The organism is Streptomyces xingningensis (assembly GCF_054957865.1).
In genome coordinates, this window is sequence record NZ_JBDJPF010000015.1 from 1 (window position 1) to 57,671 (window position 57,671).

Sequence of the window (57,671 nt, forward strand, 5' to 3'; positions counted from 1 at the left end):
CGGGCCGCAGGTGATCCACGACCCGCGCTGTCGCCTCGCGGGCGGAGAAGCGAACAGGGGGTACTCGGGCGTCGCACGCGAGGCCTCCGGGCCGCAGGTGATCCACGACCCGCGCTGTCGCCTCGCGGGCGGAGAAGCGAACGGGGGGCACTGATGCGTCAGCCCGTCGATGTGCTGATCCGCCGGGTCGACCCCGAGGTGCCCCTGCCCTCGTACGGTCACCCCGGGGACGCCGGCTGTGACCTGGTGACCACCGAGGAGGCCGAGCTCGCGCCGGGCGAGCGGGCTGTGCTGCCCACCGGGGTGTCGATCGCACTGCCCGATGGGTATGCGGCCTTTGTGCATCCGCGTTCGGGTCTCGCTGCGCGGTGCGGGGTCTCCATGGTGAATGCCCCGGGGACCATCGATGCCGGGTACCGTGGAGAGATCAAGGTGATTGTGGTCAATCTGGACCCGCGCGAGAGCGTGCGGTTCAAGAGGTTCGACCGCATCGCCCAGTTGGTTGTCCAGCAGGTCGAGAAGGTCCGCTTCCATGAGGTGGCGGAGCTTCCCGGCTCGGCGCGGGGCGAAGGGGGCTTCGGGTCCACCGGGGGCCACGCAGCCGTGGGGCATGGATTCGCTTCGGTCGCCTCCGACCGGGAAGGACAGTAACGTGTTCGGTCGTCGCCGCAAGCATGAGAACGACGGGAACGACGAGAACGCAGTCGACGGGATCGACGATGTGATCTCCGAGGAATCCGCCGAGGGCGAGGAGTCCGCCGGGGACACCGCGACCGAGAGCCGGGTCCGGCTGGAGCCGGAGCCGCGCCCCGACGGGCCGTGGGACGTCTCCGAGGTCCGGGACCCCGCCGAGGACCGGGTCGACCTGGGCGGGCTGTTCGTGCCCGGTGTCGACGGCATGGAGCTGCGGGTCGAGGTCGCCGGTGACGCGATCGTCGCCGCGACCGTGGTGCTGCGCGACAGCGCCGTGCAGCTGCAGGCCTTCGCCGCACCCAAGCGGGAGGGCATCTGGCGTGAGGTGCGGGACGAGATCGCCGGCGGCATCACCCAGCAGGGCGGTGTGGTGGACGAGGTCGAGGGCCCGCTCGGCTGGGAGCTGCGGGCCCAGGTGCCGGTCGCGCTCCCGGACGGTACGAACGGCGTGCAGCTGGTCCGCTTCATCGGCTGCGACGGGCCGCGCTGGTTCCTGCGCGGGGTGATCTCCGGGCAGGGCGCGGTGCAGCCGCAGACCGCCGGGCTGCTGGAGCAGGTCTTCCGGGACACGGTCGTGGTGCGCGGTGAATCCCCGATGGCGCCGCGCGACCCGATCGTGCTGAAGCTGCCCGAGGACGCCCAGATGGTGGCCGAGGGGCTGCAGGAGGAGTCCCAGGGCTCGCGGTTCGCGGGGGGCGTGGAGCGTCTCCAGCGCGGTCCGGAGATTTCCGAAGTCCGCTAGCACGTGATCGCAGGAAGCGGCTGGCCAGAGCCGCTTCGACGGCCGGATTGCATCGTTCCGCCGGGCCGGAACCCCGTGCCGGGGTTCCGGCCCGGCGGCGTTTTCGCAGGTCCGGGGCGTAACCGTAAGGAACTCGTCAAGGGAGCGCTAATGGCCGTATGAGAGGCGTCAACGAACCTCGAACGCATCAATAACGGAGGTTTCCTCTAGGGGTCCGTTCATATCCGAACCTCTAGGAGCATGCGATGGCCGACGTGGCCTTCGTCGCCACCACTATCGCGGTTTTCGCGCTGGTGGCTCTCGTCGCCAAGGGGGTGACGAAGCTGTGAGCACCGAGAACATCGTCGGTCTGGTCGTGGCCGTCGCCCTTCTGGGCTACCTGATCCTCGCCCTCGTTTTCCCGGAGAGGTTCTGAGCACAGATATGAGCCCCGTCCTCTCCGGAGTCCTCCAGCTGACCGCGGTCATCGTGGCGCTGGCGCTGGTCTACCGCCCGCTGGGCGACTACATGGCCCGCGTCTACAGCTCCGAGAAGCATCTGCGTGCCGAGAAGTGGATCTACCGCTCGATCGGCGCCGACCCCAATACCGAGATGCGCTGGCCCGCGTACCTCCGCGGAGTGCTGGCGTTCTCCGTCGCCAGCCTGCTCTTCCTCTACCTGCTGCAGCGGATCCAGGGCGTGCTGCCCCACTCGCTGTCGCTCGGCTTCCACGCGATCAGCCCGGACCAGGCGTTCAACACGGCCGCGTCCTTCGTGGCCAACACCAACTGGCAGTCGTACTCGGGCGAGCAGTCCATGGGGCACGCCGTCCAGACGCTCGGCCTCGCGGTGCAGAACTTTGTCTCCGCCGCCGTCGGCATGGCCGTCGCCATCGCGCTGGTCCGGGGCTTCGCCCGGTCCCGCACCGGCGACCTCGGCAACTTCTGGGCCGACCTGGTGCGCGGCACCGTCCGGATCCTGATCCCGCTCTCGGTGATCGGCGCGCTGGTCCTGGTCGCCTGTGGCGCGATCCAGAACTTCGCGGGCATCCACGAGATCGGTCAGCTCGCCGGCGACTCCCAGCAGGTCAACGGCGGCGCCGTGGCCTCCCAGGAGGTCATCAAGGAACTCGGCACCAACGGCGGCGGCTACTTCAACGCCAACTCCGCCCACCCGTTCGAGAACCCCAGTGCCTTCACCAACCTCTTCGAGATCTTCCTGATCCTGGTCATCCCCTTCGCGCTGACCCGGACCTTCGGCAAGATGGTCGGCAACGTCAAGCAGGGCTACGCGATCCTCGTCACCATGGGCGGGATCTGGCTCGCCTTCACCGCGTTGATGATGTGGACCGAGTACGCCCACCACGGCCCGGCGCTGCAGGCCGCCGGCGGTGCGATGGAGGGCAAGGAGCAGCGCTTCGGCGTCGGCGCCTCCGCCATCTTCGCGACCACCACGACCCTCACCTCGACCGGTGCGGTGGACTCCTTCCACTCCTCGTTCACCGGCCTCGGCGGCGGTCTGACCATGCTGAGCATGATGCTCGGCGAGATCGCGCCCGGTGGGGTCGGCTCCGGCCTCTACGGCATGCTGATCATGGCGGTCATCGCGGTGTTCCTGGCCGGTCTGATGGTCGGCCGGACGCCCGAGTACCTCGGCAAGAAGATCGGCACCCGCGAGATCAAGTTCGCCGCGTGCTACATCCTCATCACCCCGACGCTGGTGCTCGGCTTCACCGCCCTGTCGATGGCGCTGGCCGGACCGCCGGACTCGATCCTCAACGTCGCCGACAAGTCGGTGAACCACAGTGGGGCGCACGGCTTCTCCGAGGTCCTCTACGCCTTCACCTCCGGCGCCAACAACAATGGCTCCGCCTTCGCCGGTCTCAACGCCAACACCCCCTGGTACAACACCACGATCGGCCTCGCCATGCTGCTCGGCCGCTTCCTGCCGATGGTCTTCGTGCTGGCCCTGGCCGGCTCGCTGGCCGAGCAGAAACCCGTCCCCGAGACCGCGGGCACCCTGCGCACCGAGAAGCCGCTGTTCTCCGGGCTGCTCGTGGGCTCGATCCTGATCATCACCGGCTTGACCTACTTCCCGGCCCTGGCCCTTGGCCCGATGGCGGAGGGACTTTCATGAGCACGACCACCCCTGTACGTTCCGCGCCCGAAGAGGGCAAGGACACCCGCCCGGACGGGAGCGAAGAGCACGGCCGGGTCTCCGCCGGCCTGTTCGACCCGGCCCAGCTGGTGAAGTCGCTGCCCGACGCGTTCCGCAAGCTCGACCCCCGGGTGATGGTCAAGTCTCCGGTGATGTTCGTGGTCGAGATCGGTTCGGTGGTCACCACCGTGCTGGCCGTCCGGCACGCGAGCGACTGGTTCGGCTGGACGATCGCCGCCTGGCTCTGGCTGACGGTGGTCTTCGCCAACCTCGCCGAGGCGGTGGCCGAGGGCCGGGGCAAGGCCCAGGCGGACACGCTGCGCAAGGCCAAGACGGACACGGTCGCGCGCCGTCTCCACGGCGACGCCGAGGAGTCGGTGCCCGGCACCGAGCTGCGCGTGGGCGACCTGGTCGTCTGCGAGGCGGGCGACATCATTCCGGGTGACGGCGATGTCGTCGAGGGCGTCGCGAGCGTGGACGAGTCGGCCATCACCGGTGAGTCGGCGCCCGTCATCCGGGAGTCGGGCGGTGACCGGTCGGCGGTCACCGGCGGTACCAAGGTGCTGTCCGACCGGATCGTCGTCAGGATCACCTCCAGGCCGGGCGAGACCTTTATCGACCGGATGATCGCCCTGGTGGAGGGCGCGGCCCGGCAGAAGACGCCGAACGAGATCGCCCTCAACATCCTGCTCGCCTCGCTCACCATCGTGTTCCTGCTGGCGGTCCTCACCCTCCAGCCCTTCGCGATCTACGCGGGCGCCGAGCAGACCATGATCGTCCTGGCGGCCCTGCTGGTCTGCCTCATTCCGACCACCATCGGGGCACTGCTCTCCGCGATCGGCATCGCGGGCATGGACCGGCTGGTCCAGAGAAATGTGCTGGCGATGTCCGGACGCGCGGTGGAGGCCGCCGGTGACGTCTCCACGCTGCTGCTGGACAAGACCGGCACCATCACCTACGGCAACCGCCAGGCCGCCGAGTTCGTCCCGGTCAGGGGCACCACGGCCGCCGAGGTCGCGGATGCGGCCCAGCTGTCCTCGCTGGCCGACGAGACGCCCGAGGGCCGCTCGATCGTCGTCCTCGCCAAGGAGAAGTACGGCCTGCGGGAGCGCCACGAGGGCGAGCTGGCCGATGCCGAGTGGGTGCCGTTCACGGCCCAGACCCGGATGTCGGGCGTCGATGTGGACGGCCGCAAGGTCCGCAAGGGCGCGGCCGGTTCGGTCATCGCCTGGGTCGAGGAGCGCGGCGGCCGGGTCGCCGAGGACGCCCGTACGCTCACCGACGAGATCTCCCAGGCGGGCGGCACACCGCTGCTGGTCGCGCTGGAGGACGACAAGGGCGCCCGGGTGCTGGGGGTCATCCACCTCAAGGACGTCGTCAAGGAGGGCATGCGCGAGCGGTTCGACGAGCTGCGCGCGATGGGCATCAGGACCGTCATGATCACGGGTGACAACCCGCTGACCGCCAAGGCGATCGCCGAGGAGGCGGGGGTCGACGACTTCCTGGCCGAGGCCACGCCCGAGGACAAGATGGCGCTGATCAAGCGGGAGCAGGCCGGCGGCAAGCTGGTGGCGATGACCGGTGACGGCACCAATGACGCTCCGGCGCTGGCCCAGGCGGATGTGGGGGTGGCCATGAACACCGGCACCTCGGCCGCCAAGGAGGCCGGGAACATGGTGGACCTGGACTCCAACCCCACCAAGCTGATCGAGATCGTGGAGATCGGCAAGCAGCTGCTGATCACCCGGGGCGCGCTCACCACCTTCTCCATCGCCAATGACGTCGCCAAGTACTTCGCGATCATCCCGGCGATGTTCGCGGTGGCCTACCCCGGCCTGGACAAGCTCAACATCATGAGCCTGCACTCGCCGCAGTCCGCGATCCTGTCGGCCGTCATCTTCAATGCGCTGATCATCGTGGCCCTGGTGCCGCTCGCCCTCAAGGGCGTGCGCTACCGGCCGATGAGCGCGGACGCGATGCTCCGGCGCAACCTCTTGATCTACGGACTGGGTGGCCTGATCTCCCCGTTCATCGGCATCAAAATCATCGACCTGCTCATCTCCCTCATCCCTGGCATCGGGTGACCTCACCATGAACAACTCCGTACGCAGCACAGCCCGGCTGATGGGAGCGGGGCTCCGCGCCCTGCTCGTCCTCACCGTGGTCTGCGGCGTGATCTACCCGCTGGTCGTCACCGGCATCGCGCAGGTGGCCTTCCACAACAAGGCCAATGGCTCGGAGATCAAGGTCGATGGCAAGTCCGTCGGTTCCGAGCTGCTCGGCCAGAGCTTCGACCTGCCCAAGAAGAACCCCAACGACCCGGACGAGAAGGCGCAGCCGGATCCCAAGTTCTTCCAGCCGCGCCCCTCGGCGGCCGGCCCCAATGCCGAGAACACCCAGTACAAGCTGCTGCTCTCGGGTGCCTCCAACCTCGCGGCCGACAGCAAGGACCTGCTGGACAGCGTCAAGCAGCGCCGGGCGGACGTCGCCGCCTTCAACGGCATCTCCCCGTCGTCGGTCCCGGTGGACGCCCTGACGGCCTCCGCCTCCGGCGTCGACCCGCACATCTCCCCGGAGTACGCCAAGCTCCAGGCCAAGCGGGTCGCCAAGGCCAACCAGCTGCCCGCCGAGAAGGTCGAGCAGCTGGTCAAGGACCACATCGAGGGCCGCCAGCTGGGCTTCATGGGCGAGGAGCGCGTCAATGTGCTCCGGCTCAACATCGCGCTGCAGAAGCTCGTCAAGAAGGGCTGACCGGGCGCGAGCGTGCGGGAGGGCCGGGGCACTCGCCCCGGCCCTCCCGCACGTTCACCACACGGCGCCCGGCCGCCAGTCGCACACCAGCTCAGCGTCGAGGTCGAGCGCCGCCAGCAGCGGCAGGACGTGGATGCCGTCCTCCCCGGTGCGCCGGATGCCCGCCGGGGCGAGCACCGCGCACGGCCCCCGCCAGGGCAGCCAGCCGCGGCCGCGGTAGAGGGGCACGGCCCGGGCCGAGGCGCCCAGCGCCCCCAGCTCGTATCCGCCGTGCCGCAGCACCCGCTCCAGTGCCGCCATCACGGCCGCCGCATGCCCCTGCCGCCGCCGGTCGGCCCGTACCGCCACCGCCTCCACATATCCGGTGCGCAGCGACCGCCCGCCGTGCAGCAGCCGGCGCTGGATCACCGCACCATGGGCGACGAGCTCGCCGTCCGCCAGGGCCAGGGCATGGATGCCGCCCAGCGAGTGGCCCCAGTCGTCGTCCGTGAAGCGGCCCTCGAAGGCGGTGTCCAACAGGGCGCGCACGGCCGTCAGTTCGGCCGCCTCAAGGTCGGATGTGTGGGCGGTGCGGATCTCGGCCATGTGCCTCATCCTAGGAACGGTCCAGGATTCGCACAGGCGTCAGAGCTGCGTCAATACCTGGCGAACGACCGTCACCCGTCCTAAATGTCCGTACCGTCCGCCGTAAGCTCGACGGTGCGCGGCAGTGCTGCACCTCAGGACGGAGAACCGGCCCGACCACCGTCGCGAAACGTGAAAGACAATGGGGCCATGGGACGCGGCAATCTCCGGATCTATCTCGGCGCGGCACCGGGCGTCGGCAAGACCTACGCCATGCTCTCCGAGGCGCATCGCCGCGTGGAGCGCGGCACCGACGTGGTCGTGGGCTTCGTGGAGCACCACGGCCGCCCGCGCACCGAAGTCATGCTGCACGGTCTGGAGGAGGTGCCACGCTGTGAGCTCAGCTATCGCGACAAGGTGTTCACCGAGATGGACGTGGACGCGATCCTCGCCCGCCGGCCCGCCGTCGTCCTCGTCGACGAGCTGCCCCACACCAATGTCCCCGGTTCCCGGAACACCAAGCGCTGGCAGGACGTCGCGGAGCTGCTGCAGGCGGGCATCGACGTCATCTCGACCGTCAACATCCAGCACCTCGAATCGCTGGGCGATGTGGTCGAGTCGATAACGGGCGTGCGGCAGCGCGAGACCGTGCCCGACGAGGTGGTGCGGCGCGCCGACCAGATCGAGCTGGTCGACATGTCGCCGCAGGCCCTGCGCCGCCGCATGGCGCACGGCAACATCTACAAGTCCGACAAGGTCGACGCCGCCCTCTCCAACTACTTCCGGCCCGGCAACCTGACGGCCCTGCGCGAGCTGGCCCTGCTGTGGACCGCCGACCGGGTCGACGAATACCTGCGGCAGTACCGCACCGACCACAGCGTCTCGACCATCTGGCACGCACGCGAGCGCATCGTCGTCGGTCTCACCGGCGGCCCCGAGGGCCGCACCCTCATCCGGCGCGCCGCGCGGATGGCCGCCAAGGGCTCCGGCAGCGAGATCCTCGCCGTCTATATCGCCCGCAGCGACGGCCTGACCTCGGCCTCGCCCAAGGAGCTGGCCGTCCAGCGCACCCTGGTCGAGGACCTCGGCGGCACCTTCCACCACGTCATAGGCGACGATGTGCCCGCCTCGCTGCTGGAGTTCTCCCGGGGCGTCAATGCCACCCAGATCGTGCTCGGCTCCAGCCGCCGCAAGAACTGGCAGTACATCTTCGGCCCGGGCGTCGGCCAGACCGTCGCCCGCGACTCCGGCCCCGACCTGGACGTCCACATCGTCACCCATGAAGAGGCGGCCAAGGGCCGGGGACTGCCGGTCGCCCGTGGCGCCCGGCTGGGCCGGGGGCGCATCGTGGCCGGCTGGCTGGTCGGCGCCGGATGCCCGGCCGTGTTCAGCCTGGCGCTCACGCAACTCGACCCGGACCTCGGGCTCGCCAACAACATGCTGCTGTTCCTGAGTGCCACCGTCGGGGCGGCCCTGCTCGGCGGACTGCTCCCGGCCCTCTTCTCGGCGGCCTTCGGCTCCCTGCTGCTCAACTACTACTTCGTGGAGCCGGTCCACCGGCTGACCATCACCGACACCAAGAACATCGTCGCCATGTCGATCTTCGTGTTTGTCGCGGTGTCCGTGGCCTCGGTGGTCGACCTGGCCGCCCGCCGCACCCACCAGGCGGCCCGGCTGCGCGCCGAGTCCGAGATCCTCTCCTTCCTGGCCGGCAGCGTGCTCAGAGGCGAGACCAGCCTGGACGCGCTGCTGGAACGGGTCCGCGAGACCTTCGCCATGGAGTCCGTGGCCCTGCTGGAGCGCGCCAGCGAGGTCGACCCCTGGACCTGCGCCAGCAGCGTGGTGACCAACTCCGGCAAGCCCCTGCTGCGCCCCGAGGACGCCGATGTGGACATGCCGGTCGGCGACAACATGGCCCTGGCGCTGGCCGGCCGGGTACTGCCCGCCGAGGACCGCCGGGTGCTGGCCGCCTTCGCCGCCCAGGCGGCGGTCGTCCTGGACCGGCAGCGGCTGGTCGGCGAGGCCGAGCGGGCCCGGGAGCTGGACGAGGGCAACCGCATCCGCACGGCGCTGCTGGCCGCCGTCAGCCATGACCTGCGTACCCCGCTGGCCGGCATCAAGGCGGCGGTCACCTCGCTGCGCTCCGACGATGTGGCCTGGTCCGAGGAGGACGAGGCCGAGCTGCTGGCCGGCATCGAGGACGGCGCCGACCGCCTGGACCACCTGGTCGGCAACCTGCTCGACATGTCCCGCCTGCAGACCGGCACCGTCACCCCGCTCATCAGGGAGATCGACCTCGACGAGGTGGTCCCGATGGCCCTCGGCGGGGTCCCCGAGGGCAGTGTCGCGCTGGACATCCCCGAGTCGCTGCCGATGGTCGCCGTCGACCCGGGCCTGCTGGAGCGCAGCGTCGCCAACCTCGTCGAGAACGCCGTCAAGTACAGCCCGGACGGTGACCGCGTCCTGGTCGCCGCCAGTGCGCTCGGCGACCGGGTGGAACTCCGGGTGGCGGACCGCGGCCCCGGCGTCCCCGACAGCGCCAAGGACCGGATCTTCGAGCCCTTCCAGCGCTACGGCGACGCCCCGCGCGGCGCCGGGGTCGGCCTCGGCCTCGCGGTCGCCCGCGGCTTCGCCGAGGCGATGGGCGGCACGCTCACGGCCGAGGACACCCCCGGCGGTGGCATGACCATGGTCCTCACCCTGCGGGCCGCCGCGGGGTGTGCGCCTGTGCGCCCTGACCTGCCGGCCCAGGTCACCTCATGAGCCGGCCCGCAGACCTGGAGCCCCGGGCCACCGCCCGCCGCTCCCCGGGGGGACGGAAACCCCGGATCCCCAGCCGAAACCTCGGGCCCCGTGGCGGGGCTCGTATGAACAGCAGAGGTGGTTCCGCATGAACCGGGTGCTCGTGGTGGATGACGAGCCACAGATCGTCCGTGCCCTGGTGATCAACCTCAAGGCCCGCAAATACGAGGTCGACGCCGCGCCCGACGGCGCCACCGCGCTCCAGCTCGCCGCCGCCCGCCACCCCGATGTGGTCATCCTCGACCTGGGACTGCCCGACATGGACGGCGTCGAGGTGATCAAGGGCCTGCGGGGCTGGACCCGGGTGCCGATCCTGGTCCTCTCCGCCCGCCAGACCTCCGACGAGAAGGTCGAGGCACTCGACGCGGGCGCCGACGACTACGTCACCAAGCCGTTCGGCATGGACGAGCTGCTGGCCCGGCTGCGGGCCGCCGTCCGGCGGGCGGAGCCCACGGGCGCCGCGGCCGCGGGCGACGACGCGATCGTGGAGACCGAGGTCTTCACCGTCGACCTCGCCGCGAAGAAGGTCAACCGTGGCGGCCGGGACGTGCGCCTGACCCCGACGGAGTGGCACCTGCTGGAGGTGCTGGTCCGCAATACGGGCCGCCTGGTCAGCCAGAAACAGCTCCTCCAGGAGGTCTGGGGCCCCTCCTACGGCACGGAGACCAACTATCTGCGGGTGTACATGGCGCAGCTGCGCCGCAAGCTGGAACAGGACCCGTCGCACCCGAAGCACTTCATCACCGAGCCGGGGATGGGGTACCGGTTCGAGGCGTGAGCGGGCCGGGGGTGTGGCGTGAGTCCTGGGGGGCCGGGGTTGCGCATGGGCGCTATCGGGCGGTTGGGACCCCGGTAGGCTGGATTCATGAGTGCCGTACCCCGTTCCGAGAAGCCGACGAAACCGGCCGGCCGTCTGCGCCGGATGCTCGACCGGCTGTCCACCTCGCAGGAGGAGCTGCACCACGCCGAGCTGCAGCAGGACGCGGAGGCCGTGGGGTGCACCAGGATCTGCGACTGCGACGACCGCCAGGTGGTGAAGGTCACCGGCACCCTGCGGACGGTCACGCTCCGGCCGCGGGCCGGGGTGCCCGCCCTGGAGGCGGAGCTGTTCGACGGTTCGGCCGCGCTCGACGTGGTCTGGCTGGGGCGCCGTTCCATCGCGGGCATAGAGCCCGGCCGTAAGCTGATCGCCTCCGGCCGGATCTCCATGAGCCGCGGCCGGAGGGTTCTTTTCAACCCCCGATACGAACTCCGACCGCTCGGACAGGAGTAGCCGTTGACGTCCCTCGACAACCCGATGGACCAGCAAACCCCCAACCCCCGGCACGGTGGCTCCAGATCGGCCACCGAGGCCGCGCTCTTCGAGGCGTTCGGCGGGGTGCGGGGCATGGTGGAGACCACCGTCCCCGGTCTGGTGTTCGTCGCGGTCTACACGGTCAACCGGAACATCCACTTCGCGGCGATCGCCGCCCTGGGCCTGTCGCTGGTGCTCGGCGTCGCCCGGCTGCTCCGCAGGGACACCCTCAAGCACGCCTTCGGCGGCGTCTTCGGGGTCGCCTTCGGCGCGGTCTTCGCGATGATGTCCGGCGACGCCAAGAACTTCTACCTGCCGGGCATGCTCTACACGCTCGGGCTGGCGGTGGCCTATATCGTCACCTCCCTGCTGGGCGTTCCGCTGCTCGGCCTGATCCTCGGCCCGGTGTTCAAGGAGAACCTCTCCTGGCGCACCCGCAACCCCGGCCGCAAGAAGGCCTATACCAAGGCCAGTTGGGCCTGGGGGCTGATCCTGCTCGCCAAGTCGGCGGTGCTCTTCCCGCTCTACTGGTGGGGTGACGCCACCCAGCTGGGCTGGGTGAAGGTGGCCCTCGGCATCCCGCCGATGCTGCTCTCGGTCTATCTGACGTGGATCTTCCTGGCCAAGGCCCCGCCGCCGATCGATGTGTTCGCGGAGCTGGAGGCGGCGGAGGCGGCCGAGGCGGCGCGCGCGGAGCGCGAGGCAGGGGGCACGGTGGGCGGCGCCGTCGAGGGCGCGGAGCTGCCGCCCCGCTGACCGCATCCGCGGATCGCGTACGAGGCGGGCCCCGGGGATCGCCCCGGGGCCCGCCTCGCACGTCCGCACCCTCAGCCGGAGGCGTCCTCGCGGCGCACCGACAGCAGGTCCTCCAGCTGCTCCTCGCGCGCGGGAGCCGCGACGAACAACAGCTCGTCGCCCGCTTCCAGGGCGTCCTCCTTGTTCGGGGTCAGCACCCGGTTGCCCCGGATGATGGTGACCAGCGAGGTGTCCTCGGGCCAGTCCACATCCCCGACCCGGGTGCCGGCCAGCGCCGCCTCCGGCGGCAGCGTCAGCTCGACGAGGTTGGCGTCACCCTGGCTGAAGCGCATCAGGCGCACCAGGTCGCCGACGCTCACCGCCTCCTCGACCAGCGCCGACATCAGACGCGGCGTGGAGACGGCCACATCCACGCCCCAGGACTCGTTGAACAGCCACTCGTTCTTGGGGTTGTTGACCCGGGCCACCACGCGTGGCACGCCGTACTCGGTCTTGGCCAGCAGCGAGACGACCAGGTTGACCTTGTCGTCACCGGTGGCGGCGATCACCACATTGCAGCGCTGGAGCGCGGCCTCGTCCAGCGAGGTGATCTCACAGGCGTCGGCCAGCAGCCACTCGGCCAGCGGCACCCGCTCCACCGAGATGGCGGACGGGGCCTTGTCGATGAGCAGCACCTCGTGCCCGTTCTCCAGCAGTTCGCCCGCGATGGAGCGCCCAACGGCGCCCGCTCCGGCGATGGCGACCCTCATCGACTATCTCCGTTCGCTTCTCCGCCCACGCGGCGCAGAGGTGCGGCCATCGTGTTCGTCTGCGGCCCGGCGGCCGCGTGTGCGACGCTCACCGACCCTCCTCAGGCCCCTGCGCAAACGCGGCCTCGACCTTCTCGATCTCGTCGGTGCGCATCATCACATGCACCAGATCGCCCTCCTGCAGCACCGTCGAGGACGTCGGCAGCATGGCCTCGCCCAGCCGGGTGAGGAAGGCCACCCGCACCCCGGTCTCCTCCTGCAGCAGGCTGATCTTGTGGCCGATCCACATGTCCGAGACGGGGACCTCGGCGAGTTGCACGCCCCCGCTGGGGTCACGCCACAGCGGCTCCGCGCCGGACGGCAGCAGGCGCCGCAGCATCTGGTCGGCCGTCCACCGGACGGTGGCCACCGTGGGGATGCCGAGCCGCTGGTAGACCTCGGCCCGGCGCGGGTCGTAGATGCGGGCCGCGACATTCTCGACGCCGAACATCTCGCGGGCCACCCGGGCCGCGATGATGTTGGAGTTGTCGCCGCTGCTCACGGCGGCGAAGGCGCCCGCCTCCTCGATGCCCGCCTCGCGCAGGGTGTCCTGGTCGAAGCCGACGCCGGTCACCCGCCGTCCGCCGAACCCGGAGCCCAGGCGGCGGAAGGCCGTGGGGTCCTGGTCGACTACCGCGACCGTGTGGCCTTGCTGCTCAAGGGTCTGCGCGAGGGCCGAGCCCACTCGCCCGCACCCCATGATCACAATGTGCACGACGCCTGCCCCGTACTCCGGAATACCGTGTTGACCTGCACCAACACCCTGCTCACATTCTTCCTGGTTCATTCGGTGCCCGGCCCACCCTCCCATGGGAGCGCGGCTCGCCGCACCGATTCGACCGCACCGGCGACGAGTCTCGTCCCCGTCGGCGCACGGCACCACCGTATCGGCCGGGGCACGCGGTGGTCCCGGCACACCCCCGGGCCGGGTCCCGGCCCCTCCGCACCGGCCGGGCGGATCACCCGGTGTGGCCGGGCCACTGAGCGACCGGAAAGCCGGGTGCGCTGCGCACCTGGCCGTGGGGGGTCTCTCCGGGCAGCGTGGGGGGCAGCCGAGCGGCCCTTGCCATGGACCGCGAGGAACGCGATGGAAGGGGAGACACCGATGAGTGGTGTGGCCGTGGAACCGGGGCATTCGAGGACCGGGCAGCGCCGGCACCCGGCGACGACCGGTCGCGCGGCCCGGGACCTGGTGCTCGCCGAGCTGAGCACCCCGCTGTTCGCCTCCCTGTCCCGCAGTGACCAGCGTCGGCGCGGGGAGGCGTATCTGCGCGGACTGCTGGGGGCGCAGGGGCGCAAGTCCATCCGCAACATCGCCGCGATCACCGGGGGCCGGGCGGCCGAGCAGAGCCTGCACCACTTCATCTCCAGTTCCACCTGGGACTGGTCCCTGGTGCGCCGGGGGCTGGCCCAGTACCTGACCCGGCAGGCGCCGCCGCAGGCGTGGGTGATACGGCCCATGGTGATCCCCAAGGCGGGGGAGAACTCCGTCGGTGTGGAGCGCCGCTTCTCCCCGGCGGCGGGTCAGGTGATCAACGCCCAGCAGGCCGTGGGGGTTTGGGCGGCATCGGCGGAACACAGTGTTCCGGTCAACTGGCGGCTGCATCTGTCCGATGCCTGGCTGGACGACCCGCTGCGCAGGCGTCAGGCATCGATTCCCGATGCGGTGCCCCGGGAGACGCTGGGGGAGTGCGCCGTGGAGGCCTATGTCGGGATGATGCGGGACTGGGACCTGCCGGTCCGGCCCGTGGTGCTGGAAGCGCGGGAGGCGGACACGCTCACCGCGCTGCACCGGCTGCGGGCCGCCGGGGCGCCGGTGCTGGCCCGGGTCGCCGACTCGCTGCGGCTGGTGCTGACGGAGCCGTCGCTGCCGGGGCGCGGCAGCGAGACGCTGACGGCTCGCCAGATCATGGCGGCCGCCCGGGACCTGCGGCGGCCGGTGCCATGGCGGGACCACGGCCCCGGCCGGCCCGCCCGGACCGTGCTGACCGCGGCGGTGCGGGTGGGGCTGCCCGTCCGCCGGGCGTCCCCCGAGCAGGCGGTCCGCCGGCGGGACATGCTGCTGCTGGGGATGGGCGACCACGGGGCGCCCTGGCCCACGGAGCTGTGGCTGACCGATCTGCTGAAGGTGCCGCCCGCCGTGCTGGTCCGGCTGAGCCGCCTCGTCGGGCGGGTGGACCGGGACTTCGCCGAGATCGCCGACGGGGTGGGCATCCGCGACTTCGCGGGCCGCTCCTTCGGCGGCTGGCACCGGCACATCACCCTGGCCTCGGCCGCCCATGCGGTCACGGCCCTGAGCAGCCGGGACACCGCCGGGGAGCTGGGTCAGGTGTGCTGACCCCGGCCCTCGTCCCGGGCCTGCGGAGCGCCGGGTTCGTCGCGGCGGCGCAGACTTTCGCGGACGCGGAAGACCCGGAGTGCCAGCTGGACCTCCAGCGCGCGCCCCGGTTCCTGCCATGCGGGTCCCAGGAGTTCGCCGATGCGCTCAAGGCGGCGGGCGACGGTATTGGCGTGCACATGGAGCTTCTTGGCGGCATTGGTGGGGCTGCCGCCCGCTTCGAAGTAGGTCTCCAGGGTGCGGGTCAGATGGGTGAAGCGTTGTATGTCGTAGTCGATCAGCGGGCCGATGGCGGAGTCGATGAACCCGTCGACGTCGTGGTTGTCCGCCAACAGCACGCCCACGAAGCCGAGTTCGTGGACGGAGGACGCGCGGCCGGTCGCGCCGAGCGAGGTCATCGCCTCCAGGCAGCGCAGCGCCTCGCGGAAGGAGTGCCGGACGCAGGCCGGGTCGGCCACCGGGCCCGCCGAGCTCACCGTCGCCGGATGGCCGAGCCAGGGCGGCAGCTCCTCGGCGACCGCGCGGGCGGCGGCACCCGCATCGGTGCCGGGCAGCAGCAGGACCGCGCTGCCCTGGTGCATGGTTTTCAGCCCGCCCATCCGCCGGGCGTAGGAGGACGCCCAGGAGGCCAGCCGCCCGCAGCTCTCGCCCTCGGGCCGGGCGATGACCACGATGTGCTCCTCGCGGAGGTCGATGCCCAGCCGGCGGGCCTGCTGCTGCAGCTGCCGGGGCGGGCACCCGGGACCGTTCAGCAGATTGCCGAGGAATTCCTCGCGGACCTGTCCCTCCGCAAAGGCGCTTCTGCTGCTGTCCAGGAGGAGCTGGAGGGCCACCACCTGGGTGACGACGCGCAGCAGCTGCCGGTCGTCCTCCGTCCAGGGACGCCCGGGCCGGAGCAGCAGCAGCCCGAGGCGCCCGGCGCCCGCCTCGATCGGGGTGGCCCACAGGCCGTCCGCCACGGGGACGAGTTCGCCGGCCGCGGGGGTGTCCACGCCGAGGGGGGTGATGGCGGCCGGGTCGAACTCGGGGAGGTCCTCGGTCGCCGTCAGGACGGTGCCGTTGACCGCGTAGACGCGCAGCGCGGCATCCAGTTCCCGCCCGGCCTGTTTGACCAGGACGTCCAGGTCGCCGTCGGCCAGCACCAGGCCGGTCAGCCGGCGGTGGATCTCGCAGAGCCCCCGGGCGTCCTGCAGTCCGGCCTCGACCAGGCCGGCGCGGCGCTCCAGCCCGGCGATCTGCGCGGCGTTGCGTTCCACCAGCCGTACCCGCTCGATGGCCACGGCGGCGAGGTCGGCGAGCGAGTTCAGCAGGGCGACCTCCTCGGCCGTGAAGTGGCGTACCGAGCGGTCCCCGACGTAGAGCGTGCCGATCGAGCGGGTGCCATGGAGCAGCGGAACGGCCAGGATGGCACGCAGTCCCTCGATTCTGACCACGTCGTCGATGGCCGGGCCGCGGTGGATCCGCTCGTCCGCGAGGTAGTCGGGGGTCCAGAAGGGCGAGGGGTTGGGGTGCTGGGTGGTGGCCGAGCCGAGTCCCATGCCCGGTGCGATGTCCAGGCCGATGCTCTGGTTGGTGATATGGCCGTCGGAGGCCCGGATGACCGGGCGGTCCGTGGCGTCGTTCCCGTCGTTCCCGTCGTTCTCCTCGTCGTACAGCCCGATCCAGGACATGTCGGCGGCGAGCAGCAGCCGGGCCCGCCGCAGGCTGACCTTCAGCAGGGTGCCGAGGTCCTGCGGTGCGGCCAGGTCGAGACCGGCGTCGAAGAGCGCGGACAGCCGGGACTCCCGCTGCTGCTGGGCCTCGGCCTGGACCCGGACGGACAGGCCCAGCTGTACGGCACGTTCCAGTGCGGCCAGCTCTTCGGGGGTGGTCCCCGAACGCCGGCCCTCGTCCAGCAGCGCCGCGTACCGGTCCGACGGGACCCCGTTCGCCAGTAGCTCCAGCACGGCGAATGCCCCGGCCTCGGGTCCGCTCTGCGACACGGTGCCTCCCCCTGTTCCCGGTGCGCCGTCCGGCAGGTCGGATCGCGGCCACCGGTAAGCCCTGATCTCGCATGGTGGTGCCTACCAGGCACCAATCGACCCAAGCTATGCGAGGTGCAGAAGTGCCGCAAGTGACTAATGGAACCGTAGTGTCGTCCGAACACCGTCATGCTGCTCCGAGTGGTGGCAGGACCACCTCATCGCGGGTGGCGGCGGGCAGGGCGGTGACGGCGCCCCGGGCGACCAGGGTCCCGGCCTGCCGGACAACCGCCGGGACGGACCCCGACGGGAGGTCCGAAGGAGCACCAAGTTCCCGTCCGAAAGCGCCACTTGACGCACCACCCGAGCAGCGTGGGCCGCCCTGCCGACGCCGCCGGAGGGAACATCCGCACGCCTCCCGGTCGTCCTCGTAGAGATGACCGGGAGGCGTGGTTTTGTTCGGGGGTGTGGTTGGATGATCCACGTATTCCGCTTTTGGACGGGACGTCAGGACACTGTGACCTGTCCTGCCGAACCGCATGCCGCCGTTGTCCAAGAGGAATTGATGTCACATCACATACCGGAAGCGGGGATCTGGTGTCTGGCCGTCGCGTCGGCCGCGGTGCTGGTGCTGCTGGTCCGTCAGCGCAGGATCACCTCCGCCGTGCGCGCCCGGGTCGCCGCGCTGGAAGAGAACCTGCGGGCACGTGACGAGGAGGTGGCGCGCCTGGTCGGCGTCCGGTTGCCGGCCGTGGCGGACTCCGTGCACCGGTCCGTGCCGCTGCCCGGCCTGCTCGACGAGCGGCTGGCCGGCACTGATTTCGCCCACAGCCTCCAGTCGGTGATGGACCTCTTCGCCCAGGCCGTGGACAAGGCGCAGGAACGCGCCGACCAGTCCGCCAAGGCCGCCCTCAAGGCATCCATGCGTGCCCTCCAGGGCCTGGCGCACGAGCAGCAACTGGCCATCTCCCGTATGCAGGAGCGGCACGACAACCCCGATGTGCTCCGCGACCTGCTGGAAATCGACCACGCCAACTCCCAGTTCGGCCGTCGCGCCCAGGCCATCGCCGTGCTGTGCGGCTCCTGGCCGGGCCGGCAGCGCGTCGCCTCGCGGCTGGCCGACGTGGTCCGCGGCGCCACCTCCCGCATCCGCGACTACCGCCGCGTCCGGGTGCACGGCCACGACGGAGTGGCCGTCATCAGCCGGGCCGTGGAGCCCGTGGTCCTCGCCGTCGCCGAACTCCTGGACAACGCCGCCCGGCACTCACAGCCCAACACCACCGTCGAGGTCAGCCTCCAGCCGGTGCACAACGGCGCCTGCGTGGTCATCGACGACGCCGGGGTCGGCATGGACGGCCAGGAGGTGCAGCGCGCCACGGCACTGCTCACCGGCCGGCGGGGCGTGGACGTCTCCCGGCTCGGTGACCCCCCGCAGTTCGGCTTCCCCGTCATCGGCGTGCTCGCCGCGCGCTACGGCTTCAGCGTCTCGGTCGACACCCGCTCGCCGTACGGGGGCGTACGGGCCGTCCTGTTCCTGCCCGGCGCGCTGCTCACCCGTCCCGACGACGGAGGGCCGGACAGCGCACCGCCGGCCACGGCGGGCCGTACGCCCGCCGTACCTTCCGAGACCGCGCCCGGCGAGGACCCCCGCGGGACCGGGGCCGTACGGCGTGACGGCGGGCCGGAGGGCACCTCGCCCGCCGGATCCCCCGAGGCTCCGCGCGGCGGCATCGCATCCGAGCCCGCCTCGACGCCCGGGCAGGCGGCCGGAACCACGGCCGGCGGCCTGCCCAAGCGCCGCCGCAGGCAGCCCGCCGCCGGACCGCGGGCCGGAGCGGCCGCGCAGCCGCTGCCCGCCGAGGCCCCGCACCACCGCACCGCCGAGGAAACCGCCCGCCGCATGGGCGCGTTCGCGCGCGGCACCCGCGCCGGGCGCACCCCGGCCCACGGCACCCCCACCGCCGGCCCCTCGGACCTCCACCCCCCTCGCCCCGTACCACGAGAAGACGAAGGGAACCTCCGCCCGTGAACGACCACATGAACAAAGAGCTTGCCTGGATGCTCGACGAGGTCGTGAAGATCCCCGAGGCCCGCCACGCGATCCTGCTCTCCGCCGACGGCATGCTGCGCGCCCACTCCGAGGGCATCGACCGCGACGAGGCCGAGCGGCAGGCCGCCGCCCTCTCCGGGCTGCAGTCGATCAGCCGCTCCACCGCCGACTTCTGCACCCACCCGGCCCGCCAGGACACCCCCTGGCGGCAGACGCTCATCGAGTTCGCTCATGGCTATGTCTTCCTGATCGCCGCCGGCCCCGGCGCCTACCTCGCCGTCTCCGCGACCGAGAACGTCGACATGGAAGCCGTCACCTACCGCATGCAGAAGACCGTCGACCGGCTCGGCAGGCAACTGATCAGCCCACCGCGGCAGGACACCGGCCGGCCGGGTCCGGGCAGCCCGGCATGACCCCGGCGACGCCGAGGCGTGAGCACGGGCTGGTCCGGCCGTACGTCGTCACGGACGGCCGCTCCCACCCGACCCGCAACACCTTCGATCTGGTCACCCTGGTCATGGCACAGGGCGACCAGCCGCTCGGCGGCCTCAGCCCGGAAAAGCACCGGCTCATGGAGCTCTGCCTCGGTGGCGCCCTCTCGGTCGCCGAGATCGCCGGCCATCTGGCGCTGCCCGTCAGCGTCACCAAGGTGCTGCTCGGCGACCTCGTGGACAGCGGCCACCTCACCACCAGGGCCCCCATTCCCTCGGCGCGACTGCCCGAGGCCCAGATCCTGCAGGAGGTACTCGATGGACTCCGCGCTCGCCTCTGACCAGGGCGTCGGCAAGGGCGTCCAGCTCCCGCAGACCGGGTATCTCCCGCAGACCGTGCGAACGGCCGCCAAGATCCTGGTGGTCGGCCACTTCGCGGTCGGCAAGACCACCTTCGTCGGCTCCCTGTCGGAGATCCGGCCGCTGCGCACCGAGGAGACCATGACGCAGGCCGGGGCGTTCGTCGACGACCTGGCCGGCACCGACGGCAAGACCACCACCACGGTCGCCCTGGACTTCGGCCGGATCACCCTAGGCGACAGCCTGGTCCTCTATCTCTTCGGCGCCCCCGGCCAACAGCGCTTCACCCGGCTCTGGCAGGACATGACCCAGGGCGCCCTGGGCGCCATCGTGCTCGCCGACACCCGGCGCCTGGACCAGTCCTTCGACGTCATGGGCCTGCTCGAGGAACTCGGACTGCCCTACGCCGTCGCCGTCAACCACTTCGACGGCACCCCCCACCACCCCGAGGAGGAGATCCGCGAAGCGCTGGACCTGCTTCCCGGGACGCCCCTGGTCACCTGCGACGCCCGCGACCGGGTCTCCGCCACCCGGGCCGTGATCACCCTGGTGGACCACCTCCTCACCCGTACCGCCCAGGAACGTATGTGACCCAGCACCCCGACACACCGCCCCCGGGCTGCCCCGCACACCAGGGCGGCACCGTCGCCCTGCACGGCCCCGACTTCGCCGCCGACCCGCACGCCGTCTACCGGCGGCTGCGCCGGTACGGCCCGCTCGCCCCCGTGGAACTGGCACCGGGAGCACACGCCACCCTGGTCACCGACTACCGGGCCGCCCTCGAAGTCCTGCGCAGCCCCGACCGGTTCGCCAAGGACGCCCGCCGCTGGCGCTCCCTGGCCGACGGCCGGGTGGCCCCGGACAACCCGGTCCTGCCGATGATGGCCTACCGGCCCAACTGCCTGTTCTCCGACGGCGACGCCCACCGCCGCTACCGCCAGGCCGTCAGCGACAGCCTCGACCGCATCGACCCCAACGCCCTGCGCGGCTATGTCGAGCGCAGCGCCGACGCCCTCATCGACCAGTTCACCACCGCCGGCCAGGCCGACCTGCTCGGCTCCTACGCCAAGGTCCTGCCGCTGCTCGTCTTCCAGCAGCTCTTCGGCTGCCCGCCGGAACTCGGCGACCGGCTGGTCGAGGGCTTCTCCGGCATCTTCGATGCCGTCGACGCCGAGCGCGCCAATGAGCTCATCACCGGCAGCCTCGTCGAACTCATCGCCCTCAAGCGCCGGACGCCCGGCGCGGACATGACGTCCTGGCTGATGGCCCACCCCGCCCAGCTCACCGACGAGGAGATGCTCCACCAGCTGGTCGTCCTCATCGGCGCGGGCACCGAGCCCCAGCAGAACCTCATCGCCAACGCCCTGCGGCTGCTGCTCTCCGACGACCGTTTCGCCGGCGACCTGGCCGGCGGCAGCACCCCGGTCGAGGACGCGCTCGACGAAGTCCTCTGGCTCGACCCGCCGATGGCCAACTACGGTGTCCACTATCCCGTCGAGGACCTGGACTTCGCGGGCACCCGGCTGCGCGCGGGGGAGCCGGTCGTGGTCAGCTTCGCCGCCGCCAACACCGACCCCGCCCTCCACTCCGACCAGCGCACCGGCAACCGCGCCCACCTCGCCTGGAGCGCCGGACCGCACCACTGCCCCGCCAAGGACCCCGCCCGGCTGATCGCCGCCGCGGCCGTCGAGCGGCTCCTGGACCGGCTCCCCGACCTGGAACTCGCCATACCGGCCCGTCGGCTGGCCTGGCGGCCCGGCCCCTTCCACCGCGCCCTGGCCGCCCTGCCGGTGCGCTTCCCGCCGGTACCCGTGCCCGTCCACCCGCACCATCCGTCCCCGTACCAGCCAGCCGAGCCCCCAGGAGACAGCCGATGGAACGCCGGCCCCGCCCCGTCTCGATCGACCCCTCCGGCCGGGACATCCACGCCGAGGCCGCCCGCATCCGCGCCCACGGCCCGGCGACCCCCGTGGAGCTCCCTGGCGGCGTGGTGGCGTGGGCAATAAGCACCCAGCCCCTGCTCAAGCAGCTGCTCACCGACCCACGGGTCTCCAAGGACCCCCGCCGCCACTGGCCCAAGTGGATCAACGGTGAGATCTCCCCGGAGTGGCCGCTCTTCACCTGGGTCGCGGTGCAGAACATGTTCACCGCCTATGGCGACGACCACCGGCGGCTGCGCTCCCTCGTCGCCAAGGCGTTCACCGCCCGCCGCACCGCCGCCCTGCGCCCGCGCATCGAGCGGCTGGCCGCCGGCCTCCTCGACAACCTCGCCGCCACCGAACCCGGCGCCACCGTGGACCTGCGCGAGCGCTACGCCTATCCCATCCCCATCCAGGTCATCTGCGAGCTCTTCGGCGTCGCGGACGAGGCCATGCGCGAGGGGCTGCGCCGCTGCGTCGACTCCGTCTTCCACACCTCGGCCGACCCCGACGAGGTCACCGCCACCTACGCCGAGCTCCATCAACTCCTCGGCGACCTGGTCGCCGGCAAACGCGCCACCCCCGGCGACGACATGACCAGCGCTCTGATCTCCGCCCGCGAGGAGGAGGGCGACGCCCGCCTGACCGAGCAGGAACTCGTGGACACCCTGCTGCTGGTGATCAGCGCCGGGCACGAGACCACCGTCAACCTCCTCGACAACGCCATTCACGCCCTGCTCACCCACCCCGGCCAGCTCGCCCTGGTCCGCGACGGCAAGGCCGGCTGGGACGACGTGATCGAGGAGGCGCTCCGCGTCGAGGCCCCCGTCGCCAGCCTGCCCCTGCGCTATGCCGTGGCGGACATCGAACTCGACGGCGGCACCATCCTGCGCAAGGGCGACGCCATCGTCGCCGCCTACGCCGCCGCCGGCCGGGACCCCCAACTGCACGGCACCGACGCCGGCCGATTCGAGGTGACCCGCGCCACCAAGGACCACCTCGCCTTCGGCCACGGCGTGCACTACTGCCTCGGCGCGCCCCTCGCCCGGCTCGAGGCGGCCATCGCCCTGCCCGCCCTCTTCGGCCGCTTCCCCCACCTCACCCTCGCCGTCGCCCCCGAGGAGCTGGAGCACGTGGACTCCTTCATCTCCAACGGCCACCGGTCCCTGCCCGCCCGGCTGCACGGCTGACCGGAGGCCGCGCCCCTACCGGATTCCGCGGGATCGGGTGGCGGTGGGGCGCAGTCAATACGGAACCCTTACGATCCTCTGTTGTGTCCAAACTGACCGACCTCCCGAAACGGATCCTCATCGGGCGGGCGCTGCGCAGCGACAGGCTGGGAGAGACCCTTCTCCCCAAGCGCATCGCACTCCCCGTCTTCGCATCCGACCCCCTCTCCTCCGTGGCGTACGCGCCGGGTGAAGTACTGCTCGTCCTGTCCGTGGCGGGAGTGTCGGCCTACCACTACAGCCTGTGGATCACCCTCGCCATCGTCGCCCTGATGGTCACGGTCGTCGCCTCGTACCGGCAGACCGTGCACGCCTACCCCAGCGGCGGCGGTGCCTACGAGGTCGCCACGACCAACCTCGGCCGCAGGGCCGGGCTCTCCGTCGCCAGCGCACTGCTGGTCGACTACGTCCTCACCGTCGCGGTGTCGGTCGCCTCCGGCGTGGAGAACCTCGGCTCGGCCTGGCCCTTCGCCGTCCAGCACAAGGTGCTCGTGGCACTGGTCATCATCGCCCTGCTGATGGTGATGAACCTGCGCGGCGTCCGGGAATCCGGCACCCTCTTCGCGATCCCCACCTACGCGTTCGTGGGCGGAGTGATCCTCATGGTCTTCTGGGGCGGCTTCCGCGGCCTGGTCCTGGGCGACTCCATGCGCGCCCCCACCGCCGGCTACCAGATCCACCCGGAGCACGCCGGACTGGCCGGACTCGCGCTGGTGTTCCTGCTGCTGCGTGCCTTCTCCTCCGGCTGTGCCGCGCTCACCGGTGTCGAGGCGATCAGCAACGGCGTCCCCGCCTTCCGCAAGCCCAAGAGCAAGAACGCCGCCGCGACCCTGTCCCTGATGGGCCTGCTGGCGATCGTGATGTTCGTGGGCATCATGGCGCTGGCCATGACCACCAAGGTCAAGATGGCCGAGAACCCGGCGACCGACCTGCTGGTCAACGGCAAGCCGGCGGGCGCCGACTACACCCAGAACCCGGTCATCGCCCAGGTCGCCGAGGCCGTCTTCGGCAGCGGTTCGGTCGCGTTCGTCTTCCTCGCAGCCGCCACCGCCCTGGTCCTCTTCCTGGCCGCCAACACCGCCTACAACGGCTTCCCGGTGCTTGGCTCGATCCTCGCGCAGGACCGTTTCCTCCCGCGCCAGCTCCACACCCGCGGCGACCGGCTCACCTTCTCCAACGGCATCGTGCTCCTCGCCCTGCTGGCGGGCGCCCTGATCTATGCCTTCGGCGCGGACTCGACCAAGCTGATCCAGCTGTACATCGTGGGCGTCTTCGTCTCGTTCACCTTCAGCCAGGGCGGCATGGTCAAGCACTGGAACCGCCACCTGGCCGCGGAGACCGACCGGGCCGCCCGCCGCCGCATGCACCGGGCGCGCGCCATCAACGCCTTCGGCATGGTCTTCTCGGCCCTGGTCCTGGTCATCGTCCTGCTGACCAAGTTCACGCACGGCGCGTATGTCGCCGTCCTCGGCATGGTCGGCTGGTACGCGGTGATGACCGCCATCCGCCGCCACTACGACCGGGTCGCCGAGGAGATCGCCGCCGAGGAGGGCGCCGGTGACGATGTGGTGCGCCCCTCCCGGGTGCACTCCATCGTCCTGGTCTCGAAGATCCACAAGCCCACGCTGCGCGCCCTCTCCTACGCCAAGCTGATGCGCTCGTCCGGTCCCCTGGAGGCGCTGAGCGTCAATGTCGACACCGCCGAGACCAAGGCGCTCCAGGCCGAGTGGGAGCGCCATGGCATCGACGTACCGCTGAAGATCCTCGACTCGCCCTACCGCGAGATCACCCGGCCGATCATCGATTACGTCAAGAGCCTGCGCAAGGAGAGCCCGCGCGACGCGGTCAGCGTCTATATCCCGGAGTATGTGGTCGGCCACTGGTACGAGCACCTGCTGCACAACCAGAGCGCACTGCGGCTGAAGGGCCGGCTGCTCTTCACCCCGGGCGTGATGGTCACCTCCGTGCCCTGGCAGCTCGACTCCTCCGAGGCGGCCCGCCGCCGCGCCCGCAAGCGCGCCGAGTGGAACGCCCCCGGCTCGGTGCGCCGCGGCCCGGTCGGGCCGCCGAGGAAGGAGAAGACCACCACCAGGAAGTAGCGCACCGGCCGGTGGCTCATCGGCCGGTGGCTCATCGGTCGGTGGCTCATCGGTCGGAGTGACGGGCGGGCTGGACGTAGACTGAGCGGCTGTTGTCCAGCCGCCCCACCCACCTCAGGAGCTCTTCCACCATGCAGACGGAACCGACGAAGTCGCTGGTCGGCCAGGAGTACGAGGTAGTGGTCGGCCCGGTCGCCCACGGCGGCCACTGCGTGGCCCGCACCGAGTCGGGACGGGTGCTGTTCGTACGGCACGCCCTCCCCGGTGAGCGCGTCGTCGCCCGGGTCACCGAGGGCGAGGAGACCTCCCGCTACCTGCGCGCCGACGCGGTCGAAGTCCTCGACCCGGCCAAGGACCGCGTCGAGGCCCCCTGTCCCTTCTCCGGCCCCGGCAAGTGCGGCGGCTGCGACTGGCAGCACGCCAAGCCGGGTGCCCAGCGCCGGCTCAAGGGCGAGGTCATCGCCGAGCAGCTCAAGCGCCTCGCGGGCCTGACCCCCGAGGAGGCGGGCTGGGACGGCACGGTCGTGCCGGCCGAGGGCGACAAGCTCCCCGCGGGCCAGGTCCCCGCCTGGCGCACCCGCGTCCAGTACGCGATCGACGCCGAGGGCCATGCGGGCCTGCGCAAGCACCGCTCCCACGAGGTCCAGGTCATCGACCGCTGCCTGATCGCCGCCCCCGGCGTCACTGAACTGGGCATCGAGCGGCGCGACTGGCCGCAACTCGCCTCGGTCGAGGCGATCGCCGCCTCCGGCTCCGGCGACCGGCAGGTGATCCTCACTCCCGAGCCGGGCGGCCGCCTCCCCATCGTCGAACTCGACAAGCCCGTCTCCGTCCTGCGCGTCGGGGAGTCCCACGGACGGGAAGGCGCCCAGCGCATCCACCGCGTCCACGGCCGCCCCTTCGTCCGCGAGCGCGCCATCGGCCGCACCTGGCGGGTGGCCGAGGGCGGCTTCTGGCAGGTCCACCCCAAGGCCGCCGACATGCTGGTCGAGGCCGTGATGCAGGGCCTGATGCCCCGCAAGGGCGACATGGCCCTCGACCTCTACTGCGGCGTCGGCCTCTTCGCGGGCGCACTCGGCGAACGAGTGGGCGACAAGGGCGCCGTGCTCGGCATCGAGTCCGGCAAGCGCGCCGCGGAGGACGCCCGCCACAACCTCCAGGACCTCGACCGCGTCCGCATCGAGCACGGCAAGGTCGAGCAGGTCCTGCCGCGCACCGGCATCGACTCCGCCGACCTCATCGTCCTCGACCCCCCACGCGCGGGTGCGGGCAAGCAGACGGTTCGCCGGCTGGCCGGCCTGGGCCCGCGCCGCATCGCGTACGTGGCGTGTGACCCGGCGGCCCTGGCGCGGGACTTGGCGTACTTCGCGGAGGCGGGGTACAAGCCGGTGACGCTGCGGGCGTTCGATCTGTTTCCGATGACGCATCATGTGGAGTGCGTCGCGATTTTGAAGCCGCTGGCGAAGGACGCCTGACCTGCAGGTTTCCCGGAGAGGCGGTTGGCGGCTGGAGAACCAGCCTCCTTCAGGCGTCGCGAATACGACGCCCTGGTGCTGCTGCCGTCGATGCGGAGTTGATTGCGGATTGCCATGGGTCTCAGGCCTTGCCGAGATCTTCCAGAAGGAGGTCGAGAGTGGCTTCCTCATGGAGGGCGATGCCCAGGGCGCTCATCGCAGGAGCCAGGCCCGGATCCCAGTCCGCTGCTACGGGCTGGCCGACGAGTGGGAGCCGGGGAACGCTCTGGGACTGGCTGTGGGCGGCAAGTTGTTCGTAGTCCTCGGCGGTCAGCCGCCAGGGACGGGCGCTGTAGCGGTGGATGATCCGGTTGGCCAATGCGACGCCGGGCCAGTCGAAGTCGCCGTGATAGGCGAAGCGGCAGTCAGCGGCAGCGAGGGTGTCGAGGAGGCTGAGTACCACCGTGGCGGAGCTCCCGGACGTGCAGACGAGTGGCTGAGAGCAGGCAGCGTCAGCGGCGGCTTCCACTACGCGGGGGTTCTCACAGATACGGATCAGGGTGCCGGGCGGCAATGCCAGCTGCAGGTCGCGCAGGTCGCGCAGGGTGAGGTGGGTTTCCGAGTGGTGCAACGCCCTTTCTTGCAGGGCGCGTTCGCGCCAGCCATCCCCTTCCGGCCGTAGTCCGTAGGTGAGCACGGTGCTGGAGACCTCGTCCGGAGTAACGGCTGCCAGGCGCCACAGGGCGCGCCGCCCGGCGGCGTTGTCGGGGAGCTCGGCGCCATGGGCGAGAGCGATGCCTCGTTGGACGAGTCGGGCGAGCCACGTCCCGTCGTCCAGACCGTGCGCGGATCCGGTCGCTTCTGCGGCCAGTTCTCCACGACCGCGTGCACCTGACCGTTCTTGTCCGAGAAGCACGGTGAGCACGTGCACGGCTTGCCGGAGAGTCCGGACCGCGGTCTCCGGGGTGACCCCTCGGGGCACACCCACGCGTCGGAGCTCGTCGTACCACTGACGGGCCCAGGCCTCCGCGCGTAAGGGCGAGGCATTCAGGCATGCCGCGACCGATGACCACACCTGCTCGCGCCGGGCTTCGGCACCTGCCCGGACCGCGCGACGATCGGTCAGCGGTGGCCCGAGGGCACAAAGGGTCTCGACCAGCCCGAGGCCGACGGCCGAGTCACGGAGCCGCGTATCCAGTGCGTCGAGTCGTACGGTCACCGTGCCACTGGTCAGCGTCCTGCCCAACAGCTGGGACAGGGCGGTCCTTTCCTGAGCCTGGAGCCCGGTCATGCGCAGTGCGCCGGTGGCCTGCAGGCCGTTGCCCTCCAGGCGCTTGCGGGCCGCGTTCCACAGGCGGTCGAGGCCCGGCCCGGTCAGCCAGTCACGTGTCCCGGCCGGGAGCGCGCTCATACCGACACCAGGCGCCGTTGGCGGCCGTTCCATGCGTAGTGCAGGGTGGCCACACCGCGTACGTGGGGATCACGAAGGCACTCGTAGATGTCCAGGGAAGGCACCTCGGGCCAGTTGCCCATGAGCCGTTCGCTGGTGAGGACGAAGTCCAGATCGAGATCGACGAGGATCCGGCCCAGTCGCCCATGGGTGGGCTCGTCGACCTTGGCGAAGGCGTCGTCGAGGAGGATCAGCCGTGGCGCGTGCGGTGTGGCTTCGCCGAGAGTCGTGAAGTGGGCGGCGGCCGCGGCGAAGAGCACAAGGTAGGAGAGCACGCGCTGCTCGCCCTGGCTGAGCCCGGTGCGGCCGGTGAGTCTGCGTTTGCGGCCCGGGGTTGCATCCTCGACCACGAAGATGTGGAAGCGGAACCAACCACGGTATTCCAGGGCAGTGCGCAGATGTGCGGCATAGCCGGCGGACGGATCGGCTCTGCGGGCATCCTCGACCCGCCGCTGAAGCACCTCGAGAAGCCGCTCGGTCTGCTCGCGGGTCCGAAGCCCCGAGGGGCTGCGCAGTAGCTCGACGGCTGCTTGCACATCGGCATCGGCATCGTCGTCGAGCTTCCATTGCAGCTCCACACCGAGACCGTGTGACGTGCGCACGGTCTTCAGCGTGCCGTTGAGGGCGGCGACCAGATTCGCGGCGGCGATGACCTGCGCCGACAAGTGGTCGCCGAGTTCGCCCGCGAGGAAGCGCTGGAAGACTTCACGTTCCCGCTCGGTGAGCCGACCGCGGGCCACCGCTGCCTGGTCGGCTATCCGTTCGCCGACGAGCGCGACATCGTGGGAGCCGTGGTCGTCGAGCAGTCGGCAGACTTTGATCCCATCCAGCTCTTCGAGCTGCGCGTCGTACCCACCGGCGAGTTGGTCACGAAGCTCGGTGTGCCGGTTGAGCAATATGCTGTCCGACACGTCGCTCTTCGGCTGGTCGAGACGGCCCTTCACGGCGTCGGCGAGCTCGCGCAGCGCTCGTATCCGGATCCGGGCATCTGCCATGGGTTCGCCCTCGGGGGGCTCGGGCAAGGCCGATCGCTCCACCCCCGCGCCGCGCAGCACCTCCGGCCTGGCGAGCGCACGACGCAGCGTGCTCCCGGTCTCGATGACCGCGGCTTCCTGTGTCACCAACTGCTCGCGGTGACTTCCTTCCTTCTCCTCGGCACGAACTCTCTGGTCGTGGAGCTCGCCCAGGGCGCGCTGGGCTTCCGGCATGGCACGAGCGGCAGCTGTGATGCGTTGCCTGGTCTGCTCCTCGCGCGCCAGGATCTCGTCTTCGGTGGATCCGATGGTCTCTTCCAGCGTATGGAGGGCCCGACGTGCCGGGCGCAGTTCATCGAGGCGGAGCTGATAGTCGCGCGCCGCCCCCAGGCGGTCAGCGTGAGTGCGCTCGTACGCTGTGAGTTCGGCTCGGCTACTGCCGAGGTCTGCAGTCGTGCTGCGGATGGCCCGGCTCAGGTGCCCGATGCCACCTTGCAGGGTTGTCAGCGCCGTCCGTACCCGCGACAGGGCGTCGGGATCGGCCGGGAGATCGTGGGCGGTCGCGGTCGCCTCTGCTTTGCCGCGAGCGGCAACGGCACGAGTGCGGGCCTCCTCGGCCGCGCGTGTGGCGTGGGCCGCCTTGCCACTCAGGGTCCGCACGGCGGACTCCGCGTCCTCGACCTGGGACCAGGCACGAGCCAGGCGCCGTGCTTGCGGGAACTTCCGCAAACCGAGGGCAAAGGCCCGACGCCATGACTCGATCTCGCTCAGCCGGCCACGATCGACGGTGAGTTGTTGCTCCGCGTCGGCCAGCTCCTGCTTCAGCTCGGCCAGCTTCCGGCGGCGGGTCTCGGCACGTACGGCAGCACCCACGTACTCGACGCCGTCCTTGAGATGCCGGCCGCGGACGACACCAAGACGCCAACTGCCGTCGTAGTGCACCGCGCCGGCCGCTGTGGTCTTCCCGGCCGACGAGAGCGCGACGGAGCGCAGAACGGACTCGACCTGTTCGGCGGTGATGCCGCTCTCGGGATGCGCGACGGGCCGCAGCGCATCGGCCAGCGTCGGCCCGTCCGGTGCCACTGTCGCCGGGACGAACAGAATGTCGTGTGTGAGCGGATCGAGAACGGTCCCGCCTGTGGTGACCCACGCGTCCAGGATGCCGCTCGCTTCCAAGGCCGCTTCCAAGCCTGCCTGTTCGGCCGGGGAGAGACCTTCGGTGAAATCCACCAGCCGGAAGAAAGGTGCCCCTGTGCCGGGCGCCCGCTTCGCGACGCGGTGGTACGGAACAGGTGGCTCCGGGTCGGTGCGCTGCTCCCATTCCCTCTGCTGCTCAAGGAGCCGATCGCGCTCCTCGGCAAGCTTGCTCACGCTCAGGGCAAGGTCGTCCCGCCGGTGGGTGAGATCCTCGCCGTACGGGTCCAGCACGGCGTGAGCGACCTGCTGAGCTTCCCCATCGATTCCCGCGGGCAGAACTCGTTCCGCGAACGACGCACAGGCTGAGGTCTCACAGCGGACCGCTGCCTGGACAGTGTGCAGCGAAGGACGGTCCGGTCCGATCGCGGCGGATGTACGCTCCGCCCACTCGCCCACCTCATGGGCGTATGCGTCGCTCTCTCCAGCAGCTCGGGTACGGCTCTCTTCGAGACGGTCGGCCGCCTGCTCGACTTCACCCTCCAGACGCTCCCGTTCGGCATCCGCCAGGGAGGCGTCGGTCAGGGCCTTGCGGGCCTTGGCGGCGAGGCCGTCCACTTCCTGCACCATCCTCAGGCGGTGCCTCACCACCGGCTGGGAATTCTCCAGTTGCCCGTGCCATGCCTCCAAGGCCGCTTCGGTGGCCGCCGTGTCCGGCACGATCACCCGTCGGTGACGCACGGTCCGGGTCTCATCAGCAGGACCGGAGAGTTCCAGCTCTGCTGCCCCGCCGAGGTCGTTGTGCCGGAGTGTGACCGCGTCTCCGAGATGGCCTGTCGGCAGACCTGCCTTTTCGGCCTCGGAAAGGAGTTCCCGGTGTTCCGTGGCGAGTTCACCGATTCGCTTTCCCAAGCGCCGGGTACCTTCGGCCAGTTGGTCCGCCGCACTCCCCTCGGCGCGATGTGCGCTCAGCAGGGAGGAGAATGCCGTGTCGGCCGCGGTGTGCAACGCGGTCACCGTGTTGCGGCGCTCGGACAGCTCGGACAGGCTGCGGTATCCCTCACTCGCGTGAAGGGCGTCGAGCTCGGACTGCGCAGCCTGGTGGTTCTCCCGCAAGGTACGGAGACGTTCGTCGGCCTTCTGCTCCTCGATGCGCAGACCGTTCGTTCGCTTGGCGGCATCTCCGGCTTCCCTGCGCCGCTGTGCGAGGGTGTCGAGTTCGCGAATCACGCCGTCGGAGGCTCTGCGCAGAACACCGACCAGGTAGCCGCGATAGTTGGTGAGGAAGGCGCGAAGCGCCGCATCGGTCCGTTCCAGCCGGCCGAGTTCATCCCGTACGGCGTCCAGGTCATGGAGGTTGCGTGCCACTTTCTCCACGATTTCTTCGTCCAGCCCCGGCAGTGTCTCGCTCAGCACGGAGACGAGCCCGCCGGATTCGATGCGATCACCGATGGTGGGGCGTCGCAGCCGGTGCAGAAGCTGGGTGAGGTTGCGATAACGGGTCGTGTCAGTGATGCCGAAAAGCTCGCGGGCGACACGGGACCGATGCTGAACGGCTCGCTCCGTCACATTGGCCGCGCCGATTCTTTCCTTGAGCCTGTCGACCGACAGCGGCTTGCCTCCCTCCACCAGGCAAAGGTCCTCGCCGACCCGGAGCGGGGTGATGAAGAAGGCCGGGACGGCCTTCTTGGCCGACTTTGATGCCCGGATCGCGGCACCGAGGGTGAGGTAACGGTCGTCTCCGTCAGCTGCCGTCATATGGAATTCGACCCACAGATACCCCAGGCGGTTCGTCTGTTCAAAGCCGTCCAGCATCAGCCAGGCGAGAGTGGTCCGGCCGGTGCCCGTCGCGTCCAGGGCCCGGGCATCGCCGTCCAGCAGATAAGGCAGCAGCATCTCCAGCGCCTTGGACTTGCCCGCGCCGTTCTTCCCGCGCAGCAGCAGCCGTCCGTCGCCGAACGAGAACTCCTGCTCGTCGTACTGCCAGACATTGCGAATGCCCGCGCGGTGCAGCCGGAATCGGTGAGCGGAAGGTGCGGCGGAACGCTGCAAGGGAATGGCGGCACTCGAACCCGGGCTCATAGCGGCAGCTCCTGCTGTACGTCGGCATCGGGTGGCCCCCCGACAGCCTGGTGGACGGTGATGCGAGTGGCGTAGCGGGCAGCAGCGGCGAGAAGGACCAGGCCGCTCTCCTGGGCGCGCGCCCCGGTGACTTCGGTGATGGGACGGCCCTCCGGGGCCGCCCCGTCATATCCTTCGGGCAGGCCCTCCCCAGCGGAGCGGAGCGGGCCGGCGCGGGCCACGAGCCGCATGCGGACGAGCAGGTCCAGCACAGCCTCCCGCAGGGCGTCCTGGTCCTCCACATATCCACGCTGCCAGTTGCTGCGCTGCCCGTACTCCGTGACCAGCCCGGCCAGGAGTTCTTTCACCAGACCGTCCGGAACGGCCACCCCGATCACCAGTCGGCCACCGGTCGCCGGGTGTCCTGGTTCCTCGGGCCGCAGCCGTTCCACCAGCTGCTCCAACAGGAGGAGCCCGGCCTGGGCGACGGTTCCCGTACCAGGAAGGTGCAGATCGGTCACCTCCTCCTCCGGGTCCACCAGCACCACGCCTTCGGCCCGGATCTCGGTCTCCAGACCGAGCAGCTCGAAAAACGCCTGGGCTTCACGGCGCTGCCGGGTCCGCAGCCAGTCACGCTCGGCGTCGGTCAGCTCGTCGAGGTAGACAGCCGGTGTCTCCACCAGCATCCGGCGCACGTACGTACGGGGACCGCCGAAACCGGGGTCCGCGGCCCGGCGTACCAGGTCGGCACCGTCCCGGCTCTGCGCGAGCGGACCGGCGACGACAGCACGGGCGATCTCCCGGTCCACCGTGATCAGCGCTTCGCCGCCGTCCTCCTGCGTGACCGCGCCCACGCTGCCTTCGGTCTCCGTGAGCACCCCCCAGTCGACCAGCCGGCGCAACGCCGCCGCCAGGGTCCGCTTCTCCGCTGCCCTGCCGGTGCCCTCCAGCTCAATGCCTGCGTCGGCTGCGGCGGCCTTGATGTCGGCGACCAGCCGTGAGAGCAGTAGCTGCTCGGGGGCCGTCACCAATACGGAGAGCGCCAGGGCGAGGCAGGCGTAGGTGCGTGGAGTGAAGGGCGTGCCCGTGGAACGCTCCAGCCGATGCCCGGTGCCGGTGCCCAGCCCGGCCTTGAACAACCGGGCGTAGGAGGTGTCGACGAGGAGTCGGTAGCCGAGGACCTGCTGGAAGCGCTTCCCAAGCCATTCGGCGTGTCTGCGGATCAGCGGAAACAGATCGGCGTGCGGGCCGTTCGCCGTCACCAGTGGGTGCGCGAGCAACAGGCGGCCGGCACTGCGGCGTTCTGCCGCGAGGGCGACATCGTGCGTCGAAGGGAGTGTCACGATGCGCTCACCCCCGTCTCCCTTCTCTCCGATCCTTCCGAGGCAGCGGCACCTTCGACGGTGAGCTCCAGCTCGTCCAGGAGCAACTCCCCGTCAACGGAGTCCAGCACGGTCTGCGCACCGGGTATGCGCCGAACCGTGAGACGTATGCCAAGCTCCGCGTCCTCGCTGTGCGCAGCATCCAAGGCGAAGCCGTGGGTCTGCCCCGTGCCCGAGCCTTCGGCCCGCCGGAGCTGAGCGTTGCCCAACGCCGTTGCCAGCAGTTCCAGCAACAACGTGAGGGCGGCGGCGGTGAGCCGGACCTGCGCGAAGCGCCCGGAAGCGCTGCGCAGTTCAGCTGCGGCTGCCCGTCTGGCAGCCGCCCGGTCGCGTGCGGCCTGCTGGAGCCGTCGCTTCTGCCGGGAATGGTCCTCAACGGCCGATGCCCGGCCACGCTGGGCGCGGCTGCCCCGCTCGCGGAGCGCTACCGGGACTTCGACGACTGGGCCGGTCCACCAGCTCGTGTATGCGGGCACCACCTCGTCCGGGGCCGGCGGGAAGCTCAGATGCCGAGCGCTGTACAGGCCGAAAGCTGCCACCGCGATGTCATGTGCGTCGTCCGGGGCCGCCTCGTCGAACCACCGGGCGAGGCGTAGCAGATCCTTGCGCCGTGACATCTCACCCGAAGCCGAGCGCAACATTCGCTTGGCGTTCGCGAGCAGCGACTGGAGGGCGCGCAAGGTGGCATCGCGCAGCTGATCGACCTGGCTCCCCTGTCCTTCGACATCGGTGAACCAGCCGAGCAGCCCCTCCCAGTCCGCCATCTCGCGGCCCCGGCTGCGTTGCACTCGGATATCCGGCTGCCCTTCCGGACCGGGCGATGGCACCGTGAGGCCCCGGGCATGAGCATCGAGACGATTCAAGAGGCCGGGAAGCCGTGGCCACAGGCCGTTGAGAACCGCGGCGATCCGGGGCGCACGGAAAGCCACATCCTCCGTGATGGCCTCGACGTAATCCAGCAGCAACTCCTTGAAGCCCTGGTACTCCGCGCCGTCCAGGTCATACCGCGCCAGCACTTGGCCCAGGTAGGCGTAGAAGTCCCTGACCGAGTCCGCGAACTCGGTGAACTGCACAAAGACCGTGCTGACCCGCTCGAGCGCGTCCTGCGGCTCCACTCCGCCAGGCCTCTGGACGAGCTCGGACAGCTCGCGAAGCCCACGCTCGACGAGTGCCAGCAACTCGCTGCTCACCTCGCGGGCAGCGTCCGCTCCCGCCAGGACTGCGTCCGTATCCCGCTGGATCCGCTCGCCCAGCTTGGTCAGCTGGTAGCGAGACCGGGACCGCTGGTACTCGGTGATGCTCGATGCCTTCACGGCGTGGCTGCTGCGAAGCAGGTTGCCCCAACGCACCAGCTGTTCCAGCCGGACGGTAAGCGTCTCGGCATCGAGTCCCGCGGCCGGTCCGCCCGAGTCGGCGAGCCGTGCCGACACATCGGGCACCGCCATGTCGGCCAGGAGCGTCCCGCAGAACACTCGCATGATCGCGACGTGTTCCAGCCGCTCAGGCGCGCTGAGATACGCGTAAGCGGTCAGCCGCTGCCAGGCTCCGTCGTGCTCGGCTCCTGAGGACGGCTCTTGCGACGATTCCTCCATGAGCACGAGGCTACGCATGCGCACTGACAACGGCCGGTGCTTTGTGGTGAAGCCGGTGCGGTTCCTTCATGGCGCGAGCCTTCGGGGCCAGGGGATCGGCCACCGCTGACGGTGATCCGCATGTCCCCGGGCTCGGCACACTGTGCGAGCCGCCGAACTCGCAAGGGATGATCACCGCGGACCGGACACTCAGGTGAGGCGGTGGCCACCGTCGACGTGCAGCACTGTTCCGGTGATGAATGCGTTCCGCATCACCGACACAAACGCCTGGGCGATGTCGTCGGGAGTGCCGATGCGCCGGGCCGGGAGTCGCTCGGCCAGCTCGGCGAAGGCTGTCTGTTTGTCCATGCCGAGCTGGTCCCAGATGGGGGTGTCCACCCAGCCGGGCGAGATCACGTTCACGCGCACCGGCGCCAGTTCGACCGCCAGCCCGTACGCCAGTGATGCGAGCGCGCCGTTGGCCGCGGCCACGATGGTGTTGGATCCGTTCGGCCGGTAGGCGTTGATGCCCGAGGTGTAGGTGACGGATCCGGTCACATGCCCGGACGCGTACTTGCCGACCAGCCAGGCGCCGAGCAGCTTGGTGTCCACGAGGGCCCGGGCGGTTGCGGTGGCGACGTCGGCGGTATGGCCGTACACCCCGGTCGCGTCCGCGGCGGTGACCGCCACGTGCTCCACTTGTCCTGCCCGGGCGAACAGTTCGGCCACGTCCTGTTCCCGGGCGATGTCCGCACGCACGGTACGGACCCGCCCGTGCAGCTCCGCCCGGGCTGCGGTGAGCCGGTCCGCGGACCGGCCGACGATCGTCACATCCGTACCGTCGGCGAGCAGCGTCCGTGCCAGGGCCAGGCCCATCCCGGAACTGCCGCCAATGATCATTGTGTTGGTCATGGTCCGAGGTTCCGCCGAGCCCCGGAGGGCCGGGAAGGCCGCGCCGTTCCTGGTGGTGATACGGCCACCCGAGGATGGATCATCAGGTGGCACACTCGGTGGCATGAACGCGATGGCGGAGTTCCTCCGGATCCGGCGCGGGCGGATCGGTCCGGCCGATGTCGGCCTGCCCGTCGGCCCGGGCATCAGGCGTACCCCCGGACTGCGCCGCGAGGAGCTGGCCGGGGTGAGCGTGGACTACTACATCCGGATCGAGCAGGGCCGGGAGACCGCGCCCAGTGATGCGGTGCTGGCCGCGCTGGCCCGGGCCCTGCGGCTCACCGACGACGAGCACGCCCACCTGCTCGCCCTCGCCGACCGGGCAGCCGGCCGGACACCGCGCCGCAGGCCCACCAACGCGCAATCGGCCCGGCCCGGGCTGCAGTTGCTGCTGGAGTCGGTCAGGCCCAGCCCGGCGTATGTGCTCAACGAGGTCAACGACGTGCTGGCCGCCAACCCGGAGGGCCTGGCACTGATGCCCGGGCTCGGCGACTGGCCGCCCGGACAGCGCAACACGATCCGGTACACCTTCCTGCACCCGGCCGCCCGGGCGCTCTTCGCCGACTGGGACCGGGTGACCGGCAACTGCGTCGCCCACCTGCACACGGCCGAGCTGACCGCCTCGGAGCGGACTGCCGCGCTGGTCGCCGAACTGTCCGAGGCGAGCGACGAGTTCTCGGCACTGTGGCGTCGGCACGAGGTAAGGGCCAAGCGTGGTGGCGAAACCGCTTTCCGGCACCCGGTGATCGGTCCGCTCACCCTCGCCAACGAAGTACTCGGCACCGCCGACAGCGGCCAACGCATGCTGGTCTACCAGGCCGTGCCCGGCACGGCAGAACACGACTCCCTGGTGCTTCTGGGCATGGCCGCCGAGGGCGTGGGACAGGGCATTCCGCTGTCGGGCAAGTCGCCGTCCGGTGGTCACCAGGTGCCGGACACCCCTTAGAGTGGGACGGTGCCCCCTCTGCCGGAGAACCCGCTGTCAGCGATCAGCGAAGCCGACCGTGACATGGCCGTGCAGCGCTTGCAGGAGGCGTACACCGAAGGGCACATCTCGCACGAGGAGATGGACGAACGCCTCCATCAAGTGCTCACCGCCAAGACGCACGGCGAGCTTGTGCCGGCGCTGTCCTCGCTCCCGGCGGAGAAGGCGGGAGCCACGTCCACGATTGCCGCTGCCAGTGGACGGATCAAGCGGCGCGGCGCATGGCGGGTGCCTCGCACCCTCAAGGTCGAGTCCGCATTCGGAAGGGTGCGCCTGGATCTGTCCCGGGCGCTCATCGAGCATCCGGTAGTCGACATCGAGTTGCAACTCGGCACCGGCAGGGCCGTGATCACGGTGCCTCGCGACGCGATTGTCGATGTCGAGGGTCTGCACACCCAGTGGAAGGACCTGCGCTACAGAACCCGGCGGCGGTCCCGACCCGACGGGCCGGGGCCGACGATCCGGATCTCCGGGACCATGGGGTTCGGACGGTTGAAGATCCGCCACGCACGGCGGTGAGATTCCATCCGGCACGATGAAGAGGCGTCCGTGAAGCTGCCCCAGGGCGATCTATCGGGCGGATGCGGTCGCGGACGCTCGGTCGTTCTCGCCGGTGGGTGGGCGGAGTTGTGCCGCCCACCGTGCCACGGCCTTCGCCGTGGTGGCCGCGTGTTCCTCCAGCATGGTGAAGTGGTCGCCGGTGACGTCCGTGCTCGTGTGGGGAAGCGGCCAGGAGGCGAGGCCCTCGCCGTCGGCCGCGGTCGGGGTCGTCGCCCGTACGAGCAGCGTGGGGACGCCGACCGGCTCGGGCCGCCAGTCGGCGAAGAGGCGGGCATAGGCCGCCATGGCGGTGAGGCGGTGGTCGTCCAGGGTGGCGAAGTCGCCGTCGTGTGCGAATGCGCCGTTCTCCATCAGCGCGTGGGCTCGCTCGGCGTCGGGCTCCGGGGGGGTGTCCAGCAGGGCGACCCCGAGCGGCGGCCCGCCTCGTCGGCTCATGGCCCCGGCGACGGCGTGGGCCACCCAGCCGCCCGCGGAGCGTCCGACGAGCAGCACCGGCCCGCCTTCCACCGTCTTCAGCAGCGTCTCCGCGTGCCATGCGGCCAGGGCCTCGACGGACGCGGGCAACGGCTCGCCCGGCGCGAACCCGGGGTTCGGGAGGGCCACGACGTTCCATGCGGCGCCGAGGCCCGCCGCGAACCGGGCGTACTCGTGCACGCCCGAGAGCGCGCCGATCGACGGCACGCACGCCACCAGCGGGCCGTCGTGCCGGGGGCGCAGCCATACGGGCCGTTGCCCGCGCGCGGGCTCCGAGGGCGTGGTGAAGGTCGGCCGCAGCCGCGCGGCGGCGTCGAGCATTCCCGCGGCGTCGCGCAGCCGGCCCTGCGCGCCCCGGTCCCTGAACAGCTGTGTGATCAGGCCGCCGGGTGCCGCCGGCGCGGTGCCCTCGGCCAGCCGGGCGTGTACATACGAGGCCAGCGACTCCAGGTCGGGGTGGTCGAAGACGAGCGTCGCGGGCAGGCGCAGGCCGAGCGTCCGGTTGAGGCGGCCGCGCAGTTCGATCGCCGTCAGCGAGTCGAAGCCGAGCTCACCGAGGGTGCTGTCGGGGGCGATCGCCTCGGCGGAGGAGTGGCCGAGCACCTCCGCCAGCTGCCCGCGCAGCAGCTCCAGCAGTGCGGTGGCCCGCGCGGCGCCGGACAGTCGCGCGAGGCCGGCCCCGGTGCCGGGGGCGTCGTCCGCGAACGGTTCCTGCCGGATGCTCTGCGGGGGTACCCGAGGCGGGGGTAGCTGAGCCGGAGTCAGGCCGTCGGCCGTCTCCTTCAGCCAGAAGTGCCGGCGCTGGAAGGGGTAGGTGGGAAGGTCGGTGAGGCGCCCGCCCCACAGGGCGAACAGCCGACGCCAGTCCACCGTCGCTCCATGGACGTGCAGCCGGGCCAGGGCCGTCAGGAACGTCTCGCTCTCGGGGCGGCCCGCGCGCAGCGTGGCGGCGAACACCTGCGTCTCGGCGTCCGCGTCCAGGGCGCGCTGGGCCAGCGCGCTGAGCACGCCGTCGGGCCCCGCCTCGCACCAGTGCGTGACCCCCAGTTCGCGTGCGCGCGCCACGGCGGCCGCAAAGCGTACGGGCCGGCGCACCTGCTGCACCCAGTACTCGTGGCCGGCGGCTTCGGCCGGGACGCCGGGCAGCGTGGGTTCCCTCAGCTCCAGCCCGGTCACCACCGTACGGAAGCCGTCCAGCATCGGCTCCGTCAACGGCGAGTGGAAGGCGTGGCTCACGTTCAACCGCTTGGCGCGCACGCCCCGTTCGCGCCAGGTCGCCGCGAGCTCCAGCACGGTCGCCTCGTCTCCGGAGACCACGACGGAGGAAGGGCCGTTGACGGCGGCGAGCCCCACGCGGTCCCGCACCGGCTCCAGTGCCTCCAGGGCCTCTTCCTCGGTGGTTGCCACCGCGACCATTGCGCCGCCCGCGGGCAGTGCCTGCATCAGCCTGCCGCGCGCTGCCACGAGGGTGCACGCGTCCTGGAGGGACAGCACGTCCGCCGCGTGGGCTGCCGCGATCTCGCCGATGGAGTGGCCGAGCACGGCGTCGACGCCGAGGCCGAGCCACCTCAGCAGCCGGTACAGAGAGGTCTCCACCGCGAACAGGGCGACCTGGGCGAAGGCCGTCCTGTTGAGGCGTTCGTCCGCCGGTTCGCCGAACACCACGTCCTTGAGCGGCAGTCCGGTCAGCCGGGCAACCTCGTCGAAGGTCTCGGCGAATACGGGGAACCTGCCGTACAACTCCCTTCCCATGCCGGGCCGTTGGCTGCCCTGGCCGGTGAAGAGCACCGCCGTGCCGCCCGGCGTCGGGGTCCCCCTGATCTCCGTCCCCGCCGGGATCCCCGTTCCCGCGAGCAGCACGGCGCGGTGGTCGAACACCGTCCGGCGGGCGAGGGTGAAGCCCACATCGAGTGGGTCCGGCGCCGGTGTGCGCGCCAGCTGGCTGCGCAGCCGCCCGACCTGGTCCCGTACGGCACCGGCCGTCCGCCCCGAGACGACCCAGGGAACCGGGCCCCCGGCCGCCTCGTCCCGGCTCTCCTCGGCGTCCGCGACGGCTTCCACGATCACATGGGCGTTGGTGCCGCTGATACCGAAGGAGGAGACGGCGGCGCGGCGCGGGCGGCCGGTCTCCGGCCACGTGCGCTCCCGGGTCAGCAGTTCCACGGCACCGGCCGACCAGTCGACGTGCCGTGACGGCTCGTCGGCGTACAGCGTCCGCGGCAGCACACCGTGCCGCATGGCCTGCACCATCTTGATCACACCGCCGACTCCGGCGGCCGCCTGGGTATGGCCGATGTTCGACTTCATCGACCCCAGGTACAGCGGTCGCTCCGCGGGGCGGTCCTGACCGTACGTCGCCAGCAGGGCCTGCGCCTCGATCGGGTCGCCGAGAGCGGTTCCCGTGCCGTGCCCCTCCACCGCGTCCACGTCGCACGCGGACAGGCCCGCGTGGGCGAGGGCCTGCCGGATGAGCCGCTGCTGCGAGGGGCCGCTGGGCGCGGACAGCCCGTTGGAGGCCCCGTCCTGATTCACCGCCGAGCCGCGGACGAGCGCGAGCACGCGGTGGCTCGCGCGGCGCGCGTCCGACAGCCGCTCGACCAGCAGCACCGCCACGCCTTCGGCCCAGCCCGTGCCGTTCGCGCCGGCTCCGAAGGCGCGGCAGCGGCCGTCGGGCGACAGCCCGCGCTGTCGGCTGAACGACAGGAAGGGACGCGGGGTCGCCATGACGGTCACGCCGCCGGCGAGCGCCAGTTCGCATTCGTCCGAGCGCAGCGCGTGCGCGGCCTGGTGCAGCGCCACGAGCGACGACGAGCACGCGGTGTCCACCGTCACCGCGGGGCCCTCGAGACCGAGCGTGTAGGCGATGCGACCGGAGGCCACGCCGCCCGACAGACCGGTCACCAGATAGGGCTCCACGGACGCCGGTACGCGCGAGGCCGCGTAGTCGTGGTGCACCACGCCCGTGAACACCCCCGTACGGCTGCCGCGCAGCCCCGACGGGTCGATCCCGGCCCGTTCGAAGGCCTCCCAGGAGCACTCCAGCAGCAGCCGCTGCTGCGGGTCCGTCACCAGCGCCTCACGCGGGGAGATCCCGAAGAACTCGGCGTCGAACTCGGCCGCGTCGTACAGGAATCCGCCCTTGCGCGCGTACGTAGAACCCGGCGCGTCGGGGTCGGGGTGGTAGATACCGTCGAGGTCCCAGCCCCTGTTGGCGGGGAAGTCCGAGATGGCGTCGCCGCCGTCCAGGGTCAGCTGCCACAGGTCTTCCGGGGAGCGGACGCCGCCGGGGAAGCGGCACGCCATCCCCACGATCGCGAGTGGCTCGCCGGCCGACTCGGCACGGCGCAGCCGGCGGCGCGCCTCGCGCAGCTCCGCGGTGACCTTCCGGAGGTAGTCGAGCAGCTTCTCCTCAGTACTGCCCCGCACGTCAGTTCCCCCTCAACTCGTTGTCGATGAACCCGTCGATGAACGCGAAGAGCTCCTCGGCCGTCGACGATCCGAGGTGGTCGGGGCCCGCCCCCTCCGGATCCTCCGCTTGCCCGGCCGGGGCGGGTTCGAGCCGTGCCGCCAGCGCCCGAAGACGCGTGACGAGCTGCCGTCGCGCCCCGTCGTCGGGGGCGCCGCGCGCCACGCCGGCCTCGAGCCGCGCCAGTGCCCGAAGAGGCGGCAGCTCCGCCTCGGCGCCGTCGCCTCCGGCCCGGCCGTTGGCGTGCGCTTCGCCGGACTCCAGTCGGGACAGCAGGTAACGGCCCATCGCCGTCGACGTCGGATGGTCGAACACGAGGGTCGCGGGCAGGGTGAGACCGGTACGGACGCCGAGACGGCCGCGCAGCTCCACGGCGGTGACGGAGTCGAGGCCGAGCCGCGTCATGCTGTGGTGCGGGTCGATCTCCTCCGGCCCGGCGAACCCGGCCAGGGCGGCGATCTGGGCGCGTACGACGTCCGTCGCGGCAGCTTCCCGTTGGTCCTCCGGCAGGCCGGACAGCTCGGCACGGAACTGCTCGGCCACTGGTTCGTCCTCGAGGGCCGCCGGGCCCGCGCCGTCGGCCGCGGGGCCGGTTCCGGAGGGTGGCGGGGCCGAGCCGAGCCAGTACCGGCGGTGCTCGAAGGGGTAGGTGGGCAGGTCCACCGGGCGGGCCGGGTATCCGGTGAAGAACGCCCGCCAGTCGGGCCCCACACCCCGCACATGTGCCCGCGCGAGGGCGGTGACCAGCGACCGTACCTCGGGCCTGCCCCTGCGCAGCGTCGCGCTGAACGTCGCCTCGGTCTCGGGCACGGACTCCCGGCCCAGCACGGTCAGCACCGCGCCGGGGCCCAGCTCGAGGACGTCGGTGATGCCCTCGGCGACCAGCCCGCGTATCCCGTCGGCGAAGCGGACGGTGTCCCGTATGTGCCGCACCCAGTAGTCGGGGGAACAGAGCCGGGCCGGATCGGCGGGCCGCCCGGTGAGGTTGGAGACCACCGGGAGACGGGGCGGCCGGAACGACAGCCCGGCCGCCACCTCCCGGAACGCGGCCAGCATCGGTTCCATCAGGGGGGAGTGGAACGCGTGGCCGACCCTGAGCCGCTTCGCCTGCCGGCCCCGTGCCCGCAGCAGGGCGGCCACCGCGTCCACGTCGGCCGCCGCCCCCGAAATCACCACGGAGCACGGCCCGTTGACCGCGGCGACACCCACCGGCCCCGCGGCGGCACCCCCCGTCGCGTGTTCGGCGAGCGCGTACTCCACCTCCTCCTCCGGCGCCGCGAGCGCGGCCATGGCGCCGCCGGCCGGGAGCCCGGCCATCAGCCGTCCTCGCGCGGCGACCAGCGCGGCCGCGTCGGCGGCCGACAGCAGACCGGCGGCGTGCGCGGCGGCCAGCTCTCCGACGGAGTGCCCGATGACGGCGTCGGGGAGCAGCTGCCAGGACTCGGTGAGCCGGAACAGCGCCGTCTCCAGGGCGAACAGCGCCGCCTGGGTGAAGTCCGTCCGGTCCAGCAGCGCTGCCTCGGCGGTTCCCTCCGGCGCCCACATGACCTCGCGCAGCGGCTGCTCCAGGTGCCGGTCGAGTTCGGCGCACACCCCGTCGAGCGCCTCGGCGAAGGCGGGGAAGACGCCGTACAGTTCCCGGCCCATTCCCGGGTACTGGCTGCCCTGCCCGGTGAAGGCCAGCGCCAGCCGGCCGCCGCCGCAGGCCCTGGTCCCGCGGACCACCGACCCGGGCCGGGCCGGTCCGGTCCCGTCGTCGGCCATGGCCCGCAGCCCGCCCGCGAACTCCCGCCAGCCGCCCGCGACGACCACCGCACGGTGCTCGAAGGCGGTGCGCGCCGTTGCCGTCGCCACCGCGAGACCGGCGAGCCCCCGGAGCCCGTCGGCCACCAGGTCCGGATCGTCCTCGAGGTGGCGCAGCAGCCGCGCGGCCTGGGACCGCAGGGCCGTTTCCGTACGGGCGGAGAGCAGGACCGGCTGCGCGTCGGCGAGCGGTACCGGGCCCGCCCGCCCGTCGGGTGCCGCACCTTCGGCGGCCGCCGGAGAGGGCGGTTCCTCAAGGACGAGGTGGGCGTTGGTGCCGCTGACGCCGAAGGAGGAGACGGCCGCCCGGCGCGGCCGTCCGGTGCTGGGCCAGGGTATGCGCTCCGGCAGCAGACGGACGGACCCGGCGCTCCAGTCCACGGCCGACGTCGGCCGGTCCACGTGCAGGGTCCTGGGCAGTTCGGCGTGCCGGATGGCCTGGACCGTCTTGATGACGGCGCCGACACCGGCGGCGGCCTGGGCATGGCCGATGTTGGACTTGAACGATCCCAGCAGCAGCGGGTGTCCGGCGGCCCGGTCCCGGCCGTAGGCCGCCAGCAGCGCCTGGGCCTCGATCGGGTCGCCGAGCGTGGTGCCCGTGCCGTGCGCCTCCACGGCGTCCACCTCGTGCGGCTCCAGTCCCGCGTCGGCCAGCGCCTGTCGTATCACGCGCTGCTGGGCAGGTCCGCTGGGCGCGGTCAGGCCGTTGCTGGCGCCGTCCTGGTTGACCGCGCTGCCCCGGACGACGGCGAGGACGGGGTGTCCGCCCCGCCGTGCGTCGGAGAGGCGTTCCAGCACGAGCATGCCGACACCCTCGGCCCAGCCCGTGCCGTCGGCGGCCTCGGCGAACGCCTTGCACCGGCCGTCGGGCGCGAGCCCGCGCTGGCGGCTGAACTCCACGAACGTCGCCGGCGTCGCCATCACCGCGACCCCGCCCGCCAGGGCCAGTGAGCACTCGCCGGCGCGCAGCGCCCGGGCGGCGAGGTGGATCGCGACGAGCGACGACGAGCACGCGGTGTCCACCGTCAGCGCGGGCCCGGCCAGGCCGAGCGTGTAGGCGATGCGGCCGGAGGCGACACCGCCGGAGGTCCCGGTGCCCAGCAGCCGCTCCAGGTCCTCGGGCAGGGGACCGGGGCTCTTCGCGTAGTCGTGGAACATCAGGCCCACATAGGTGGCCGTGTCGGTGTCGCGCAGCGCCCGCGGGTCGATGCGGGCGCGTTCGACCGCCTCCCAGGAGACCTCTAGGAGCAGCCGCTGCTGCGGGTCCATGGCCAGTGCCTCGCGCGGGCTGATGCCGAAGAACGGCGCGTCGAACGCGCCCGCATCCGCGAGGAACCCGCCGGAGTCGGCGTACACGGTGCCGGGCGCGGTGCCGTCGCCGCCCAGCAGCCTGTCGAGGTCCCAGCCCCGGTCCTCGGGGAACGGGCCCACCGCGTCGACACCGTCCGCGACGAGCCGCCACAGGTCCTCGGGCGAGGCGATCCCGCCCGGGTAGCGGCACGCCATGCCGACGATCACGATGGGGTCGTCGCGGCCGGGACGCATGGTGCGCGCGGTGCCCTCCGGCCGGACGGCCGGGGCGGCCTCCGCGCCGCCGAACAGTTCCCTGCCGAGGAACTCGGCGGCCGCCGCCGGGGTGGGGCAGTCGAACGCGAGCGTGACGGGCAGCCTCAGCCCGGTGCGCGCGGTGAGCCGGTCGCGCAGGGCCACGGCGTCGACCGAGGTGAACCCGAGGTCGCCGAAGGCGACTTCGGTGCCGGCCCGGCCCGGTGTCCCCGTGCCGAGCAGCGCCGCCACCTCGTCGCCCACCAGGTCGGCCAGCGCACGGGACCGGGACCTCGCGGGCAGCGCGGACAGGCGCGCCCGCAGACTCTCGGCGGTGGCCCGTGCGCCGTCCTCGGGTTCCGGACCGGAGCCGGCCCGGGGTTCGCGCAGCAAGGTGCGCAGCCTCCCCGCCTCTTCGGACCACAGCGTCCATGGGTTCCTGCGGAAGGCGAGGACGGGCAGCGGCTGTGCCCACCCGGCGTCGAACGCCCGTGCCGCCTCGGGTCCGCCGAGCCCGGCCACCCCCGGCACCGTCCCCCCGCCGGCGTCGGCGAACGGGGCGAACCCGATGAATCCCGCGTGCGGCTCCCGGTGCGCGAGCGCGGCGGCGTAGGCGCCGGCGGCGGCGTCGGCAGGCGAGCCGCCGCCGTCGAACGCACCGTCCAGGGTGCCGCAGAGCGTCACCTGGACGCCCCGGGGGCGGGTCAGCGCCAGCAGGTGAGCCGCCGCCTCCGCGTCGGCGGGGCCGGTCACCGGGTGCACAAGGCGGCTGAGCGGCTGTCCGGCCCCGGCCTCGGCGAGGAGCTCGGCCGCGCCCTGTGCGGTGGCCGGGCCGGGGCCCGGTACGACGGTCACGGCGGCGCCGAGGCGGGTGAGTGCGGCGGCGAGCTCGGTGAGCCGCGCGCTCCCCGCGCCCGCCAGAGCCACGGAGCGGACGCGGTGAGCGGCGACGAGGTGTCCGGCGAGGGCGCTGCCGATCGCCGTGGCGGCACCGGTGACCAGGACCGTGCCCTCCGGCGCCGGCCCGATGACCTCGCCGGCCGCGCGGACCCGTACCAGCCGGGGGACCAGCAGACCGCCCGCGCGGAGCGCGAACTCCCCTTCATCCCCCCCGTCGGGGTCTCCCTCCAGCGGCACCCGCCACGCGGCGGGTTCTGTGTCGCACTCCGCGGCCAAGTCGAGGAGCGCCGTGCCCCGCGTGCCGTGGCCGCGGGCCCGTGCCCAGGCACGCGCCGCCGCGGCGAGCGGCTCCGGTGTCTCCGCGTCGTCGACGGCCACCGCCGACCGGGTGAGGACCAGCAGCCTTTCCGGCAGGCCGGATCCCGCGGAGCCGCCGGGTCCGTGGTGCTCGCCGCTCTCCTCGGGCGGGTAGGCCGCGTCCAGATCGTCCAGGTCGTCGAGCACGGCGGTGAGCGGGACGGCGTCACCGGCCGGGCCCGGCAGCACGAGGGCGAGGCCGGTGAAGGGCCCGGCCGCGCGGACCGCCCGCACATCGGGCAGGTGCCGCACCGAGCCGCCCGCCTCCCGCACCGCCCTGGTGAACTCCGGTGCCTCCCCTCCGACGACCGCCCAGGCCCCGGGCGTCGGCTTTGCCGGCCGCGGTGCCCCGGCCGGGTACGGCACCCACCGCGTCCGTCGCAGGTCCTCGTGGTGGCTGGTGCCGACGGAGCGCAGCCGGGACGGCCACGCGGACAGCCGGTTCCGGCTGACCTTGCCCGCCGCGGTGCGCGGCAGCGCCCCCACCTCGTGCAGTTCGACGGGCACCTTGAAGTAGCCGAGGCGCCGACGGCACTCCGCCATGGCCTCGCCGGGCGACCAGCCGCCCTGCGCCGGGACGACGTAGCCGACCGGGACCTCGCCCAGCGCCTCGTCGGGGCGGCCCGTGACAGCGGCGTCCGCGACGCCGGGAAGTGCACGCAGGACGTCCTCGATCTCGCCGGGGTGGATGTTCTCGCCCGCGCGGATGATCAGTTCCTTGATCCGGCCCGTGATGGTGAGCCGTCCTTCGGCGTCCCGGCGCGCCAGGTCGCCGGTGTGGTAGAAGCCGTCGCGCAGCGCCTGCGCGGTCCGCTCCGCGTCGCGGTGGTAGCCCAGCATCAGGTTCGGCCCGCGCACCAGCACCTCGCCCTCGGTCTCCTGGTCGCCGTCGGGTACGACAAGGCCGGTGCCGGGAGCGACGAGGCGGATCTCGACGCCGGGCACGGCGGTACCGACCGTGCCCGGTACGCCCGGCTCCTGCGGCCGGCCCATCGTGATGGCGCCGCAGGTCTCCGTGCTGCCATAGCTGTTCACCAGGGGCGCGCCGAACGCCGCCGCCACGGCCGTACCCAGTTCGGGGCCGGTGACCGCGCCGGTCACCAGGCAGGCGCGCGGCCGGTGGCCCCCCAGGTCCTGTTGCCGCGAGGCCTCCAGCAGCGCGAAGTACATGGCGGGAACGCCGATCCACAGGGTGAACGGCTCGGCCCGCACCGCCTCCAGCACGTCCTCCGGTCCGAAGCCGGGCAGAATCCTGGCGCGGGCCCCGGTGGCGGTGACGCCCAGCACACAGAGGATGTGCGCGAGGGAGTGGAAGAGCGGGAGCGGCCACAGCAGTTGGTCGTCCGGGCCGAGGCCGAGGACCCCCTGGTAGGCGGAGTGCACCGACCACAGACAGCTCCGCTGGCTGGAGAGCACGCCCTTGGGGAGCCCCGTCGTGCCCGAGGTGTAGAGCATCCAGGCGGGCTCGTCGAGGCCGAGGTCGTCCCGTGGCCCCGACTCCGGCTCCGTCTCGGCCAGTTCCTCGAATGACAGGGCGCCGGGTGCGGTGCCCCGGACGAGCAGGAGGGCGAGACCGGGCCGCTCGGCCCGCAGCCGCTCGGCCCGCTCCAGGCGGATGCCGTCGACGACGAGGAACCGTGCCCCGCTGTCGTCCATCTGGTGAGTCAGCTCGGCGTCGGAGCACTGCGGGTTGACCGGGACGCCGATCCCGGCGGCCCGGGTGACGGCGAGGTAACTCTCCACCGTCTCCACCTGGTTGCCGAGGAAGAAGGCCACCCGGTCGCCGCGCGCCAGCCCGTGCTCGGCGAGGTGTCCCGCGAGCCGGCCGGTCCTCGCCTCCAGCCCGCCGTAGTCGACCTCGCGGGCCGGGTCCGTGTAGGCGATCTTGTCTGGGCGGGTGTTCGCGTGGTGGCGCAGCAGTTCGGAAAGGGGCCGGATATCCTCGACTCGCGTCACTCGCACGCTCCTCGCTGTTTTGGTCTCCGCCCGCCGAGTACCCTCGTGACCCGCTCGGCGAGCACACTCGAGTGAGAACGTAAGAGGCGGCGAGACGCCGCAACAACCCCTAATTTCCCCTGGGTCGGCGCGCGCCCGGCGTCACTTTCTTTTCTGCACAACGGCGTTCAGAGTCCGTGTAGGAAGCGTCGAGTCCCCTTCCCCGAAGCTGACGGGTACCAGGTACGCAGTGCCGCGAGCCGCCCGGCCGGGTGGCATAGGCGGTACGTTCCGATGATCGGGAAGGTCGTTTATGCCGTCCACTCTCGCCGGCGTGGCCAGTGAATTCGATGTCGTCATCATCGGCGGCGGCCCGGCAGGCGCCACCACCGCGGGGCTCCTCGCCAAGCGCGGCCGCCGGGTACTGATTCTCGACCGCGAGCGATTTCCTCGCTATCACGTCGGTGAGTCGCTGATTCCGGTCGTCATGGCTCCCATGGAGGAAATGGGGCTCACCGAGCGGATGGAGGCCCGGGGGTTTGAGCGCAAGTACGGAGGAACGTTCGTCTGGGGAACCGAGCAAGCGGAATGGGATTTCGCCTTCATCGACGGCGGCGACTATCCGTACGCGTATCACACCCGGCGTGCCGACCTGGACGCCCTGATTCTGGACAGGGCCAAGGAGCTCGGGGCCTTCGTCGTCGAGGACGCCACGGTCAAGGAGCCCGTCGAGGAGGGCGGCCGGGTGGCCGGCGTCCGCTTCACCGTGCGCGGCGGCAAGGAGACCTATGAGGTCAGGGCCTCGCTGGTGGTGGACGCCTCCGGCCAGGCCCGGGTGCTCACCCGCCGGTACTCCGACATCACCTGGCACGACAAGCTGCGCAACGTCGCCGTGTGGACATACTTCGACAACTGCGAGCGGCTGCCGGGCGACCAGTACACGAACATTCTCATCGAGGGCATCGAGAACGGCTGGTTCTGGGGAATCCCGCTCGACAAGGGCACGGTGAGCGTCGGCTTTGTCACCCCTGCTTCGGTCGCGGGGAAGAACGACCAGAAGTTGGAACAGCTCTTCACGGACGAGGTCGAGAAGACCACCAAACTCAAGCACATGCTGCGGAACGCGCGACAGTCGGCCGGTTTCCGTAACGCGCGTGACTGGTCGTACACCAACCACACCTTCCACGGAGCGGGTTGGGTGGCGGTCGGTGACGCCGCCGCCTTTGTCGACCCGCTGATTTCCACCGGAGTGGCACTGGCGACCACGGCGGGCAGCATTCTGTCGCGGGTGGTCGACAAAATTCTGCAGCACCCCGGGATCGAGGAGCCCGCGCTCACCCGGTACGCGACCGCTTACCGCACCTTCTTCAACGAGGTGCGTTCGTTCGTGGAGGCCTTCTACGACCGGACGTTGAAGAAGGAGGACTACCACAAGATGGCTCAGCGAATCATCGATCCGGAGGGCAGGAACACTCCGGCGACCGACTTCGTCACGCTCCTGGCCGGGCTGCGCGGAAAGCATCTCGCGCTGAACATCACCGTCGACGACCTCGTCGAAGAAGCCGTTCTTTCCGCACGGGCGCCGGCCGGGACCTGAACTGCCATGGGGAAACGTCAAGCGAAGGAGAAGACGGTGGCAGGCTTGAATTCCGGGACGCCGGCCCGATACGACGTGGCCGTTCTGGGCAGTGGCATGGCGGGCGGCATGCTGGGCGCCGTGCTGGCCCGGAACGGGGTGAAGGTGCTGATCCTGGACGCGGGAACACACCCCCGCTTCGCGGTCGGTGAGTCCACCATTCCCTACACATCGGGAATGGCCCGGCTCATCGCCAAGCGGTACGACGTCCCCGAGTTGAAGGCGCTGTCGAACTACCAGGGGACCATTGCGGAGATCTCCCCCAACTGCGGCCAGAAGCAGAACTTCGGCTTCGTCTACCACCGGGAGGGGAAGCCGCAGAACCCCCAGGAGATCAACCAGCTTGTGGTGCCGGTCGAGTTACGGACCGAGACCCACCTGTTCCGCCAGGACGTCGACGCGTACCTGTTCCACCTCGCGGTCCGCCATGGGGCCGACTCCCGGCTCGCGACCCGCGTCACCGACATCGATATCGACCCGGACGACGGCGCGGTGCTGCACACCGAGCACGGCGAGGAGATCCGCGCCGACTATGTGGTGGACGGCAGCGGTTTCCGCTCGCCGCTCGCCGAGAAGTTCGAGCTGCGCGAGACGCCGACCCGGGCGAGGACCCACTCGCGCTGCCTGTTCACCCACATGATAGGGGTGCGTCCCTTCGACGACTCGCCCACCGCACAGCCGCACGACCAGCCCAACCCCTGGCATCACGGCACGTTGCACCATGTCTTCGACGGCGGCTGGCTATGGGTCATCCCCTTCGACAACCACGACGCGGCGCGCAACCCGCTGTGCAGCGTGGGTCTGACGCTCGACCCGCGCAGGTACCCGAAGGACGCCACACCCCCGGAGAAGGAGTTCGCCGATTTCCTGAAGCGGTTCCCCGAGATCGCCTGGCAGTTCGAGGAAGCCAAGGCCGTACGCCCGTGGGTCTCCACCGGAAGGCTGCAGTATTCGGCGAAGACGGTCGTCGGTGAACGGTACTGCCTCACCTCCCACGCCGCCGGCTTCATCGACGCGCTCTACTCACGCGGCCTCGCCAACACTCTGGAACTGGTCAACGCGCTCGGTTGGCGGCTGATCGCGGCGTCCCGGGACGGCGACTGGTCGATGGAGCGGTTCGGCCATGTGGAGGCGCTGCACCAGGGGCTGTTCGACTTCCACGACGACCTCGTCTACAGCTCGTTCGTCGGCTTCGGTCACTACGAACTGTGGAACGCCGTCAACCGCACCTGGATGCTCGGCACGATGAGCGGCAACATGATGGTCGAGGACGCCTACTACCGGTACAGCCGAAGCGGCGACCCCGATGTCTTCCTGGAGGCCGAGCGCTCAGGCCACCCGGGATCCCCGTTGCCGATCAGCGAGACGTTCGTCCACATGGGCAAGCTGACCCGCGAGCTCTGCGAGTCGGTCGAGCAGGGAACGGTCGCCCCGGGCGACGCGGCGCGGCGCATCCACGACTACATCCGGAAGGAAGTGGACTTCATCGCGCACGCCGACAGGTTCGGCGCCCCCGGGAACCGCTGCTTCAACATGACGCGGGAGCGCATGGAAGCGGCCGTGGAGTGGTCCAGGACGACGGCCCCACCGGAGATCGGCCGCCGCATGATCAACGCCGGCCGGGGGATGGAGCTCGCCAAAGAAGCCGAGGGCGGCACCGCCACAGCGGCCGACTACTGATCCCCGGCCCCGCCACGTCCGGTCGAGCAAGTGAGGATCCATGTCGCACCAGTGGTACGAAGCAGATCTGCGCCGCCTGATGGCCGCGTTTCCCACCGGCGTGTCCGTCGTGACCGCCACCACCCGGGACGGCGTCCCCTGGGGGATGACCTGTACCTCACTGTGCAGCGTCGCCCTCCGGCCCCCGACGCTCCTGGTCGGCCTGCGCAACCGGAGCCGCACGCTCGAGGCGGTGCTGGACGCGGGGGCGCTGTCGGTCAACCTGCTGCACCAGCACGCGCGGTCCACGGCCGAGCTGTTCGCGTCCGGCGACGCCGACCGCTTCGACCGCGTCGCGTGGACCGGGTCACCGCTCGGCGGCCCGCACTTGACCGAGGCGGCGCACACCATCGCGGACTGCACCGTCACGGACGACCGGACCGTCGGTGACCACGTGGTGGTGATGGCCGAAGTGTCCATGGTGACCGGCCTCCGCTCACCGGTTCCGCTCCTGTACGGCATGCGCCGCTACGGATCGTGGGCGGAGGACGAGGCGAACGCCCTGCTCTCCTACGACTTCATCTCGTAGCGCCGCGTGGAAGTGGCGCCTCGTGGAAAGCGCCGTGGAACGCCCACCGCATCCGGCAACGCACCAGGAGGTAGCACGTGACACCGCCCAGTTCTGACGATCACGACGTTGTCGTCGTAGGCGGCGGCCCGGCAGGGAGCACAGCGGCGACCTTGGTGGCCAAGGCCGGACACCGCGTCCTGCTGCTGGAGAAGGAGGTCTTCCCGAGGTACCAGATCGGCGAGTCGCTGCTGCCCGGCACGGTCCACGGAGTGTGCCGACTGCTGGACGTCACCGAGGAGTTGCGGAACGCCTCCTTCATGCCGAAGCACGGCGGGACCTTCCTGTGGGGGGCGAACCCCGGGCCGTGGAGCTTCTCCTTCGGCTTCTCGCCGATGCTGACCGAACGCAACTCCGCCGCCTTCCAGGTGGAACGCGCCCGGTTCGACGAGATCCTGCTGCGCAACGCCGCCAAGCACGGTGTCGAGGTGCGCGAGGGCACGCCCGTCTCGGGACTCATCGAGGAAGCCGGCCGGATCGCCGGCGTCCGCCACCGGACTGCCGACGGCACCGTGCGCGAGGCCAGGGCCCGCTTTGTCGTCGACGCCTCGGGCAACCGCAGCTCCCTCTACCGGGGCGTGGGCGAACGCCGCTACTCACGGTTCTTCCAAAACCTGGCGCTCTTCGGCTACTTCGAGGGCGGCAAGCGGATGCCGGGAAACGCCCGGGGCAACATCCTGTGCGTCGCGTTCGACGAGGGATGGTTCTGGTACATCCCGCTGACGGACACGCTCACCAGCGTCGGTGCCGTGGTGCGCCGGGAGCACGTCACCACCGTCCAGGCCGATCCGGAGGCCGCCTACCGGCGGTTCATCGACCGCTGCCCGATGATCGGCGAATACCTGGAGGACGCCGAGCGCGTCACCGACGGCATGTATGGCGCCCTGCGGGTCCGCAAGGACTACTCGTACAGCATGGACTCCTTCTGGCGTCCCGGGCTCGCGCTGGCCGGTGACGCCGCCTGCTTTGTGGACCCGGTCTTCTCCACCGGCGTCCACCTCGCCACCTACTCGGGCCTGTTGGCGGCGCGCTCCGTCAACAGCGCCCTGGCGGGGATGGACGAGAGGCGCGCCTTCACGGAGTTCGACAACCGCTACCGGCGCGAGTACCGCGTCTTCTACGAATTCCTCACCGCCTTCTACGACATGGCGGCTCATGAGGACTCGTACTTCTGGCAGGCCAAGAAGATCACGAAGATCGACGGCACCGAGCTGGAGGCGTTCGCCTCCCTCGTCGGCGGTACGACGGCCGAGGCGAGCCTGCTGCTCGGCGACGCCTCCGGACAGCTCGACGGGGCCGTGGGCAGCGGCGCGGCCCGGGGGCTGAGCGGTGATCAGGTGGGAGCGGCGCTCTTCGGCACCCCGGTGATCGGCGAGGCGCGGCGCTCCATGCGGCAGATCCAGATGTCCCTGGAACAGCCCGCGCGGAACGGCACCCCCGGGGAGCCGATCACCACCGACGGCCTGGTTCCCTCCGCGGACCATCTGCACTGGGCGGAGCCCGACGCGCCGGCGGACCGGTGTTGAGCGGCGGCATCGCCCCCGAGCGGGACCGGCTCGCGGACGTCGCCCTGGTGACGGGGGCCGCGGGCGGGATCGGTGCCGCCGTCGTACGGGCGCTGGCCGCGCGGGGCGTCGCCGTCGGCGCCGCCGACCTCGACAAGGCCGGGCTCGACACGATGGCGGCACCGATCATCGAAGGGGGCGGCCGGGTGCTGCCGCTGCCGACCGACGTCCGTGCGGCGGCCGAGTCGGATCGGGCGGTGCGCCGGGCCGAACGGGAACTCGGCCCCGTCGGGCTGCTGGTGAACGTCGCCGGCGTCCTGCGCCCGGGACCGGTCGTCGGGCTGAGCGAGGCGGACTGGGCCGAGACCTTCGCGGTGAACACCTCAGGGGTGTTCCACATGTCGCGCGCGGCGGTGCGCGTCATGATTCCGCGCCGCTCAGGAGCCGTCGTCACCGTCGCCTCCAACGCGGCCGGGGTGCCCCGCGCGGGCCTGGCGGCCTATGCGGCGTCCAAGGCGGCGGCGTCGATGTTCACCAAGTGCCTGGGCCTCGAAGTGGCCCGGCACGGCATCCGGTGCAACACCGTCGCACCCGGCTCGACGGACACCGCCATGCAGCGGGTCCTGTGGGCGGGACAGGGCCGGGCGCCGGGGCCCGAAGCGGCCGTCGAAGGCGACCAGGAGAGCTTCCGTACCGGCATTCCCCTGGGCCGGATCGCCGATCCCGCCGACATCGCCGACGCCGTGGTGTTCCTCTCCTCCGACCGCGCACGGCACATCACCATGCACGACCTGTACGTCGACGGAGGCGCGACCCTGCGGGCCTGAGGCCCGCCCCTAGGAAAAGCAAAGCGGTGAAGAGAGATGACACAGAACAAGCTGCGTGTGGTGCTGGTGCAACAGGGTGTATGGGACATGCCTCTTGAATCGATGCCGCTGGCCTCGGGCTATCTCAAGGCGATGATCCTGGAGGACAAGGAGCTGTCCGCGCGGGTCTCGGTGGACATCTGCAACTTCCGGGGCGGGCTGACCCATGCGGAGATGGCCTACACGCTCTTCGACGGAGATATACCCGACGTACTGGCGTTCTCCGTCCTCGGATGGAGCATGCGAGCCTTCGGCTCGCTCGCCGCCGCGTACAAGGCACTCAACCCGCAGGGGCTCGTGGTCTTCGGCGGCACCCACGTCAGCGGCCAGGCGGAGCGCGTCCGCGCCCTCCACCCCGAGGTGGACGTCGTGGTCAACGGAGAGGGCGAGATCACCTTCCGCGAGCTGGTCCGGGCCCGGGCCGACCACGGACGGGACGCCGACCTCAGCGGCATCCCGGGCATCTCCTGGCATGCTCAGGACGGCACCCTCATCACCAACGAGGACCGGGCACGCATCGAGGATCTCGACAGCATCCCCTCGCCGTTCCTCACCGGCGCCATCGACCTCCTCGACGAGAACGGCACGTTCCGCTACGACGTCGCGCTCATCGAGACCAACCGGGGCTGTCCCTACAAGTGTGCGTTCTGCTACTGGGGAGGCGCCGTGGGCCAGCGCGTCCGGGCCTTCTCCCGGGAACGCCTGCGGACCGAGCTGGAGCTCTTCGCCAAGCTCGGCGTGCACACCATCGTCGGCTGCGACGCCAACTTCGGGATGCTGCCCATCGACCTGGAGCTGGTCGAGGACCTGATCGAGATCAAGAAGGAGTACGGCTATCCCCGTGCTTTCGAGACCTCCTGGGCGAAGAACAAGTCGAAGGTGTTCTTCGACATCGTGAAGCTGATGCGGGACGCGGGCATGCGCAGCTCCTTCACGCTCGCGCTGCAGACCCTGAGCGCGGACGCGCTGGAGAGCATGAACCGCCGCAATATGAAGGTGAACGCCTGGCGAGACCTGGTCCAGTGGCTCAACGAGCACGGCATGGACATCTACGCCGAGCTGATCTGGGGCGCGCCGGGGGAGACGGTCGAGTCCTTCATCGAGGGCTATGACGAGCTGTCGAAGCACGTCTCCCGGATCGCCGTGTACCCGATCATCCTGCTGCCCAACACCGAGTACTCCGAGCAGCGGGAACTGCACGGCATGGTGGCGCTGCGCGGTGACCACGACGACTTTGAATACGTGCTGGCCCACCGCACCATGACCTTCGCCGAGAACCGCGCCATGCAGCGGTTCCTGTTCTGGGCCCGGGTGATCGCCGAGAACGCCGTGCTGCGGCACTCCTGGGTGGCGCTGCGCGAGCTGGCGGGCTGGAAGCAGTCCGAGGTCCTCGACAACCTTGCCGACTGGGTGGACGCCGGCACCGACGACGACGCCGAGCCCCTGCGGACGGCCGTGGCCCGCGCCCACGGCGGCGGCACGGCGCCGTACGGCCCCCTCCTCGGCTATCTGTTCACGGAGGCCGCGGGCAAGCAGGTGCTGCAGCGGTGGTGGGAGGAGTCGGTGAGCCCGCGGCTGCCCGCCGAGCACCGGGCGCTGCTGGCCGACGTGTTCCGCTACGACCTGCTCACCCAGCCGGCCACTCCGCCGGTCAGCCGGCCGGACACCTGGCCCGTCGGCCTGGACGGGAAACCGCTGGAGTCGGTGACCGTGGACGGCGAGACGTACTACCGGTGCCCGGGCGTGGCGTTCGGCTACGACGTGCCGGGAATCCTCGCCGGCCTGCGGGCCGAACAGGACCCCGCCCTCGACCCCGCTCCCACGGAACTCGACGTCTACTACCGGACCGGTGCCGAGAGCACCGTGGGCTCCACCAACCACGAGGAGATCGTGCACTTCATGGGCGAAGCCGTCCCGGCCGGCGCCCCCTTCACCCCGTTCAGGCCGGCCGACGGCGCGCACCGGCTGGCCGGCCACTAGTCCGTGTCCAGAAGGTCTGTAGAACGACCGGTCGAAAATCGTTGCCGACCAGGTGCCCCCCGATCCACAGGAGCCGGAAGAGAGAGAACCATGAAGGAGCCCGAGCGCCCTGTGTGGCCGGATGAGACAGCGGAGCGGTACCGCCGTGACGGCTACTGGACCAACGACACGTTCGGCGCGGTCCTGCGAGCCGGAGCCGAAACGCACCCGGACCGGGTCGCCGTGGTCAGCCGGAGGAGGGTCCTGACCTACGGGGCCCTCGACCGCCGCGCCGACCGGTTGGGTGCGGCACTGGCCGGACTCGGGCTCCGGCCGGGCGACCGGGTGCTCGTCCAGCTGCCCAACGAGGCGGAGCTGGTCGAGGTGCTGTTCGCGCTCTTCCGGCTCGGCGCCGTCCCCGTGCTGGTGCTGCCCCCGCTGCGCAGGGGCGAGATCGGCCGGCTCGGCAGGATCAGTGGCGCCACCGGGTACGTCCTGGCCGCGGTGGACGGGCCGGACGACCCGCTCGCACTGGCCCGCGAGGTCCGCGACGCGGTGCCGACGCTGCGTCACATCGTGGTGGCCGGAGCAGGTGGCGAGGCCGGCGCGCACATCCCGCTGGGCGAGCTGGACGAGGATCCGGCGGACCTCCCGCGGCCGGGGGCCGGCGACCTCGCGCTGCTGCACATGGCCGGAGGCAGGACGGCCGAACCGAAGCTGATACCCCGGACCCACGCCGACTACCTGTGCACGACCCGTCTGTGCCGGGCCCGCGTCGGCTTCGGCGAGAGCGGCGTGTACCTGGCGGCGCTGCCCGCCGTGCACAACTTCCCGCTGGCCTCTCCCGGCGTGCTGGGCGCGCTGGACGCCGGAGGCAGGGCGGTACTGGCCTCCTTGCCCACCCCGGACGTGGTGTTCCCGCTGATCGAGGCCGAGCGTGTCACGCACACCGCGCTCGTGCCGCCGCTGGCCCGCATCTGGATCGGCAACGCCTCGGCCGGCACCCGGCATGACCTGTCCAGCCTGCGCGTCCTTCAGGTCGGCGGCGCCAAGTGCGGCCCGGAGCTGGCCCGCAGGGTGAAGCCCGTGCTGGGCTGCACCCTGGTGCAGTCCTTCGGAATGGCGGAAGGGATCATCCATCTCACCGGCCTCGACGACGCGGACGAGGTGATCGAGGAGACCCAGGGCCGCCCCCTCTGCGCGGCCGACGAGGTCCGCGTCGTCGGCCCGGACGGCCGCGACGTGCCGGACGGCGAGCCGGGAGAGCTCCTCGCGCGCGGCCCGTACACCATCCGCGGCTACTACCGGGCGGGCGCGTACAACGCGTCCGCCTTCACCCCCGACGGCTACTACCGCACGGGAGACCTGGTCAGGCGCCGCGCCGACGGCAACGTCGTCGTGGTGGGGCGCGTCAAGGACCAGATCAACCGAGGTGGCGAGAAGGTCGCGGCCCCCGAGATAGAGGCCCAGCTGCTGGCCCACCCCCAGGTGCGCGAGACCGC

Annotated in this window: 38 protein-coding genes and 1 pseudogene (1 of these 39 running past the window's edge); 28 read left to right on the plus strand and 11 right to left on the minus strand. The window is 71.3% G+C overall.

Annotated features, from left to right (window positions below):
* The first annotated feature begins 153 nt into the window (after positions 1-153).
* The 6 genes from dut to kdpC all read left to right on the plus strand — a co-directional run bounded on the left by dut (position 154) and on the right by kdpC (position 6,322).
* Entirely contained in the window at positions 154-651 is a 498-nt protein-coding gene (gene dut / locus ABCR83_RS10560) for a dUTP diphosphatase (protein ID WP_462694632.1), read from the plus strand.
* 1 nt (position 652) lies between these two features.
* Positions 653-1,435: a DUF3710 domain-containing protein gene (locus tag ABCR83_RS10565; protein WP_462694633.1), complete on the plus strand. Its 783-nt coding sequence runs from the start codon at positions 653-655 to the stop codon at positions 1,433-1,435.
* A 325-nt stretch (positions 1,436-1,760) separates the two neighbouring features.
* Entirely contained in the window at positions 1,761-1,850 is a 90-nt protein-coding gene (kdpF, locus tag ABCR83_RS10570; RefSeq protein WP_171162596.1) for a K(+)-transporting ATPase subunit F, read from the plus strand.
* Positions 1,851-1,858: 8 nt separating this feature from the next.
* On the plus strand, positions 1,859-3,550 hold the full coding sequence (gene kdpA, locus ABCR83_RS10575; RefSeq protein ID WP_462694634.1) for a potassium-transporting ATPase subunit KdpA: 1,692 nt from the start codon (positions 1,859-1,861) through the stop codon (positions 3,548-3,550).
* Positions 3,547-5,655 (plus strand): potassium-transporting ATPase subunit KdpB, encoded by a 2,109-nt coding sequence (gene kdpB / locus ABCR83_RS10580; protein ID WP_462694635.1) that lies wholly within the window; start codon positions 3,547-3,549, stop codon positions 5,653-5,655. Before kdpA ends, kdpB begins: the two co-directional genes overlap by 4 nt.
* Positions 5,656-5,662: 7 nt before the next feature.
* The gene (gene kdpC, locus ABCR83_RS10585; protein WP_462694636.1) at positions 5,663-6,322 is read left to right on the plus strand and encodes a potassium-transporting ATPase subunit KdpC; all 660 of its coding nucleotides are present in this window, start codon (positions 5,663-5,665) and stop codon (positions 6,320-6,322) included.
* Positions 6,323-6,376: 54 nt separating this feature from the next.
* On the opposite strand, the gene ABCR83_RS10590 is transcribed toward kdpC, so the two are convergent.
* Positions 6,377-6,916 (minus strand): GNAT family N-acetyltransferase, encoded by a 540-nt coding sequence (locus ABCR83_RS10590; RefSeq protein WP_462694637.1) that lies wholly within the window; start codon positions 6,914-6,916, stop codon positions 6,377-6,379.
* Between the two features lie 180 nt (positions 6,917-7,096).
* On the opposite strand from ABCR83_RS10590, the gene ABCR83_RS10595 reads away from it, so the two are divergent.
* The 4 genes from ABCR83_RS10595 to ABCR83_RS10610 all read left to right on the plus strand — a co-directional run bounded on the left by ABCR83_RS10595 (position 7,097) and on the right by ABCR83_RS10610 (position 11,738).
* Positions 7,097-9,649, plus strand: coding sequence for an ATP-binding protein (locus tag ABCR83_RS10595; RefSeq protein ID WP_462694638.1), 2,553 nt, complete (start codon positions 7,097-7,099; stop codon positions 9,647-9,649).
* Between the two features lie 127 nt (positions 9,650-9,776).
* Complete coding sequence (locus ABCR83_RS10600) at positions 9,777-10,466, plus strand: response regulator (RefSeq protein ID WP_462694639.1); 690 nt, start codon at positions 9,777-9,779, stop codon at positions 10,464-10,466.
* Positions 10,467-10,553: 87 nt separating this feature from the next.
* Positions 10,554-10,961: an OB-fold nucleic acid binding domain-containing protein gene (locus ABCR83_RS10605; RefSeq protein ID WP_462694640.1), complete on the plus strand. Its 408-nt coding sequence runs from the start codon at positions 10,554-10,556 to the stop codon at positions 10,959-10,961.
* A gap of 3 nt (positions 10,962-10,964) precedes the next feature.
* A complete protein-coding gene (locus ABCR83_RS10610; RefSeq protein ID WP_462694641.1) occupies positions 10,965-11,738 on the plus strand; it encodes a DUF3159 domain-containing protein in 774 nt (257 codons plus the stop codon).
* Positions 11,739-11,809: 71 nt separating this feature from the next.
* Here the strand turns inward: ABCR83_RS10610 and ABCR83_RS10615 are convergent, their stop codons facing one another.
* Both ABCR83_RS10615 and ABCR83_RS10620 read right to left on the minus strand, forming a co-directional pair.
* On the minus strand, positions 11,810-12,487 hold the full coding sequence (locus tag ABCR83_RS10615; RefSeq protein WP_462694642.1) for a potassium channel family protein: 678 nt from the start codon (positions 12,485-12,487) through the stop codon (positions 11,810-11,812).
* Between the two features lie 88 nt (positions 12,488-12,575).
* A complete protein-coding gene (locus ABCR83_RS10620; protein ID WP_462694643.1) occupies positions 12,576-13,241 on the minus strand; it encodes a potassium channel family protein in 666 nt (221 codons plus the stop codon).
* Between the two features lie 390 nt (positions 13,242-13,631).
* On the opposite strand from ABCR83_RS10620, the gene ABCR83_RS10625 reads away from it, so the two are divergent.
* Positions 13,632-14,864 (plus strand): IS701 family transposase, encoded by a 1,233-nt coding sequence (locus ABCR83_RS10625; RefSeq protein ID WP_462694644.1) that lies wholly within the window; start codon positions 13,632-13,634, stop codon positions 14,862-14,864.
* Here the strand turns inward: ABCR83_RS10625 and ABCR83_RS10630 are convergent.
* Complete coding sequence (locus tag ABCR83_RS10630; RefSeq protein ID WP_462694645.1) at positions 14,852-16,846, minus strand: helix-turn-helix domain-containing protein; 1,995 nt, start codon at positions 16,844-16,846, stop codon at positions 14,852-14,854. The genes ABCR83_RS10625 and ABCR83_RS10630 overlap by 13 nt on opposite strands.
* 544 nt (positions 16,847-17,390) lie before the next feature.
* On the opposite strand from ABCR83_RS10630, the gene ABCR83_RS10635 reads away from it, so the two are divergent.
* From ABCR83_RS10635 to ABCR83_RS10670, 8 genes are all read left to right on the plus strand, one after another.
* Positions 17,391-18,854 carry an ATP-binding protein gene (locus tag ABCR83_RS10635; RefSeq protein ID WP_462694646.1) on the plus strand — a complete coding sequence of 488 codons (1,464 nt, stop codon included), beginning with the start codon at positions 17,391-17,393 and terminating at the stop codon, positions 18,852-18,854.
* A gap of 8 nt (positions 18,855-18,862) precedes the next feature.
* Entirely contained in the window at positions 18,863-19,288 is a 426-nt protein-coding gene (locus ABCR83_RS10640) for a roadblock/LC7 domain-containing protein (RefSeq protein WP_462694695.1), read from the plus strand.
* Positions 19,285-19,647, plus strand: a complete 363-nt coding sequence (locus tag ABCR83_RS10645; RefSeq protein WP_462694647.1) for a DUF742 domain-containing protein — start codon at positions 19,285-19,287, stop codon at positions 19,645-19,647. Before ABCR83_RS10640 ends, ABCR83_RS10645 begins: the two co-directional genes overlap by 4 nt.
* Positions 19,625-20,257 (plus strand): GTP-binding protein, encoded by a 633-nt coding sequence (locus tag ABCR83_RS10650; RefSeq protein ID WP_462694648.1) that lies wholly within the window; start codon positions 19,625-19,627, stop codon positions 20,255-20,257. Before ABCR83_RS10645 ends, ABCR83_RS10650 begins: the two co-directional genes overlap by 23 nt.
* 59 nt (positions 20,258-20,316) lie before the next feature.
* Positions 20,317-21,672 (plus strand): cytochrome P450, encoded by a 1,356-nt coding sequence (locus tag ABCR83_RS10655; protein WP_462694696.1) that lies wholly within the window; start codon positions 20,317-20,319, stop codon positions 21,670-21,672.
* The gene (locus ABCR83_RS10660; RefSeq protein WP_462694697.1) at positions 21,654-22,775 is read left to right on the plus strand and encodes a cytochrome P450 family protein; all 1,122 of its coding nucleotides are present in this window, start codon (positions 21,654-21,656) and stop codon (positions 22,773-22,775) included. The genes ABCR83_RS10655 and ABCR83_RS10660 overlap by 19 nt, the downstream gene beginning before the upstream one ends.
* An 83-nt stretch (positions 22,776-22,858) precedes the next feature.
* Positions 22,859-24,913, plus strand: a complete 2,055-nt coding sequence (locus ABCR83_RS10665; protein WP_462694649.1) for an APC family permease — start codon at positions 22,859-22,861, stop codon at positions 24,911-24,913.
* A 131-nt stretch (positions 24,914-25,044) separates the two neighbouring features.
* Positions 25,045-26,388, plus strand: coding sequence for a class I SAM-dependent RNA methyltransferase (locus ABCR83_RS10670; RefSeq protein ID WP_462694650.1), 1,344 nt, complete (start codon positions 25,045-25,047; stop codon positions 26,386-26,388).
* A 121-nt stretch (positions 26,389-26,509) separates the two neighbouring features.
* Here ABCR83_RS10670 and ABCR83_RS10675 read toward each other — a convergent pair whose 3' ends face one another.
* From ABCR83_RS10675 to ABCR83_RS10695, 5 genes are all read right to left on the minus strand, one after another.
* Positions 26,510-27,778 carry a TIGR02679 family protein gene (locus ABCR83_RS10675; RefSeq protein WP_462694651.1) on the minus strand — a complete coding sequence of 423 codons (1,269 nt, stop codon included), beginning with the start codon at positions 27,776-27,778 and terminating at the stop codon, positions 26,510-26,512.
* Positions 27,775-32,007, minus strand: coding sequence for a TIGR02680 family protein (locus tag ABCR83_RS10680; protein ID WP_462694652.1), 4,233 nt, complete (start codon positions 32,005-32,007; stop codon positions 27,775-27,777). The genes ABCR83_RS10675 and ABCR83_RS10680 overlap by 4 nt, the downstream gene beginning before the upstream one ends.
* Complete coding sequence (locus ABCR83_RS10685) at positions 32,004-33,329, minus strand: TIGR02678 family protein (protein ID WP_462694653.1); 1,326 nt, start codon at positions 33,327-33,329, stop codon at positions 32,004-32,006. The genes ABCR83_RS10680 and ABCR83_RS10685 overlap by 4 nt, the downstream gene beginning before the upstream one ends.
* A complete protein-coding gene (locus ABCR83_RS10690) occupies positions 33,326-34,960 on the minus strand; it encodes a TIGR02677 family protein (protein WP_462694698.1) in 1,635 nt (544 codons plus the stop codon). Before ABCR83_RS10690 ends, ABCR83_RS10685 begins: the two co-directional genes overlap by 4 nt.
* Positions 34,961-35,149: 189 nt before the next feature.
* Positions 35,150-35,851, minus strand: coding sequence for an SDR family oxidoreductase (locus ABCR83_RS10695; RefSeq protein WP_462694654.1), 702 nt, complete (start codon positions 35,849-35,851; stop codon positions 35,150-35,152).
* Positions 35,852-35,954: 103 nt separating this feature from the next.
* On the opposite strand from ABCR83_RS10695, the gene ABCR83_RS10700 reads away from it, so the two are divergent.
* Both ABCR83_RS10700 and ABCR83_RS10705 read left to right on the plus strand, forming a co-directional pair.
* Positions 35,955-36,836 (plus strand): MmyB family transcriptional regulator, encoded by an 882-nt coding sequence (locus tag ABCR83_RS10700; RefSeq protein ID WP_462694655.1) that lies wholly within the window; start codon positions 35,955-35,957, stop codon positions 36,834-36,836.
* A gap of 9 nt (positions 36,837-36,845) precedes the next feature.
* A complete protein-coding gene (locus ABCR83_RS10705) occupies positions 36,846-37,394 on the plus strand; it encodes a DUF1707 SHOCT-like domain-containing protein (RefSeq protein WP_462694656.1) in 549 nt (182 codons plus the stop codon).
* A 51-nt stretch (positions 37,395-37,445) separates the two neighbouring features.
* On the opposite strand, the pseudogene ABCR83_RS10710 reads toward ABCR83_RS10705, so the two are convergent.
* Positions 37,446-41,312, minus strand: a pseudogene (locus tag ABCR83_RS10710) (type I polyketide synthase); the annotation flags it as partial.
* Positions 41,313-41,337: 25 nt separating this feature from the next.
* A complete protein-coding gene (locus tag ABCR83_RS10715; RefSeq protein ID WP_462694657.1) occupies positions 41,338-47,937 on the minus strand; it encodes a beta-ketoacyl synthase N-terminal-like domain-containing protein in 6,600 nt (2,199 codons plus the stop codon).
* Between the two features lie 313 nt (positions 47,938-48,250).
* On the opposite strand from ABCR83_RS10715, the gene ABCR83_RS10720 reads away from it, so the two are divergent.
* The 7 genes from ABCR83_RS10720 to ABCR83_RS10750 form a co-directional block, all read left to right on the plus strand.
* The gene (locus tag ABCR83_RS10720) at positions 48,251-49,513 is read left to right on the plus strand and encodes an NAD(P)/FAD-dependent oxidoreductase (RefSeq protein ID WP_462694658.1); all 1,263 of its coding nucleotides are present in this window, start codon (positions 48,251-48,253) and stop codon (positions 49,511-49,513) included.
* A gap of 36 nt (positions 49,514-49,549) precedes the next feature.
* Entirely contained in the window at positions 49,550-51,232 is a 1,683-nt protein-coding gene (locus ABCR83_RS10725; RefSeq protein ID WP_462694659.1) for an NAD(P)/FAD-dependent oxidoreductase, read from the plus strand.
* Positions 51,233-51,272: 40 nt separating this feature from the next.
* Positions 51,273-51,800, plus strand: coding sequence for a flavin reductase family protein (locus tag ABCR83_RS10730; protein ID WP_462694660.1), 528 nt, complete (start codon positions 51,273-51,275; stop codon positions 51,798-51,800).
* Positions 51,801-51,877: 77 nt separating this feature from the next.
* A complete protein-coding gene (locus ABCR83_RS10735; RefSeq protein ID WP_462694661.1) occupies positions 51,878-53,365 on the plus strand; it encodes an FAD-dependent oxidoreductase in 1,488 nt (495 codons plus the stop codon).
* On the plus strand, positions 53,362-54,171 hold the full coding sequence (locus ABCR83_RS10740; RefSeq protein WP_462694662.1) for a 2,3-dihydro-2,3-dihydroxybenzoate dehydrogenase: 810 nt from the start codon (positions 53,362-53,364) through the stop codon (positions 54,169-54,171). The genes ABCR83_RS10735 and ABCR83_RS10740 overlap by 4 nt, the downstream gene beginning before the upstream one ends.
* Positions 54,172-54,207: 36 nt before the next feature.
* On the plus strand, positions 54,208-56,190 hold the full coding sequence (locus tag ABCR83_RS10745) for a KedN5 family methylcobalamin-dependent radical SAM C-methyltransferase (protein WP_462694663.1): 1,983 nt from the start codon (positions 54,208-54,210) through the stop codon (positions 56,188-56,190).
* Positions 56,191-56,280: 90 nt separating this feature from the next.
* On the plus strand, positions 56,281-57,671 hold the 5' portion of the coding sequence (locus ABCR83_RS10750) for a (2,3-dihydroxybenzoyl)adenylate synthase (RefSeq protein ID WP_462694664.1). 250 nt of this gene lie beyond the right edge of the window; the window shows 1,391 of its 1,641 coding nt (coding positions 1-1,391); its start codon is at positions 56,281-56,283; its stop codon lies beyond the right edge, outside the window.

What these genes read in the sequence shown, in the direction of transcription:
- ABCR83_RS10745 (WP_462694663.1), top strand. Translation starts at nt 54,208, where the DNA reads ATGACACAGAACAAGCTGCGTGTGGTGCTGGTGCAACAGGGTGTATGG.
- ABCR83_RS10690 (WP_462694698.1), bottom strand. Translation starts at nt 34,960, where the DNA reads ATGGAGGAATCGTCGCAAGAGCCGTCCTCAGGAGCCGAGCACGACGGA.
- ABCR83_RS10590 (WP_462694637.1), bottom strand. Translation starts at nt 6,916, where the DNA reads ATGAGGCACATGGCCGAGATCCGCACCGCCCACACATCCGACCTTGAG.
- ABCR83_RS10675 (WP_462694651.1), bottom strand. Translation starts at nt 27,778, where the DNA reads ATGAGCGCGCTCCCGGCCGGGACACGTGACTGGCTGACCGGGCCGGGC.
- ABCR83_RS10595 (WP_462694638.1), top strand. Translation starts at nt 7,097, where the DNA reads ATGGGACGCGGCAATCTCCGGATCTATCTCGGCGCGGCACCGGGCGTC.
- ABCR83_RS10600 (WP_462694639.1), top strand. Translation starts at nt 9,777, where the DNA reads ATGAACCGGGTGCTCGTGGTGGATGACGAGCCACAGATCGTCCGTGCC.
- ABCR83_RS10650 (WP_462694648.1), top strand. Translation starts at nt 19,625, where the DNA reads ATGGACTCCGCGCTCGCCTCTGACCAGGGCGTCGGCAAGGGCGTCCAG.
- ABCR83_RS10695 (WP_462694654.1), bottom strand. Translation starts at nt 35,851, where the DNA reads ATGACCAACACAATGATCATTGGCGGCAGTTCCGGGATGGGCCTGGCC.
- ABCR83_RS10680 (WP_462694652.1), bottom strand. Translation starts at nt 32,007, where the DNA reads ATGAGCCCGGGTTCGAGTGCCGCCATTCCCTTGCAGCGTTCCGCCGCA.
- kdpC (WP_462694636.1), top strand. Translation starts at nt 5,663, where the DNA reads ATGAACAACTCCGTACGCAGCACAGCCCGGCTGATGGGAGCGGGGCTC.
- ABCR83_RS10730 (WP_462694660.1), top strand. Translation starts at nt 51,273, where the DNA reads ATGTCGCACCAGTGGTACGAAGCAGATCTGCGCCGCCTGATGGCCGCG.
- kdpB (WP_462694635.1), top strand. Translation starts at nt 3,547, where the DNA reads ATGAGCACGACCACCCCTGTACGTTCCGCGCCCGAAGAGGGCAAGGAC.
- ABCR83_RS10605 (WP_462694640.1), top strand. Translation starts at nt 10,554, where the DNA reads ATGAGTGCCGTACCCCGTTCCGAGAAGCCGACGAAACCGGCCGGCCGT.
- ABCR83_RS10700 (WP_462694655.1), top strand. Translation starts at nt 35,955, where the DNA reads ATGAACGCGATGGCGGAGTTCCTCCGGATCCGGCGCGGGCGGATCGGT.
- ABCR83_RS10625 (WP_462694644.1), top strand. Translation starts at nt 13,632, where the DNA reads ATGAGTGGTGTGGCCGTGGAACCGGGGCATTCGAGGACCGGGCAGCGC.
- ABCR83_RS10635 (WP_462694646.1), top strand. Translation starts at nt 17,391, where the DNA reads ATGTCACATCACATACCGGAAGCGGGGATCTGGTGTCTGGCCGTCGCG.
- kdpA (WP_462694634.1), top strand. Translation starts at nt 1,859, where the DNA reads ATGAGCCCCGTCCTCTCCGGAGTCCTCCAGCTGACCGCGGTCATCGTG.
- ABCR83_RS10645 (WP_462694647.1), top strand. Translation starts at nt 19,285, where the DNA reads ATGACCCCGGCGACGCCGAGGCGTGAGCACGGGCTGGTCCGGCCGTAC.
- ABCR83_RS10640 (WP_462694695.1), top strand. Translation starts at nt 18,863, where the DNA reads ATGAACAAAGAGCTTGCCTGGATGCTCGACGAGGTCGTGAAGATCCCC.
- ABCR83_RS10670 (WP_462694650.1), top strand. Translation starts at nt 25,045, where the DNA reads ATGCAGACGGAACCGACGAAGTCGCTGGTCGGCCAGGAGTACGAGGTA.
- ABCR83_RS10615 (WP_462694642.1), bottom strand. Translation starts at nt 12,487, where the DNA reads ATGAGGGTCGCCATCGCCGGAGCGGGCGCCGTTGGGCGCTCCATCGCG.
- dut (WP_462694632.1), top strand. Translation starts at nt 154, where the DNA reads ATGCGTCAGCCCGTCGATGTGCTGATCCGCCGGGTCGACCCCGAGGTG.